Raw genomic sequence first — 57,671 nt, forward strand, 5'->3', positions numbered from 1 at the left:
GTGTCGCCAGTTTTAGGGTGGCACTGTGGCCTGCATTATCGCTAGCGACCTTTGGCGTCGCTATCACAACCAGTATCACTGGCATGATGGCCGCATGGCTGTTTGACTTGCATTGGTTGCAAGGTTTGCTGGTGGGCGCGATTGTGGGCTCGACCGATGCCGCTGCGGTATTCTCCTTATTGAAAGGGCGCAGTCTCAATGAGCGGGTTGGGGCAACCTTAGAAATCGAGTCCGGTAGTAACGACCCTATGGCGGTGTTTTTAACCGTGACGCTGATTGCGATTCTCGCCAATGTGGACACTGAGATGTCCTTCAGCTTTATGTTTATCAGCTTTATTAAGCAATTTGGTCTGGGTATTTGCTTAGGTTTAGGTGGCGGCTGGATGTTGTGGAAGCTGGTTAATTTGAGCAAATTAGCCGACGGCCTGTACTCTATTTTAGTCTTAAGCGGTGGTCTGATTATTTATGCTGCGTCTAACAAACTCGGCGGCAGTGGCATTTTATCGATTTACTTAGTCGGGCTTTTCCTCGGCAATAAGCCGACCCGTGGCCGTCATGCAATTTTAAACGTACTGGATGGCATGACTTGGGTCAGCCAAATCGGCATGTTCTTGGTATTAGGCTTATTGCTTACCCCTTCTGATTTAGTCGATATCCTGATCCCAGGTTTTGCGCTGGCATTTGGGATGATTCTATTCGCCCGTCCTGTCGCTGTGTGGATCAGTCTATTGCCCTTTAAGAGCTTCAGCAGTCGCGACCGCTGGTTTATTTCGTGGGTAGGATTACGCGGTGCTGTACCTATCATCTTAGCGGTATTCCCTATGATGGCCGGCTTGCCGGGTGCTCAGTTGTACTTCAACTTAGCCTTTTTCGTCGTATTAGTATCGTTACTGGTTCAAGGTGCGTCTTTGACCACTGCGGCGCGTTTAGCTAAGGTGGAACTGCCCCCAAAGCCGTTGCCCGTTTCGCGTTCGGGAGTTGAAATTTACCCGAGCAGCGAATGGGAAGTGTTTGTCTATCGTTTGAGTGAAAGTAAGTGGTGCATTGGTGAACCGCTAAAACGCTTAGCGATGCCTGATGGAACACGGATTGCGGCGGTATTTAGGAATGACACTTTACTGCATCCGTCGGGCAGTACTCGCCTCGAAGCGGGAGATATACTCTGTGTGCTGGGTCAGGAGAAAAGTTTAGAAGCCTTGAGTAACCTCTTTAGCCAAGCGCCTGAAAATAAAGAAGTGCAACGTTTCTTCGGTGATTTCTTTATTGAAACAGACGTTAAGCTTGCGGATCTCGCACCAATTTATGGCTTGAGTTTAGATAATCTCGCCGATGATATGACGGTCGCCGATCTGGTGGTGTCACAGCTTGGCGCCAATCCTGTGCTGGGCGATCAGTTCCAATGGCAATCGCTGCATTGGGTGGTGGCGGGGCTGTATGAAGGCAAAGTCACTAACGTCGGTATTCGTTTACCGACCGAGCATTCGCTGTAATCCCATGCGCTAGATGCTTCTTGCCATATAGAGTTGAAGTTGAAAGTTGCCATCGATAATTGCCATTGAAAGTTATCATCGACAATTGTAATCGAAAGTCGCCATAAAAAATGCCAGCTTATTTGCTGGCATTTTTGTATTCAAAAACTGAATGAGTTACTGATATAAAGATTTGTCCGTTGGATCTGGACGGGTTTTAAAGCGGCGATGCAGCCACATATATTGGGCGCGGTTTTTATCTATGATGGATTCGATAATCTTGTTACCGCGAATGGCATCGGCTAATTCATCTTCGCCGGGGAAATTATCCAGCGGTGGCATCACTTCAATCCGATAGCCCTCATCCCCTTCGGTACGTTCCACAAAAAAGGGTAAGACTTTGGCTTTGCCGAGTTTGGCTAACGTGGTGGCCCCCGTAATCGTTGCCGCATCTGGCATGGCATAAAACGGGATAAATACCGCGCTTGATCGGCCAAAGTCTTGATCGGCCGTGTACCAAATCACATCGGGATTACGTAGGCAGCGCACCATTTGGCGCAAGTCGCGTTTAGAAACAAGCCCTTTATTCGAGCGTAAACGGCCTTTCACTTGGAGGTATTCCATCACAGGATTGTTGTGTGGGCGATAAACCCCCACGCCGGGTTGGAATTGGCCGAAAATACGTGCGCCCATTTCCAGCGGTAAACAATGCACGGCAAACAGGATGACTCCGTGGCCAGCATCGAGGGTGTCTTGCACGTGTTCTTTGCCTGTGATGCTCATGTGTTGCTGCACTTTTTCATCGGACCACCACCATGCATTGATGGTATCGAAAATGGCTTTACCCGTTTCTTCAAAGTTACGCGTGAGTAGGGTTTCTCGCTGTGCTTCTGACATTTCAGGGAAACATAGGGCCAAGTTACGGCGCGCCGTATGAGTGCGACTGCCAGCAAATTTCATCACTAAGCGACCTAAACCTTTACCCAGTTTCATCTGCCAAGAGAGCGGTAGAAGCTGAGTTAAGCGCATTAAAAATACGCCAAACCACATGGGCCAATGCTTAGGATGATATAAAGAAGATGAAAACTCGGCTTTCTCGACCACAAAAATACTCACTACTTTTGAAAATTACTGCTTATTCTAACTCAATTTTTACTGAAAATTAGGTACAATCACGGTTTAATTTCTGCATAAAGATAAGAGCACTATGAAGGTTTCTCTGCCAGCATTTGAAAAAGCCAGAGTGTTAGTCGTCGGCGATGTGATGTTAGACCGCTATTGGGTTGGTCCAACGGGACGTATCTCCCCCGAAGCCCCCGTACCTGTGGTGAAGATTAATCAAGTCGAAGACAGACCCGGCGGCGCGGCCAACGTGGCGCTCAATATCGCGACCTTAGGTGGTCAAGTCCAACTTGCTGGGCTCGTCGGCCAAGACGATACCGCCCATGCCTTAACGCTTGGCGTGCAAACCTTAGGGGTTGAACCCCAATGGTTAACCATTGCAGACAAGCCAACCATCACTAAGTTGCGGGTGTTATCACGCAACCAGCAATTGATCCGACTCGATTTCGAAGAAGCCTTCGACAAGGCCGATAGTGTGCGTTTGCTCAAGCAATCAGAGGCCTTACTCGATTCCGTCGATGTGGTGGTGTTGTCAGATTATGCGAAGGGCGCTATCGATCAGCCGCGTGATTTCATTGCGCTTGCCCGCGCAAAAGGTGTGATGGTGTTAGTCGATCCTAAGGGCAGTGACTTTGGCCGTTATCAGGGCGCGTCATTGATCACCCCGAATATGAGCGAGTTTGAAGCCGTTGTTGGCACTGTGACCTCAGAAGCGGATCTGCTGGAAAAAGCCCGTGGTTTACTCAAGCAACATAATTTCGATGCCATCTTAGTTACCCGCTCTGAAAAGGGCATGACCTTAGTGACTGCCAATGCGCCCGAGCTGCACATTCCTACCGTTGCCCGTGAAGTCTATGACGTGACGGGTGCTGGCGATACTGTGATTTCTGCCTTAGCAACCTCATTAGCCGCAGGCGCCGATTTACCGCAGGCTTGCGCAATTGCGAACACCGCCGCTGGCGTGGTGGTCGGTAAACTTGGCACTTCTACCGTGAGCCGCATTGAACTTATCGAAGCTCTAGCTTTGCATCATGGAGAATCGGGTTTTGGTGTGGTGAGTGAGGATCAGCTCGCCTATGCCCTAGAGCAGGCCAAACTGCGCGGTGAGCGTGTGGTGATGACCAATGGTTGCTTTGATATTTTGCATGCGGGCCACGTGAGTTACCTCAAACAAGCCAAAGCCTTAGGCGATCGTTTGATTGTTGCAGTAAACGATGATGCCTCGGTTAAACGCCTTAAAGGTGATGGTCGTCCGGTCAATCAGGTTGATCGCCGTATGGCCGTGTTAGCGGGCTTAGCTTCTGTCGATTGGGTGGTGCCTTTTAGTGAAGATACGCCGCAGCGCATTATCACTCGACTGCTGCCAAATCTACTGGTTAAAGGCGGCGACTATAAGCTTGAAGATATCGCGGGCGGCGCTGAAGTGATTGCCGCCGGAGGTCAAGTGCAAGTTCTGGGCTTTGAGGATGGTATTTCAACCACGGCGATTATTCAAAATATCATGGCGAATCAGTGAGCTTAGTTGCTCTGGTATTCGCATCTAGCTTGTCTTGGACGCCCATTGCCGATAAGCAGGCTTTGATTTGCCCTTTACCAGAGCTTGGCTCTTGCTTGGCATTATTGCCTAAGCAAGTGTTGGCGCAGCTGCCCGCCACGTTAGATCAATTTAAGCGCGATTTAGGCCGCAGAAGTGCCATGGTCATGCCCGTCGATGACAATAAGATTGCGGGCCTAGTCTTAGTCAATGAGTTGCAGACGCCGCAAGTGCAGTTAGCCAGTGTCGATCTCGTGACTTATCAATTACCTTTGCTCGAACAGCCGCAATTAACCCTATGGCATGAGCTTGGTCATTTGGAGAACCTTGCCCTGCAAGGCACAGTGTTACCGATTCAATTAAGCGCATATCAGCATGAATGGCTAGCCGATATCTATCTGGTTTGGCGTGTTGCGCGGGAGCGAGGGGATTTTGCCTTGGCGTGGCAGCAATACCATAGACGCAACCTTGATGCGTTAACAAGCCCGCAATACTTGTCGCATTGGAGCTCTCCCATGATGATACAAGTGTTGCGTCACTACGAGGTGGCTCAAGTGGCGAGATTCGCCGATTATCGGGATTTTCTGGCGGATTTTTATCCTAACGCCGAGCAATTAGAGCCGAGGTTATTAGGCGAGTATTCGAGCTTAATGCAACGGACTTTTGGCGCGAGTGTGTTGCAACCCCTTCCTGAATATCTATTTTGGCGAAAAGCCGATCTTGGGCACTATCTACAACCTACCTTCGTTTTACTCATGGGTGAGGAAAAAGCGCATAACTGGTTGGTACAAAATTCAATGTTATGATGGTGTTAACGGAATCGGCGTCTAGGCCTGTTTTAAACTGAACCCTAGCTGAACAAAAGCGAAATACGCTGGTTGCAGCCGAGTGAACAGCAGTAATCCCTGAGCGGCTTTGGTAAGCTTTCCCCCTAAAAAAAAGAGGGGAGACTTTACTATGGCTAAGCGCTCGCGAGTACAAACTGAGCAAACCATAAATCAGATTATGGATGAAGCGTTAAGACAAATTTTGACTATCGGCTTTGAGACTATGTCTTATACTACGTTATCTGAAGCAACGGGTATTAGCCGCACAGGTATTAGTCACCATTTTCCACGCAAGAGCGATTTTCTCGTTCGTTTAGATAGCCGTATCGGCAATCTATTTGTTGCGGCTCTGGATTTTTCTAGCCAAGAGGCATTAGAAACATCGTGGATGCAGGCAATGCAGGAAGAACATTACCGCGCAGTATTGAGACTGTTCTTTAGTCTTTGTGGTGGTGCCAACAATGAAATCACCCTCTTTAGAGCGGTGAGCACAGCACGTCAGCAAGCGATTGCTGAGTTAGGCTTAGCGGGCGATCGCACGATCAACCACTTATTAGGCCGTACTGCTGTGATGTTATTGTCCAATTTCGATGTGGCAAAAGCAGCATAATAGACTGACCAATTAATATAAAAATGGAGCCTGATGGCTCCTTTTTTATAGGTAAAAATCGTGATTTTTACTGAGGAAACTCATTCTTTAGTCGTGTAAGATATGCCCTTTATTGCGTTATACCGCCTTTTACTCTTGATTTGACAGGATAAACATATGGACATGACACCCAGCTCTAATGCCGCCGAGGCTCCCAAACGTAACATCAAGCTCGATAATACAGAGCTCATCAAAACCAGTTTTTGGGTGAGTCAGATCTTTATGATCATTGCGACGGTTGTCGGGGTGTATTTGGCCGCACAGGAAGGTTTATCACAGGCGATTAAGTTCGATAACTTAAGTAATATGCAAAACAACTATCATCTGCGCCATGCGCTCTATGATGAGTTGAGTGACAACGTTGAAGTGCTAAACGCGTATGCAGAGAAGATTCGGACTGAGGCACCCTATGACATAAAGTCAGTGCATCCCAATATGGCGACCTTTGTATGGGAAAATATGCGTTATTCAGCCAATACTTTAGAAACTCCAAGCAAAATACTGAGTGACGCACGTCGATTCTACCTCACATCGGCAAATGTGGTTGAAAAGATAGAAAGTAAATTCTACGGCCCACGTTTCGGGGCCACCCAACTTGTTGAGTTAACCGAAGAACTGACCAAATCCACTTTGCCCGCATTAAAAGCAAACTATGAGTCTTTAGCCGCAGAATTAAGAGCAAACGATATTTCGCTCGATTAATTCTAGGGAAGCCATTGCCAAAACGCTGAGTCTGATGCGCGTCACAAGCATGAAAAGTGGTGTGTAAACTGCTGGCTGTTTTGGTGATTAAGTCGAACCGTTGTATTTAAAAGTCAGCTCAAAGCTCAAAGAAAGGGAAGATTATGAGTTTCAAATGTCCTGATTGTCATAACCATAAAATGCGTGAATATGAGTTTCACGGTGAACAAGTGGATACTTGCGAGGCCTGTGGAGGATTGTGGTTTGATAACGGTGAACTCAACAAAGCGTTGTCGAAGGCTGACAATGGCGATGACAAAGTTCGTGTTGAAGAAACACTCGGTGCACATTTAGGTCAGGCTAAGCGCCAATGTGGCCATTGTGAGGTGTCGCTTGAGCGCTACCACTTGATGGATGGTTACCAAATAGAAGTCGATGTTTGCCATAGCTGCAGCGGCATATGGATAGACAGGGATGAAAGCGACAAAGTGGTGAAATCTCCACTTGTTAAAAACCTGCTCGCTGAACTGGACGCAAAAATAAGCACTAAGACTTGGATATTCCAATTCTTATCCCAGATGCCAGTTGAGTTTAACCTCAAGCCGAAAAAGCCGCCTGTGGTGACCTACTTGTTACTGGCGCTCAATATTTTGGTTTTTGTTGGCTATGGATTTGATCTGGATATGACTGATAACGTGTTTGCTCGTTTTGCACTACGGGCTGACGACGTAATGCACGGTAGCCATGTTTGGACTCTATTTAGCCATATGTTTTTACACGGTGATTTAATGCATCTTGCCGGTAATATGTACTTTTTATATGTAGTTGGCGATAACCTCGAAGATGCGCTTGGCCGCGCCCGCTTTTTTGTGTTGTATTTGGTGTGTGGTTTTGCCGCCGCTGCAACTCAAATTGCTGCTGATCCTGGCTCGAATATTTATATGGTTGGTGCAAGTGGTGCCATTGCTGGGTTATTTGGCATGTATTTAATGTGGTTTAGACATGCGAGTCTGACTTTCATGTTTATCATTTATCAGAAGAAGCTTTCGCCTATGGCATTCTTCAGCATCTGGTTAGTCTTTAATATTATTGGTTTAATTATGGCTGGTGAAGGCGTTGCTTACTGGGCACATATCGGTGGTTTTGTCGCGGGTCTGTTGATGGGTATTTTCCTAAAAGACAAAGTGATGCAAGCTAATCCACTGATTGCTATGCTCAACGAACCTGAGGTTAAGATAGCGCGCTAAACGTTAGCATTTCTTGCGCTTAGCGCTATTGAGTGGCTTTATCAATTCGGCAGTTAGCGCGAGATACGATATAAAGAAGGGAGCCAGCGGCTCCCTTTTTATCATTGAAACAGTGTGTTTCGCCTAAGCGATTTACACTCTGTTAAGGTTACATCAGGCTCAAAGCGCTTTTAAAATCGCTTCGACACTGGCCTTGGCATCCCCAAACAGCATTTGGGTATTATCTTTGAAGAACAGTGGGTTTTGCACGCCGGCATAACCTGTGTTCATCGAGCGCTTAAAGCCGATGACGTTTTGCGCTTTCCACACTTCGAGCACTGGCATGCCTGCGATTGGGCTACCTGGATCTTCCATTGCCGCAGGGTTAACCGTGTCGTTCGCACCAATTACTAGTACTACGTCAGTGTCGTTAAAGTCGTCGTTGATTTCGTCCATTTCAAGCACGATATCGTACGGGACTTTCGCTTCCGCCAGCAGTACGTTCATATGACCTGGTAAACGACCGGCAACCGGGTGGATACCGAAACGGACTTTTACGCCAAGATCTCGCAGTCTTTTGGTGATTTCAGCCACAGGATATTGCGCCTGTGCCACTGCCATGCCGTAACCTGGGGTGATAATGACAGAGGTGGCATTTTTCAGCATATCCGCCACATCTTCGGCGTTGGTTTCACGGTATTCGCCCATTTCTTCATCGGCAGTCGAGGCTACACCATCTGTGCCAAAGCCACCAGCGATTACAGAAATAAACGAGCGATTCATCGCCTTACACATGATGTAAGACAGAATTGCACCCGATGAACCCACTAATGCGCCAACGACAATCAAGAGGTCGTTCGACAACATAAAGCCCGCTGCCGCCGCTGCCCAACCTGAGTAGGAGTTCAGCATAGACACCACCACTGGCATATCTGCGCCGCCAATCGATGCGACTAAATGCCAGCCAAAGGCGAAGGCAATCAAGGTCATCAATAGCAGTGCTGGCATAGTGCCGCCAGTTTGGACGAAGTACACCAACAGGGCGAAAGACACGAGCACTGCCACTAGGTTTAACTTGTGGCGATGTGGCAGCATCAAAGGTTTAGATGAAATCACGCCGCGTAACTTACAAAAGGCCACGATAGAACCGGTAAAGGTGACCGCACCGATGAAGATCCCGAGGAAGACTTCGACCAAGTGAATGTTAAGCATGGCGCCAGTGAGATGTTCTTTGCTGGCGGCTTTAGCCGCTTCACTTAGGGCATCGTGCACTGCGGCGAGGGTCGTATTGATATCGCCACCGACAGCTACGACGACTTGCGACACTTCCTGTGGGTGTAAGTCGATAAAGCTGTTAAAGCCAACCAATACCGCGGCCATACCAACAAAACTGTGCAAGATGGCAACCAGTTCAGGCATTTCAGTCATTTCGACTTTTAATGCTAAACGGATACCAATCGCGCCGCCAATCACCATGGCGATTAAGATCCACGCAATACCGTTAGTATCAGGGTTGAAAATGGTAGCCAGTAGGGCGATTGCCATACCTAAGATACCGAATAAATTGCCGTGTTTTGCCGTCTCTTGCTTCGACAGTCCCGCGAGACTGAAGATGAAGAGAATGGCGGCAATAATGTAAGCTGCTGTTACCAGTCCTTGAGACACGTTAAACCCCCTTAATCCTTACGGAACATCTTCAGCATGCGCTGAGTGACGGTGAAGCCACCGAAGATGTTAATACTGGCGATCAGCACGGCGATAAACGCCAGTACAGTGACCAAAGTTGAACCCTGACCGATTTGCAGTAGGGCGCCGACCACGATAATGCCCGAAATCGCGTTAGTGACTGACATCAAAGGCGTATGCAGTGAGTGAGATACGTTCCACACCACATAATAACCCACGACGCAGGACAGCAAGAATACCGTGAAATGGGACAGGAACTCTGGCGGTGCAACCGATGCCACGGCTGCAAATCCGGCGATGCCTAAGGCGGCGAGCACGTATTTGAGCTTAGATGGCGCTTTCGGGGTGGTGTCTTTAGGCGCGATTTTTGCGGCAGGTTTTGCTGGCGCCGCAGAAACCGAAATCGGTGGTGGCGGGAAGGTCACTTCACCTTTTTTAATCACAGTCATGTTGCGCATGACCACATCATCGAAGTTGATGCTGGCAGTACCGTCTTTCTCTTTACACATTAACTTCATCAGGTTGACTAAGTTAGTGCCGTAAAGCTGTGACGATTGCGCGGGTAGACGACCGGGAAGGTCGGTATAACCAATCACTTTTACGCCGTTAGGAGTAACAAACAGCTCGCCCGATTGCGTGTATTCACAGTTACCGCCAGTTGCAGCGGCCAAATCGACGATCACTGAGCCGCTCTTCATGCTATCAACCATAGCTTTGGTGATGAGCTTAGGCGCAGGACGACCAGGGATCAGCGCCGTAGTGATGATGATATCGACTTCTTTGGCTTGCTCAGCAAACAGCGCCATTTCGGCAGCAATAAATTCATCCGACATGGTTTTAGCATAACCATCGGATGAGCCACCTTCTTCGTTACCAAAATCGAGTTTAAGGAACTGGCCGCCCATAGATTCGATTTGCTCGGCCACTTCTAAGCGCGTATCGAAGGCGCGCACTATGGCGCCAAGCGATCCAGCAGTACCAATGGCAGCAAGACCTGCAACACCGGCACCAATCACTAGCACTTTAGCGGGCGGCACTTTACCGGCAGCGGTAATTTGACCGGTAAAGAAACGGCCAAATTGATGCGCGGCTTCAACAACGGCACGATAACCGCCAATGTTGGCCATAGAGGAGAGTGCATCGAGTGACTGGGCACGGGAGATACGTGGCACCATGTCCATCGCCATCACGTTGATTTTGCGTTTAGATAACTTCTCAACCAGCTCAGGGTTTTGTGCGGGCCAAATAAAGCTGACGACAGTTGCTCCGTCTTTGATTTGTTCGATTTCGGCGTCGCTTGGCGCATTGACCTTAAAAATCAGATCGGCTTGCCAAACGTCAGTTGTCACTTTCGCGCCTGCAGCTTCAAAGGCTGCATCATCGAAACTTGACAGTTGACCCGCATTGGCCTCAATAACAACTTCAAAGCCGAGTTTTTTAAGCTGCTCGACGGTGGCTGGAGTCGCGGCGACCCTAGTTTCACCGGCGAGACTTTCTCTCGGTATTCCAATCTGCATGACTACTCCCTGATGGTTTATATAATCGTTCCGCCTGCTGTGCTTCCTTCATCGTACTCAACTGCAAAATCTGTCATCGCCAGCGATTACTCGGCTGGTGATTCGAGTCAGTTCGGGCATTCAATCTAGGATGGACACTTTTTGTTTTAAAAACAAACTATTCTGTGGGCAACAGAAATTTCTGTTCGACAGGCTCATGACCATTGTGGCAATACTTTAGCTTGGCACAAGTGCATATTTCTCAAGCAGGCCGTTTCTGCACTGGTCGGATCAAAAACTTTTAACCAGTGCACACTTTTGTAGCTTAAATTTTGCACTTTGTATATTCCAAAATGGAATTAAAAATCCGATTTTATTCTTTTTTGCTTTTCTTAAACCGCGATAAGCTTGTGGGCATTACACTGTCATAGGGCCGTCTCATGTTGTTAAAAGAACTTTCATCGCTGGCTTCGCCATTGTCTCAAGGACAAGTCGAGAAGCTAAAACAACTCACTTCTGAGTTAAGTGCTGTGCAACTGGCTTGGGTGAGTGGCTATCTTGCTGCCACCGCCAATGCTGGCCAACTAGCTCCCGCCGCGCAGGCGCAAACTGCTCAAACAGTGACGATTCTCTATGGCAGCCAAACGGGTAATGGCCGTGGTGTCGCCAAAGCGCTCGCTGATAAGGCACAGGCGCAAGGTTATGCGGTCAATCTGGCTTCAATGGGCGAATACAATGTTCGCCAACTGAAACAAGAAACTGTGCTCTTGCTGGTGGTCAGCACCCATGGTGAAGGTGAAGCGCCGGATGACGCGATTGAATTACATAAGTTTTTAGCATCGAAACGTGCACCTAAGTTAGACAATCTACATTACTCAGTGCTTGCGCTGGGGGATTCAAGTTATGAATTCTTCTGTCAAACCGGTAAAGACTTTAGTACTCGTCTAGCGCTACTGGGTGCTAAGTCATTGTTACCTTTGGTTGAATGTGATGTGGACTATGAAGCCGCCGCTGGTCAGTGGCACGCCGATGTGTTAGAGGCCGTTAAGCCGCTCATCGAAACCTCGTCCGCCAGTGTGGTATCTATCGGTACCGCTAAAACGATTGGCGAAAGCGAGTTTACTAAGCAAAACCCCTATAGCGCTGAAGTGCTAGCGAGCCAAAAAATTACCGGCCGCGGTTCAGACCGAGATGTGCGCCATGTTGAAATTGACCTTGGCGATTCAGGCTTAAGCTATCAAGCGGGCGATGCCCTCGGTGTTTGGTTTAGCAATAATGAAGTGTTAGTCGATGAAGTCCTCGTGGGCCTGTCGTTGGCCGCCGATGAGTTAGTAACCCTAGGCACAGAATCCTTGACCCTTAAGCAAGCTTTGCTTGAGAAGAAAGAGCTGACTCAGTTGTATCCCGGATTAGTCAAAGCGTGGGCCGAACTGAGCGGCAGCGCTGAGCTGCTAGCATTGAGCGAAGATAAAGAGCAAGTGCGTCACTTTATCCTTAAGCATCAATTTGCGGATTTAGTCGCCCAGTATCCGTTAACAAATAGCGCAGTCACGTTAAGCGCGGCAAGATTGCTTGAGTTACTGCGCCCATTAACCCCAAGACTTTACTCTATCGCCTCAAGCCAAAGTGAAGTGGAAACCGAAGTCCATTTAACCGTGGCGTTAGTGGAAGATGAGCGTCACGGCGCGGCCCGTTTTGGCGGCGCGTCACACTTCTTAGCCTCTGCGCAGGAAGGCACTCAGGTTAAGGTTTATGTTGAGTCGAATAAGCATTTCCGTTTACCTGATAATCCAGACACGCCAGTGATCATGGTTGGCCCAGGCACAGGTGTTGCGCCGTTTCGTGCCTTTATGCAGGAGCGCGTGGCCCAAGGGATCCAAGGTGATAGCTGGTTATTCTTCGGCAATCCACACTTTGAGCAGGATTTCTTGTATCAAACTGAGTGGCAACAGTATTTGAAAAATGGCGATTTAAGCCGTATCGACGTGGCGTTCTCACGCGATCAAGCCCATAAAGTTTATGTGCAGCACCGCATTAAAGAACAAGGCCAAGCCCTGTGGCAATGGTTGCAAAACGGCGCGCATCTGTACATTTGTGGTGATGCTGAACGTATGGCCAAAGATGTTCACCAAGCCTTGATTGAGGTGGCTGTCGAAGTCGGTGGTTTGAATAACGAAGCGGCTGAAGCCTACTTTGAAACACTGCGCAGCGATAAACGTTACCAAAAAGACGTGTATTAATCTCAACCGTTGCGCATATAAGAAACGCATAAAAATAGCCAAAGCTGCACACGTGATGACTTGTGCAGTTAGCGAACCGAATTTGAAGAGGCAGTTGCCATGAGTGAGCAAAAGTTAGCGTTAAACGAATACCTAAAGACCGACAGTGATTACCTGCGCGGTACGATTAAAGAAGGCTTAGATTCTGCGGTAACCGGCAGTTTCAGTGACGGCGATCAGCAGTTGATCAAATTCCACGGCTTCTATCAGCAAGATGATCGCGATTTACGTAACGAGCGTAAAGAGCAAAAACTTGAGCCTTTATATAGCTTTATGTTGCGTGCTCGTGTGCCTGGTGGTATCTGTTCACCGCAGCAATGGTTAGGCGTAGACAAAATTGCGTCTACCTTAACCAGCTCAAACAGCATTCGTTTGACGACCCGTCAAACCTTCCAATACCACGGTATTCCTAAGCGTAACTTGAAGACCATTATTCAAGACTTAGATCGTGAAGCGCTGGATTCGATTGCCGCTTGTGGTGACGTTAATCGTAACGTGATGTGTAATCCTAATCCGGTGGAATCGAAACTGCATGAGCAGGCCTATGCGGTGGCGAAACAACTGTCTGCTCATCTGCTGCCACACACGCGTGCTTATGCCGAAATTTGGTTAGACGAAGAAAAGTTACTCTCAACCGAAGATGAAACCGTTGAACCTGTATATGGCAAAACTTATCTGCCACGTAAGTTCAAAATGGCGGTTGCGGTTCCTCCCGATAACGATGTTGACGTTTACACTAATGATTTAGGCTTTATCGCCGTTGCCGAAAACGGCGAGCTGGTTGGCTTTAACTTAACCGCGGGCGGCGGCATGGGCTCGACCCATGGCGAAGTGGAAACCTTCCCACGTCTTGCAGATGACTTTGGTTTTATCAAAACTGCAGACGTGATGAAGTTTGCCGAAGCTGTCATGACAGTGCAACGCGACTGGGGTAATCGTGTTAACCGTAAACGTTCACGCCTTAAGTACACTATCGTCGACCATGGCTATGAGAAGTTTAAAGCCGAAGTCGAATTGCGTGCTGGAGTGAAGTTTGAGCCTAAGCGTGACGTAGTGATTGGCGATCGCGGCGATCGTTATGGCTGGGTCGAAGGCGTTGACGGTAAATGGCATTTAACCTTATTTATCGAAAGCGGCCGCATTAAAGATTTACCGGGTCAAACCCTGCAAACGGGACTGCGTGAAATTGCTAAGATCCACAAAGGCGATTTCCGTATGACCTCGAATCAAAACATGATCATCGCAGGTGTCGCGGCAGAAGATAAAGCCACGATTGAAGGCTTAGCCCGCAAACACGGACTACTGGGCCAAGTGTTGACGCAAACCCGCGGTCATTCGATTGCCTGTGTGGCGTTGCCAACGTGTCCATTAGCGATGGCGGAAGCTGAACGTTATTTCCCTGAGTTTATCGATCATATCGATGCGCTGCAGGCAAAACACGGCATCAGTGAGCAAGCGATTGTAGTGCGGATGACAGGTTGTCCAAACGGTTGTGCGCGTCCATTTGCCGCTGAAATTGGGCTTGTGGGTAAAGCGCCAGGCCGTTACAACTTGTACTTAGGCGCAAGCTTTGAAGGGACTCGTCTGAACAAGATGCACAGAGAAAATATCCAAGAGGCGGAAATTCTCGCCGAATTGGATGCCCTGTTTGGCCGCTACGCCGTTGAGCGTGATGCAGGCGAAACCTTTGGTAACTTCACCGTCCGCGTGGGCGTTGTGAAGGCGGTGATTGATGCCGCTAAGGATTTTCATGGTTGATCATCAACAAAAAACCAGTGATACAGTGCCGACTGTGGTCAGCACGGCCGAGTTAACGGCGCTATTGAGTGCGCCCAAGGCTGAGCAAACGATAGAGCTTGAACGCATAAATCAGTTCTTAGCCGGATTGAGCGCACAAGAGCGAGTGTTATGGGGCTTAACTTATTTGCCCGGTAATCATGCGCTGTCATCAAGCTTTGGTATTCAAGCCGCTGTGATGCTGCATATGGTGAACCAGGCACAGGCGAATATTCCGGTTATCCTCACGGATACAGGGTATTTGTTCCCTGAAACCTATCAGTTTATCGATGAGCTGACACAACGTTTGTCACTGAATGTAAAAGTATATCAAGCGCCGATGACAGCCGCATGGCAAGAGGCGCGCTTTGGTAAGTTGTGGGAGCAAGGCATAGACGGGTTAGAGCAATACAACCGTTTAAACAAAGTTGAGCCTATGCAACGCGCCTTAGCCGAGCTTGACGTTGGTACTTGGTTTGCAGGGCTGAGACGTAGCCAAGCCAGCACCCGTGAGGCGCTGCCGATACTGGCGATTCATGGCACTCGCTTTAAGTTACTGCCGATTATCGAGTGGTCGAATAAAGATGTGCACCTATATTTGACTGAGTTTGACTTGCCGTACCACCCACTTTGGGACCAAGGCTATGTTTCTGTTGGTGATACCCATTCGAGTAAACCACTTGAATTAGGCATGACAGAGGAAGAAACGCGCTTTAATGGGCTGAAACGTGAGTGTGGTCTGCATTACGATATCTAGTATCTTATTGATTTAAAATATTAAACGCCTCAATTGCCATTGGGGCATTTTTTATCTCTGTGTGATAAGTGTTATCTTTGATTGAATTTAATACTCTGGATTGACGATAAAGCGAAGCTATGTCATTTAAGCGTCATTTCACTGAGATATATTGATATTCATAGGGTTAGTGTTGGTGGCTCTTTAAAGGATAAAAATGTTGTACATTTTTACTCACAGAGTTATGCACATTGGTTAAGCCTGAACTATATTTTGAAGTTCCCGTAGATGGTTTTGAGGGATTTTACTGTGAAATTGACATGATTCATGTCTTCTCCGAGGTTAAGTGGTTGTATATCGGTATTTATGGGCTGGGTTTGCTGTGTATTGATATCATTCGACTGGATGCAGTGAAAGCGTTGAAAACCTGACTCGCAGCTGCGAGTATCAAGCAGTTTGATTGACTTGCTAGCCCTCGTTAATCAGCCATCATTACCTCGGTCAGCTGTCGTCAAAGCTGCCGAGGTCAAGTTAAGTCAAGCCCTCGCCATCTTCAATAGTGATTTGTTATTGTGGCTATTTCTCTGCCCATCTTTGATTCTCGAGTAAGATATCCTTGGTGTTTCCTCCAATGTCGTAGCATGATCGACCCGCAACTCCCTTAACGCTTTAGGCGGTTTTCTAATAAGCCTTGGGTGTTGTAAAGAATGCCTAATGGATTGGCTTGACTGGATATCATAAATGAGAGATGAGAGTGCGCGGATGAGATGGTGTAAATGACGGCTCCTTTATATGCGATGCGAGATCATGTCAGGCGTCCTAGTGCCAATAAGTCGAGTAGTCCTGCTCCTCAAAGGCGTAAGCGTGGCTTTCGTCGTTTATTGTCTTGGCTATTCAAGGGATTAGTATGGGCATTAATTTGCTCAATCTTATTGGTTATTCTACTCAGATTCGTTAATCCACCCATGTGGACTTGGCGTATTGAGCGCGCCTTATTTCCACCTGCACCTATGGGGGAAGTCATGCATCAGTGGCGCGATTTAGCGCACATTTCTCCTGAGTTACAATTGGCGGTGATCGCCGCAGAAGATCAACGTTTTTCCGAACATACGGGATTCGATTTAGCCGCGATAAGCTCGGCGCTGAAATACAATCAGAAAGGCACTAAAGTTCGCGGAGCCAGTACCTTAAGTCAGCAGGCGGCGAAAAACCTGTTTATGTGGTCTAGCCGCAGTTTCTTTCGTAAGGGATTAGAAGCTTGGTTTACCTTAATGATGGAACTGACTTGGAATAAGTCGCGCATCCTTGAAGTGTATTTAAATATCGTCGAATTTGGTCCAGGTATTTACGGCGCCGAAGCGGCATCAAAGCATTATTTTGGAAAGTCTGCGGCAAAACTAACCCAATATGAGGCTTCATTACTCGCAGCCATCTTACCCAATCCTTGGCGTTATAAAGTGTCACCTCCGTCGTCCTATGTGCAGCAGCGTTCCGCTTGGATCCGCAAACAAATGCGCCAGTTAGGTGACGTCACGCTTAAAAAAGTCCACGAAGCGGGATGAAGGTCTGACGTGTGAGTTTGGCCCAGATGCATTTATGTGTCATTGGGCACTTTGTTAATCGTCGACGACTTAAAGATCTTTTATTACTGAATTGAAATAAGATTGGAAACCTGTTGAATTAAGGTTAACGCTGATGCGTTTTAACGGTTTGATTCCCTATCCTGTTCGCTTCTGTATCGGTTTAATGTTAAATTATCGGGCAAAATTTATACCTTAGTTTTCTGATTTTGCATTATCTGCGTAAGGGATATGTAAGAGCGGATAAATATTCAAATACCTAGGGATTACTTTAGGTATTGATTTCATAAAATTGAATTGTCATTAAATGGAGTTTCTTAAATGAAAAAGATTGTGATTGCCGCGGCAATTATTGCAGCTGGTGCGGGTGGTTATTGGTATACGCAGAATGGTGCTGGCTCTAGTGCCTCTGCAAATCCTTTGCTCGACTATGTGCCTGCTGATACGCCGATATTTTCGGGTCAGCTAAAACCCTTCCCGTTGAAAGCGTATTTACAGTCTATTTCTGGAAATTATCAGCAATATCCAAGTAACGCGCTTGCCGAATTTGGTGAGCTGGATAGCCCTATGGGTAAGTTCTTCGTCAGCATTTATCAGCAGTATATGGATGGCATTAAAGATCCAGCCTTACTGTTGAAAACCTTTGGTTTTCCTGATGAAATTAAACCATATTTCTATACTCTAGGTGCTTTGCCTGTATTCAAGATTGACGTCAATCAAGCGGATGCATTTTGGGCTGCATTAGATAAAGCCGAAAAAGACAGTGGCGTGACCCACGAAATGCGTAAAGTGGGTGATGTTGATTATCGCGCTTATGCATTATCGGATGAAGCTTCAACTGAAAAAGCTGATCTGTTATTTGCCCAAAAAGATGGCATATTAACGATTACTTTCAGCACTTCTATTACCGAGCCTGAATTATTAGAAATGGCATTCGGTATTAAGAAGGCGCCGCAGTCATTAGCCGCTTCTGGCATATTGGACGATATTATTAAAACCCATGGTTTTAAAGATGACAGCATCAGCTTTATCAACCATGTGGAAATTGTAAAGGCGTTGACCTCAGCCGATAGCAATATGTTATCTAAGCAATTGACGAAGTTTTTTGCTAATGAAAGCGTCGGTGAAGATCCATTAGCTCAAATTAGAACACCAGAATGTCGCACCGAATTAACCGCGATTGCGGCTAATTGGCCGCGCACGGTTGCGGGTTTAACCGCGTTTTCTGTGACAGAAAAAGAAAGCCATATGGCGGCCTCATTTGTGGTTGAAACTAAGAATCAACCAATTCTTGCGGCAATGCAAAAGATGCGTGGCTTTATTCCTGCACATCTGGCGGATATCGACAGCACTATCTTCTCTATGGGCATAGGCTTAGATGTCAACGAAGTTGCACCTTCATTAACGGCTATTTGGGATGATCTGCAAAAGCCGCAATTGACCTGTGCGCCACTGGCCGAGTTGCAAGCTGAGTTGAGCCAACAGAGCCCAGCTATGCTAGGCATGTTCACAGGTATGGCGAACGGTGTGAAAGGCATGAGCGTTTCATTGCTCGACTTTAAAATGAGCACACAAGATCAAGAGCCTAAGTTAGAAAGCTTAGATGCGTTAGTCAGCCTCAGCGCCGAAAACCCATCTATGTTGTTCAATATGGTGAAACCTTTCGCGCCTATGTTGGCCGAAGTGCAATTAGCCGATAACGGCGATGCCACTGACTTATCACCCATATTGATGTTGCCTCCTGAGTTAGGTGTTAAGCCTATGCTCGCGATTAAAGGTCAGCATTTAGTGGTGTATAGCGGTGATAAAGGTCTGGCGTTGGCAAACAAATTAGCGGGCGAGAAACTGTCTGCGAATGGCATGTACAGCTTATCTGCTGACTACGGCAAGATGTTCACTCCAATGCTGACGTTGTTAGAAATGAGCGGCGAGCCAATCCCTGAAGAGATGAAAATGCTTAAAGATTACAACATGCGAGTTCAAATGAGCTTTGATGTGAATAAGCAAGGTTTGGTTATAGGTTCAGTTGCCAATTCTAAAGCGACTGAAAAGAAATAATTCTAGAATCCATTCTTTAGCTAACTGATATCAGTTAACGAATCAATGTTTGAAATGAGCCAGCAGATTGCTGGCTCTTTTTTTGATTCAATTCAGCTTAGCTTGAGCTAGCTTAGTGGGTTGTGATGTTTGAATTATCTGAGTTTTTGGTTTAGCGGAACGCACTAAACTCACTAATCCTTGCCATTGAATATCACTGTTTTGGGGAAGCCAAATATCGGGCTCAGTCCCAGCACCTGACAAGAGTTTTCCCTGTGCGTCATAGGTCAATGAACTACTGAATCTTATGTCTAATCCACTGTTTGGCAGTTTAAAATGGTACTGACGAGCAAAATCACCCGAGGTTTTTTCACCAATCAAATTCGCCCTAGACCAAGATTTAGTGCGATAGGCAATCCACTCACATTCTTGGCGGCATTTGGGACTCACGAGCAGTGCTAAACGATTTCGCCCTTCAGGAGTCACCGCAGGTTTAGTGCGAACGTACCAAGGGCTGAATTTATCTTCATCGACTGGGGGTAAGTTGCGGGTGAGGGATTTTAGTCGTTGCGCACTGTATTCGAGCGCAGCTAAAGGCTTAAAGTTGAGTGGTTGTAGATAGTCATTTCTCAGTTCCGGTGAGCGGCGATAGTGTGCAAATCCCATCACGTTCGGCGCTAAAGTGTTATTTAAATCAGCATCTTGATATCGCGATAATAGGGTCAATAACTTTGGGCTAAAACCACTAGCGTCACGTAAGTCGATGATCAGTAGGGGATGCGTCATACCCTTGAGCAGTTCTTGCTGTAGATCTCTATCCAATTCAAAGGCGTACAGATCGCTGATCTTCAGTTTGACCGTAGTATTGTTAACTGTTTCTAATTGATTTGGAGTGTCTTGAAATTCGGTGCGCTCAAACTGAGATAACTGATTAATGAATTCAAAAACACTCATATCTTGTGTCTGATCTTCTTGATTATTTTCCACTAATTGAGTCTGCGGTTCGCGGCTTGGCAGGGCGAGAGTCACCTGCTGGGTTTGCAGATCATCATTAATCAGCGTAATGAGCACATAGGGCTTGATGCTGAGGCCTAAATCTTCACGCAGCAGGTTCAGTTTTTTCAGCCAAGGTAACTGCATTTCTTGGCTCTGTTTTGCAGGCTCAGGTAGATAGGCTTGGCTGGCCGCCACCCATTTACTCATAGGTAAACCGTCGATATGAGTCACAAAGGGAAAGTCGTTGCTGATTGGACTATTCCTGCTATCTAAGGCTAACCACTGGTCGTTGAGTGGCCGTAAGGTTAACGGGAGATCGCCGCTTTGATCATCGAAGTCATGCACTTGAGCACCGGGATCTTTGAGGCTATTGAGTAGTTTAGTGATTTCAGCGGCAAAGCGGTCATTGGGCGTCATATCTTGATACTGCTCGACAATCAGGCTCGCCATATACTTGAGTTGCGGACTGGCTTTGTCGGGCGTTAACGCATAAAACGCCGAGTGTTGCTCGATTTGATCTAATAAGGCATAGAGATCTTGGCGTACCTCTTGCGCATTAAGCATAGGTGCAGTGTTATCTTTTGGCACAGCAAAAAACGCGAGCTTAAGTAAGCTCGCGAAAATAATGACACTGAGTAGCACGACTATGCTGCGGTAGCTAAAACTCATATTCCTCCATGATGTTAAGGCGTAGCTTCAGGGCACAAAAAGGTGTGCGACTATCGGCTTAAATGCCATTCGGATCAATGTAAATCGTCCCGCTCGGCCATAAACTCAGGTCCATCTGAGCAATTTAGCAGCAGGTTTTGTAGATTAGCAGCAAATTATGGCTGATTTTTGTACTCTGTCACTTTTATATTTACTACAGAATATCGTTGAGCGAAATCCCGATACCAATACGTTGGTTGTGATAGTTGTAATCGATTAAGCTCTCGCCATAACCATTAAAGTATTGAGTATAAAGGCGTAAGTTGCCGACGATAGGATAACTCCAGGTTACTTCTGCTGAACCTCTGTCGATATCTTCTAGGTTTGTTCTAAGGGTTAAGGTGAATCTATGTTCATCGATACCATAGACACCAATAAACTCAGCTCTGCCTATGTAGTCATCAATATTGGGATTATCGTCACCGCGAGCTTGATGCGGATCGGTTTTTTCATCCTCAGGAATCCGCCACCAGACTTTAGTTGAGAAGGCGAGTGGACCTGCATCAAAAATCATAGTGGCATAGAGTCTATTCCAGCTGCGAGAAAGCGGTCCTGATTTACCATTCGATTGATGCACAGCACCAACGCCCCAAAAGGAATTGGTTACACTGCCTATTTTCCAATCGTTATTAAACAGCATAAAGACTTCAGGCTCGTGATTGGTTTCACGGAACGGAGATGAGGTATCTTTGTTATAAACCTGCCAATAGGATTGATTGGTATAGGCAAAGAATAAATGACCATTATCACCAAAGACATTGTACCAAATAGGGAATTTAAAACTGATTTGAAACTTAGCCTCGAACTCATCCAAAGTGTAGGGATTGATGAGGGCATCTTCAGCGAACGGTGCCATGTTGGGATCTGGGCTATAGGTTGCAGGTAAAATGTAATTCACTTTATGCGGTGTAATTACAAAAGGTAGTTCTGCCGTGGCAAGTTCATCTTTGACTCTTCCTTCTACTAATGATTCTTCGGCATTTATACTCGTACAAGCTAATAGCCCAGCCATTGCAGCAATACCTGAATAAAGTCGTTTCATCGGCCCTCCTTGATGTGCTTATTTGTGTATTTGTCAGTCGTACTCAACAAAGATAGTTATGCCCAGCTTACCATTAGAAAGTGAATTTATGGTTATGTAAAAATTCTGCGTCATTTGGTGACAATTTATCTTGTTAGTGAGGTTTTCACCCTGTTGGGGCAGGTTTAGGTAGAATTTTTGGCAATAACATAGTGCCAGAATCACACACTTAGCTGAGCGGTGTTCGTTTTATATAACAGATGAATCCATATTAAGTTATTTAAATTCAATTGGTTATTAATATGTTGAGGCATTTTTGATTTTGAAACTCAATATTTTTCCAATTTAAATCGACGTCAGTGATTTCTTTTATATCTAAATGATATAAAAACTAATAATTATCTATTTATTATGGAATATAAGACGCGCTATATTTCTACAGACTAAAGTGATCTTGGGGATACTGATGGAAATTTTATCTTTACCGGGCCAAGCGGCCAAAGGCAAAGTCTGGCTGGTGGGTGCAGGTCCTGGTGACGTTGAGTTATTGACGTTAAAGGCATGGCGCATCCTTAAAACCGCAGACGCTGTGCTATACGACGCTTTAGTCAGTCAAGATATCCTAGCTCTTATTCCTAAAGACGCTGAAAAGATTGCCGTAGGTAAACGTGCGGGTAAGCATAGCGCTGCACAGGACGAGATTAATCAGTTACTCGTGACTAAAGCCTACACCCGTAAAAATGTGGTGCGTCTTAAGGGCGGCGATCCTTTTATTTTCGGTCGCGGTGGCGAAGAGTTGCAAACCTTAGTCGAAGCGGGGGTTGAGTTTGAGGTCGTCCCCGGTATTACCGCCGCCAGCGGCACATCGGCCTATGCGGGAATTCCCCTGACCCACAGAGACCATGCCCAAGGCGTCACTTTTATCACCGGTCATTGTCAGTTAGAGAGTCGCCCTATGGATTGGCAAGGTTATGCTAATCCTAACAATACCTTAGTCGTGTATATGGGGATTCTTAACGCCGGCATTATTCGCCAAGGTTTAGTCGATGCGGGCCGAAGCCCTGACACTCCCGTCGCGATAGTGTCAAAGGCGACCACTAAAGAGCAACGTCGTTTTATCGGCCGTTTAGGTGAGCTCGAACAGCTTGCCGCCGATCCTGAATTACAAATGCCAGCCTTGATGATCATAGGTGAAGTGGTTGCGCTGAGTGACACTTTGCATTGGTTCAACCCTGAAGCGGTTGAATCGAGTCATGCCAGTGATGAGCAGATTCAATCGGTTAGAGTCTCGGCCGCCGCGTCGATAAGCTAAGCCGCAAACAGTTAAAGATACTTAGCAGCTAAAGGTGCTAAGTAGTTAAATATATTAAGAAAATTAAGCTAACCCATGCTGTGGTAACGCAGCGAATTTAAGGTAAACGGAGAATAGTATGGCCGGGCGTGAATTAAGCCACTTACAACAACTGGAAGCCGAGAGCATCCAGATCATTCGTGAAGTTGCAGCCGAATTCGATAATCCTGTGATGTTGTATTCCATCGGGAAAGATTCTTCCGTTATGTTGCACTTAGCGCGTAAAGCCTTTTATCCGGGCAAGATCCCATTCCCGTTGCTGCATGTCGACACGGGTTGGAAATTCAAAGAGATGATCGCGTTTCGTGATGCGCAGGCAAAGAAATTTGGCTTCGAGTTACTGACGCACATCAACCCAGAAGGGTTGGCGCAGGGGATAAACCCTTTCGACCATGGCAGTGCGAAACACACTGACATCATGAAAACCCAAGGTTTAAAGCAAGCACTTAACCAATACGGTTTTGATGCCGCTTTCGGTGGGGCTCGCCGCGATGAAGAAAAATCTCGCGCCAAAGAGCGTGTGTATTCGTTCCGCGACCGTCACCACAGATGGGATCCTAAAAACCAACGTCCAGAATTGTGGCGAACCTATAATGGCGCTGTGAACAAGGGCGAAAGTATTCGCGTGTTCCCGTTATCTAACTGGACTGAGCTGGATATTTGGCAATATATCTATCAAGAAAACATTGAGTTAGTGCCTTTGTACTTTGCGGCTAAACGTCAAGTGGTTGAGCGCGGCGGTCAGTTAATCATGGCTGATGACGAGCGGATGAAGTTAGCCGAAGGCGAGCAGTTTAAAGAAGAATTGGTGCGTTTTAGAACCTTAGGTTGCTACCCACTCACGGCCGCCATGCATTCTGAGGCCGACAGCCTAGAGAAGATTATTGAAGAAATGCTGTTAACCCGTTCAAGCGAGCGTCAGGGCCGATTGATCGACTCAGATCAAAGTGCCTCGATGGAGCAGAAGAAGCGTCAAGGCTACTTCTAATCTCGGTAAGGTTAACCCTATTTCGCGAAGGTGGCGCAAGCAAAGCGCGACCTTCAGCCAAGCAGATCAAGAGTGAGAATAAGATGGACAAAGCGGTCAATAAAACCAATCTCATGGCGGCAGAAATTACCCTCCATGGTGTGAAAGAATATCTAGCCCTGCAGCAGCACAAAGGCTTACTGCGCTTTTTAACCTGTGGCAGTGTGGATGACGGCAAAAGTACCTTAATCGGCCGCCTGTTACACGACAGTGCCCAGATCTATGAAGATCAATTGGCGAGCCTAAAGAGCGACAGCGCTAAGATGGGCACCACAGGTGAAGCTATCGACTTAGCCTTGCTGGTGGATGGTCTGCAAGCCGAGCGCGAGCAGGGCATCACTATCGATGTGGCTTACCGTTACTTTTCAAGTGATAAGCGTAAGTTCATCATCGCCGATACGCCAGGGCATGAGCAGTACACGCGTAACATGGCAACGGGTGCATCGACCTGTGATTTGGCTGTGATTTTAGTCGATGCCCGCTACGGCGTGCAGACTCAGACTAAACGCCATGCGTTTATCGCGTCATTACTGGGGATTCGTCACTTCGTTGTTGCCGTGAACAAGATGGATTTGCTTGGGTTTGACGAGCAAGTATTCAATCGCATTCGTGCTGACTTTACCGATTTCGTTAAAGATTTCGGTAACCTCGATATCCACTTTGTGCCGTTATCGGCGCTTAATGGTGACAACGTGGTTGAGCGCAGTACTCAAAGCGACTGGTATCAAGGTGGTACTCTGCTGGAACTGCTAGAAACCACTGATACTCAACGTGAACTCAGCTCATTGCCAGTGCGTTTCCCTGTGCAATATGTGTCGCGTCCTAACTTGGATTTTCGCGGTTTTGCAGGCACTTTAGCCTCTGGCATTATCAATGTCGGTGACGAGTTAGTCGCTTTGCCATCGGGCAAACGCAGCAAGGTTGAACGTATTGTGACCTTCGATGGTGACATACAAGAAGCGGTTGCTGGCCAAGCTGTGACTATCACGCTGGAAGATGAAATTGATATTTCCCGTGGCGATTTACTGGCAAAACCCGATTCTGCGCCAGCCGTCGCTAATGTAATCAGCGCTGACATAGTGTGGATGGATGAAAAGCCATTACAACTCGGTCAGTTATACGACATCAAAGTGGCCGGTAAGAAGACGCAAGCCTCTGTGACTGGCATCGATTATGTGGTTGATGTTAATACTTTAGCGCGCAGCGCGACGGACACGCTTGGGTTAAACGCGATTGCTCGCGTGACCTTAGAGCTGACCGAAGACATAGTGTTCGATGCGTATTCATTAGTGCGTGATACCGGCGGAATGATCCTAATCGATCGCCTGAGCAATGCGACGGTTGCCGCAGTGATGGTTGTGTCGGGTCAGCATGTTAACAAGCAAACAGCATCACAATTTAGTGCCTTTGAAGTTGAGTTTAATGCCTTAGTGCGTAAACACTACCCACATTGGCAAGCGATAGATATCTCTAAGCTTGGAGCTTAATTTGTGAGTGACTTGTGGCTGTTAGCGATTATTTTGTTAGGTCTTGTGGCTGGCTTAATTAGCGGCCGTATCAATCCCGCGGTATTGTTTTTATTTGCATTTTTGCTCTGTTATTTGCTTGGCATGGTTGCGCTCGATACCGCATTAACAAGCTTTACAAATATTGGCTTAGTCACGCTTGTTCTGTTGGTATTGGCCGCGACGGCGTTAGAAAAAACGTCCCTGCTGGGAAAGTTGAGTCAAGTCATAGGCAATAGTTCTTTGCCTATGACAATGGCAAAGCTTGGGCTATCGACCGCCTTGCTGTCGTCCTTTACCAATAACACTGCGGTCGTGGCGTCGCTTATCGGGGTTGTGCGTCGCAATCAAGCACACGCACCCGCTAAGTTATTATTGCCGTTAAATTATGCGGCAATTTTAGGTGGCACACTGACCCTGATTGGTACCTCGACCAACTTGATTGTGAACTCCTTTGTGGAAAACGCCGGCTTACCCGCCTTAGGTTTCTTCGAGTTCACGCCGGTCGCTGTTGTGATCGTCGTCGCTGGCATCTTGTTATTGATCTTACTAGCGAACATTCTGCCCGACAGACGGGAAGAGTCGGGTGAAGAGGCGCTGCCTTACTTGCTCGAAGCCCATGTGGCAAAAGGCTCATCCTTAGTGGGTCGCAGTGTGGTGGATAACAAACTCAGGGCGCTGAAGAAGTTATATCTGGTTGAACTAGAACGCAGCGGCATTTGTATTTGCCCTGTGCCGCCCCAGTTAGTGCTGCAAGCGGACGATGTGCTGCGCTTCAGTGGTGCGGTGGAATCGGTTGAGTTATTACATCAATTCGATGGTTTAGATTGGTTTGGTAAGCATCAAGCCAAGGGACAAAATTTAGTTGAAGCTGTGCTCGCGCCATCATCCCGTTTAGTCGGCAGTTCGTTGAAAGAGTCACGTTTTCGTGAACAGTTCGATGCGGCCGTGATGGCGATCCGCCGCGGCAATCATCCGCTGAAGGGCGGGCTTGGCGACATTATTCTGCAACCCGGCGATGTATTGTTATTGACGCCCGGCGATGGTTTCAGCAATAGCGCAAAATTAAGTTCAGAATTTGCGGCGATCAGCGGCTTAGATTTGAATGTGCGCTTAGACAGTCGCCGTGGTCGTTGGGTATTGCTCGGCTTTGCGGTCACGATCGTTTTGAGTGTCACCGGTGTATTGCCATTGGCTAAAGGTTTAGTGCTCCTGCTGCTGAGTTATTTTGTTATTGGCGCTGTCACTTTGGCTGAGTTTAAACGCCGTTTTCCATTGGAATTAGTGGTGATAGTGGGGAGTGCGTTAGGGCTCGCTAACTTGATGATGAGCACTGGCCTTGCGGACAGTTTAGCCCAAGGATTGCTCTCGGTTATCAATGGTTATGGGGTGTTTGGCGCGTTTGTTGGTGTATATTTTATGACCTTGTTGTTGACTGAATTAGTTACCAATAATGCTGCCGCAGCGCTGGCTTTCCCCATCGCCTACGCGATTGCGCTTAATTACGGTGTCGATGCAAGACCCTTTATTATGGCCGTGGTCTTTGGTGCCAGCGCGAGCTTTATTTCACCCTACGGCTATCAAACCAATTTGATGGTGTTTAATGCGGGTAATTATCGCTTCAGTGACTTCGTCCGCCTAGGATTGCCGTTATCTGTGCTGTATTCCCTGATAGTGATATTTATGGTGCCGATCATCTTTCCATTTTAGTGATTAGCTTGAGTTTATTGCCCTTGTGTTAGCCGTTTAACAGCATGGGAATTGAGGAGTTTTTATGACAAATATCGTGTGGCATCAACATCCTGTAGATCAAGCCGCCAGAGCCGAACAGAAAGGCCAAAATCCAGTATTACTCTGGTTTACCGGACTGTCTGGCGCGGGCAAGTCGACACTGGCGGGTGCATTAGAGCGGGCGTTATTTGAGGCGGGATTCCACACTTATTTGCTTGATGGTGATAATGTGCGCCATGGCCTGTGTAAAGACTTAGGGTTTACGGTTGAAGACCGTGACGAGAACCTGCGCCGTGTCGGCGAAGTGGCCAAATTAATGGTGGATGCGGGGCTGGTGGTGTTATCGGCCTTTATTTCCCCGACCCGTGAGGAGCGCGATAGCATTCGTGCCCGTTTCCCTGCCAGTCAGTTCATTGAAGTGCACGTGTCGACGCCATTAAGTGTGTGCGAGCAGCGCGATCCTAAGGGGTTATATGTGAAAGCACGCAGTGGTGAAATCAGTAATTTCACAGGTATTTCATCACCCTATGAAGCGCCATTAGCGGCAGAATTGACCATAGATACCAGCAAAGGCGATTTAGCGACTCAAGTGCGCGCCTTAATCGATTATCTGACGGCAATCAATGTTATCAATGCCGATAGGGCTAAAGCGCTAGCTTAACATTTAGCCCTTATCTTACTTAAAAGGAGCCTTTAGGCTCCTTTATTATTTCTGGGTTTGGCTGGTTATGTTGTTGATTTATATTTTATTTTTATGGGGGTGTTATTCTATTTTAAAATCCTTAGCGAACAAGAGTTGCAGTGCCTTGAGGTATTCTTGATCCGGTTTAGGTTGCACTAGTTGGGCGAGTTCATCACCAATCGGTGTTAAGCGATAATAACTAAAAAGCAGATTACCGCTCTTGGGCGTAAGCTTCATCTGTATGCCTTGTAGGGCAAATTGAATGGGGGTTTTATTGTTGAGTAAACCAGTTTCGAACTCGCTGCTGTGCAGTATCCCGGCATCGACTAAGGTCAGAATGCTGGAGTAGGGTAGGCCAAACTGGGATAAACCTAAATTGACTGAGGTTGTTTTACGGAAATATTGGCCAATCCCACCCGACAAGCGGTAGCCACTGATGAGTTTTAGACGCTGTTCGCTATTGACCTTAGCCGCCATGCCAAGGGCCTTTTCAAGGATTTGTGCTTCCCTGTGGGTCAATTGCTTAAGTAGCGCTAAAGTACGCAGACTGAAGTTACCGGGATTGACTATCTCGCTCGATAATATTCGTGCCCACAAGTCTTGCATCCTACGGTTATGGATTTGCTCCGCCATCAAAAAGAATTGATGACTCCAATCGGGATCGAGATCGACTCCAGTCACATCCGACGGCGTATAGCTGAGGGCTAAGGCAAAAATGGTTTCCACATTAGCTTGATACTGGCTCGATAACTTGCGGGATCTATGTTGGGCGCGTTCGGCGATGGAAGCATTCGCGGGGCGATATTCTTGCTCACTGGCTAAACCTAATTGACGGCCGAGCAGCAGGGCTTTTTTGCGAGCAGATGCCTCGGATGTTGACTCGCCATCTTCTGCCAACATTAAAATATCTGAATCCTTCATCGCGTTAATCCTTGAGCCTGCATTAGGGGTGAAGTGAGGGCATAGCGCTCACCTTTATCTGTCGAACTTATTTGCCTAGCTTAGATGGCGATCACTTTAGCGTTCAGTTCTAAACTCAACATTGAGCTTAGCTTATTCCTAGGCCCGTTATTATGCCGCTTTATTCTACCGCTTTAGCGATGGATTTCGCTTTTTTGCTCGTCCAAGACCATAAGGTTTCATTACCCGGTTCAGGATGGCGCGGTACATTGAGCGCCAGAATTAACGAACATACGGCAAAGCCTGCGCCTATGTAAAATACCAAGGCGGGATCGGTTAACCATAATAAGCCCAAAAGCACAGGAATAATCACAGCGGCAATGTGATTAATGGTGAAACTGACCGACATAGTGGCGGCAATATCTTTGCTGTCGGCGATTTTTTGAAAATAGGTTTTCATCGCGATAGCCATCGCAAACAGTAAATGGTCGATCACATACAACGCTGCCGCCATGTGTGCTTGCTCGACTAAGGCGTAACTGATGAAGACTATGATGAGTCCGACGTATTCCACTGTCAGCGCATTACGCTCACCAATCCGACCAATGAACCGCCCAATTGCAGGCGCAAACAACAGATTAACGACATAGTTTATTAAGAACAGCGCAGTAATTTCACTCACGCTATAACCAAACTTTTCGACCATCATAAAGCCCGCAAACACCATAAAAATTTGCCGTCTCGCACCCGAGAAAAAGGTCAGCAGGTAATAGAGCCAATAGCGCTTACGCATAATGATTTTCTTATGTTGTACTTCCGTAGTCTCAAATTTGGGGTAATACCAAGTCATGGTTAGCACCATGACCAGACCTAACGCGCCAATAATCAGATACATGTGTTGATAGTCTAACTTCAACCAGGTCATCACTAACCAAATACTGGCATAACCCACTAAGGCTGCGGCCGAGCGCCACGCCAGCGCTTTCCCCATAAAACCTGCAGTATCTTTTTTATCGACCCACTGCAGCGTCAGTGATTGGTTAATGGTTTCAAAATAGTGAAACCCGACAGACATCAATACCGTCGTCAGATACAGGCCGAAGACTTGAGGAAAGAAACCTGTCACTGCCACGCCAATGCATAACAAGGCCAGCGAGAGTAGGGCGAAGGCTTGTTCTCGAATGAGTAAAAGCACAAAAATGGCGGTGAAAGCCAAGAAGCCCGGGATCTCGCGCAGGCTTTGTAACATGCCGATTTCAGCACCGGTGAACTGGGCTTTTTCAATCACGAAGTTATTGAGCAGTGCCTGCCAAACGGCAAACACGAGCGACATCACAAAGGTCATCCACAGCAAGAGTGCTTTAGGATCTTTGGTTTGAATGGATTTCATGGGTATGGACTCAGGCGATAAGTGTGCAAATGCTAATGCTTTTTTGGCTAATAGGCTAGATCACTTAACGCTTAAAGTGTGTGTGGTTTATGAATCAATATAGCGATTTCTTTGAATAAAAATACGGCCGTCAGATCTGCTATACAATCAGATACTAATGTAATTTGTTTGTAAATTTAATTGTAAATTCTAATGCAAATCATTCTCAATTGATCTATTTTGTTCGCGCATTTACGGGGAAGCTGTTACACAGCGCGGAGAAAGAAATGAGAGCAGAGTTAAAGTTGAGTTCATTGGCCATCATGGTCACTGCGTTCATAGGCAGTGTTAATTGTACTGCACAGGCAGCGACGGACCCTGCGATTTTAGAGCAGGCTATCGAAAGGCAAGAGGCTCAATTACAAGAATTAAAGCAGCAGTTATCAGAATTAGCTGCACAACAGAAACAGCAGCAAGTTCAGCAGACAGACTATCAAACTAAGACCAGTGTCGCGGTAGATCGTGTTGAAACCGCCGCCGATAAACTTAGCAAGTTTTCATTTGAATCCTACGGTACCGCCGTTTATACCAGTGATGAGTACTTTGATAACGTCCAAGACACCACACCAGAGCGCCGTAATCGTTTCGATTTAGAACGTGTTGTAACTGAGTTCGGCTATCAGTTTACCGATGCTTGGAGCATGGAAGTCGAGATAGAGTATGAGCATGGTGGCACAGGCGTCGCTTTAGAATACGATGGTTTTGATGAGTTCGGTGAATTTGAAACAGAAGTCGAAGCTGGCGGAGAGGTGATGATCGAAAAGGCTGAGCTGCGTTATCGTCCGTCTAAGGCCTTTGGGATTAAATTTGGTAATATCCATGTTCCTATTGGCTTGACCAGTATGCTGCACAAACCAAATCAATATCTTACCGTGATGCGTCATCGAAGCGAAGCCGCCATGATCCCCGCCGTTTGGAATGAAAACGGTATCGGTATATATGGTGAAATGGCTGATTTCCACTATCAGGCCCAAATTATCAGTGGTCTCAATTCAGAATATTTTAGAACCTATGATTGGGCAGCGTCGGGTCATCAAAAACGATTCGAGCATGTTAATGGCGACGATTTAGCATTTGCAGGACGTTTAGATTACGGCAACTTTAAGAAAGGTTCCGCCGTTGGTGTCGCTTACTACTATGGCAATACCAGTGGTAATCGTCATAAAAGTAATAAAATCAATGTGGATGGCACAGTTAGCATAGTGTCAGTCGCCGCGGCTTATGTTGAAGGTCCTTGGATCTTACGCGGTCAGTATCTCTACGGCACCTTAAGCGACAGCGATGCCATTACTCAAGCAAATAAAACAACGCCAGGCTTAAGGCCAGGTAACTTCGCACAGCTAGGATCGCAGTCACAGGCCTTCTTTGTTGAAGCGGGCATCGATTTGAATCATTTCACCTCTCTTCCGTTAACCGTTTTTGCCAACATAGATTATTCCAATCCTTTGATGGAAGTCGAAACAGGCACTGCGACTCAGCGTTTTGAAAATACTTGGACCAGTGTCGGCATTAACTATTTTCCTATCCCACAGATAGTGATTAAAGCGGAAGCAGGCTTACAACAAGTAGCCGTCGCGAGCATTCCGGATACTAATTTCTTCGCCCTTGGCGTGGGTTATCAATTTTCGCTCTAGTCACATTCATTTTTGATGGAACAAATAGGACATTAAGCACTATGACATTACGTAAAACGGCAATAGCCATCGCCCTTATGAGTACCTTAGCTGCCTGTGGTGGCTCTGGATCGGATGATTCAACGCCTACAACACCGACAACGCCGGATAATCGCTTTAGTTACGCCGCCACTGAGATGATCATTAACTTGACCGATGACGTTATCGTGGCTGGTTATGCGGACTTAGCCGCGAAAGCGGAAGCCCTTTTACTGGCGACTCAGAAGCTTACTAACTCAACAGCCCAAGCGGATTTAGACGCAGCTCAAGCTGCGTGGAAAGCGGCACGTTTACCATGGGAGCAAGGTGAATCACATATTTTTGGCCCAGTAGATTCACTCAGTATCGATCCACATCTTGATAGCTGGCCGCTTAATACGACCGATCTACAAACACAGCTAAATTCTAATTCAGGTTTTGATGCTGAGACGATTAAGGGCTGGAATGATGATGTACAAGGTTTTCATACCATTGAATTCTTATTATTCGGCGATGGTGTGAATGGTAATACTAAACCTATCAGTCAGTTAACAGCAAAAGAACGTGAGTATCTTATTGCATTGGCCGAAGTGTTCCGTGATTACACTAAGCAGCTCGACGACGCTTGGCAGATAAACCACAATCCGCAAGATACTGCAGCTAAACCTTACGCTGAGTTGCTGAAGCATCCCGGTGTAGCAGGCAATACTATTTACTCATCGCAATTGGCTGTAGTTGAAGAGTTGATCAATGGCATGATCGCGATTGTCGATGAGGTCGGAAACGGTAAGATTGCTGATCCCTTTGGTGATTCCCTTGCCACTGCTGATACTTCAAAGGTGGAGTCGCAATATTCTTGGAACTCATTAGATGACTTTGCCAATAACATCATTGGGGTACGAAATATATATCAAGGAGAGTTCACCGGTAACAGTGATCGTCAAGGCATTATTAACTTCGTAGCAGCTGCCGATGCGAACTTAGCGACACGTGTTAGCAGTGAAATCGATGATGCCATTATCAAGATCCGCGCTATTGCTGGCAGCAATCAACAGCCTTTCCGCCAAGCGATTAAAGATGATGCGGGAAGGGCGCGAATTCAAGTGGCTGTGGATGCCTTGACCAAGCTGAAAACCACACTTGAGTCTGATGTCATACCATTACTTTCTCGTTGGAAATCTTAATTTCATATTCAGAGCAATGCTAAGGCGATAGAGGTTCTTGGCATTGTCATGAAATGACGCTAAACGACGGAACCCGTTTGGTGAGTTATGTCTTAAGCAGCAAGGATGCAATTGCATAGTTGCTGCTTTGTCATTTTATTTGTGTGAGATTTTTGATGAATAACAGACACGTTTTAGTACCTGCATTTTTCATTGGCTGTTTACAGCTGAGCGCCTGTGGTGGCAGTGGCGATGCACAAGATGCTGATACACCCATACCTGAACCCATTGTTTATCCTGAATATACGGATATCACTGCCAGCGGCGGCGCAACGACAACCTTTGATGCAGGTAATTCAGGACATGGTTTCTCTACACCATCGGTAAATCTAACCGCGACTGAACTTGCGCTGCACATGGCGGGCGATAAGTTTTTTGAGACTTCTTTTACCACGGCGCCAAACGCTGAACACCCTGAGTTAGATGGTTTAGGTCCTGTATTTAATAATGCTAACTGCAATGCATGCCATCAACGCGATGGACGTAACTCGACTCCACAAGTCAGTACGGGCCAGACACGAGTTAAATTAGGATCGGATGCGGGCATCTTTTTGCGGATAAGTAAGGCTGCCAACGATACCTGTATTAAAGGTGATGTGAGTAATGATTATTGTGCACCCATTCCAGTACCTGATTTCGGCGGACAACTGTTTCATCGAGGCGTACTGCAAGCACGTGGTGATTGGCAACAGAATCAGTTTATTGGGCAAGCGGATGTTTACTTATCCTATGATACAAAATCAGTGACTTACCCAGACGGTACTGAAGTCTTATTGAAGAAGCCGCTATTTGAAGTGGAAAACCCCTATGATGCGCCCGGCGAAACTAAGCAAAGCCCCAATTTGACCTCAAATCTTTTGCAAGACGATGTGTTAATGGGATGGCGTAATGGCATGCCAGTCTTTGGCTTAGGTTTACTCGAAGCAATTGCGGCAGCGGATATTTTGCAACATGTTGATGAAAATGATGCCAATCATGACGGTATTTCTGGCCGCGCGAACTATGTGTTTGATGCTGTGAAGGCACAAACGGGCGATCCAGAACCTGTGTCTTTAGGCCGTTTTGGCTGGAAGGCGAATACCCCGAGTGTGCGGGTGCAATCCCTAGGTGCACTGCGTGGCGATATTGGCATAACTAATCCTCTATTCCCCGATGAAAGTATCAAAGGTACGTCGCTACACGATGCTTATCTCACTCGAACTGGTTTTATTGATACAGGGGCAGATGAAAATGGTGCGCCTGAAGTCGGAGCTGAGTTCAGTGATGCTGTTGTTTTTTATGCTGAAACCTTGGCCGTTCCTGCAAGGCGGAATGTTGCTCAACCGAATGTAAGAGAGGGGGCGAGATTATTCACTCAACTTAATTGTACCGCTTGTCATGTGCCCTCTTATACCACTAAAACGAGTGGCGACATTGGTGGACGAGCCATGAGTGATAGCTTAAAAGGACAGAAGATATATCCCTTCACTGATTTATTATTACACGATATGGGCGAAGGGCTCGCCGATGGCCGACCAGACTTTTTAGCCTCGGGAAGCGAATGGCGTACAAGGCCACTATGGGGTATAGGTTTAACTCAGACGGTTAATCCTCAAGCCGGTTTCTTACATGATGGACGAGCCGCAACTCTAGAAGAAGCGATATTGTGGCATGGTGGTGAAGCTGAAAAGAGTCAAGTTGCCTTCATGAATTTATCTAAAAATGAACGTGAACAAGTCATTGCATTTCTAATGTCTTTGTAAAGCGTGACAGGATGATTTGTCGATTCATCCTGTTTACTGTATTTCAGTATGGGCAAACCTCAGGGTTTGCCTTTTTTTGTGAGCTTGCTAAAACTACCGCATATACCTGAGTGGTTTGGGGCTAAGCCCGTGATCTATTTCATGTAAATTGCAGGGTAAATCACCTAATATGAAATATCTTAATGGTTATTTTACTTGGGATTAATCGAGGCTAAATTGAAAAGAATTCTCATCATTTATTCTAGTGTTCACGGCCAGACCCAAAAGATTGCAACTAAGCTCGCGCAGCAGTTAACGGCCTTGGACAATGACGTGGTTACCGCCGATATTAAGGCTGTTCCTGCACTCGCTGAGTTCGATAAAATCATCATAGGCGCCAGTATTCGCCATGGTAAACATAATCCTAGCTTGTACGAATTTATTGAAAAACATCAAGCTGTGTTGACGGATAAGGTCAGCGGTTTTTTCTCCGTTAGTTTAGTCGCGCGTAAACCTGAGAAAAATACCCCAGAAACCAATCCTTATATGCAGGCATTCTTAAGTAAAACCACTTGGCGGCCACAGTTGTTGCGCGTTTTTGGGGGTAACCTGAATTACCAAGGTTATAACGCCTTAGATAGAAATATCATCCGTTTCATCATGTGGTTAACGAAAGGACCAACGGATCCAGTTACCAATGTGGAATACACGGATTGGCAGAAAGTGGCTGAATTTGGTGAGCAGATCCACCGTGCCTAATTTGGGCATTAAATCGTGGCGCCGCGTTTTGCCCCTAGCCCACTTTATTCGCGCTCACTAAGCCGCCGCGAATGCATTTAATCTTCAAACTTCAATCATGCAAAGGGCAAAGGAAGCATTAAGTAGGATGAAAAATATAATGAGTAAACTCAGCTCCTTGTTCCGAGTCATGATGGCGTATCTGCATGTGTGGATTGTGATATCGAGCAGTTTACTCGTATGTGCCAGCCCGTGGATTTTTATGGGCCGACGGATACCCGATAACGCCGGTTTTTGGGACTATTTGCATGTGTATTTAGGTTTAGCGTGCACTGTGCTTGGGATTCTTTTCTTACTCAGCAATACCTTACATGGAAAATGGCACCAATACTTTGGTTGGCTAGCAGGCGATTGGATGCAATTAAAACAGGATATGCTTGGACTCACAAAAGGCAAATTCCCCGTCGCAGGTGGTAAAGGGCTGTTTAGTGCAATAGAAGGTATCGGTATGCTGTTGCTGGTGGCGACTGGGATTACGGGTGTCGTTTGGTTGTTATTTCAAGGGACGCCAACAGCGCTGGCGTGGCGCGGTTATCATCAAATTTTTGCGCAGACTTTTATCGGTTTCTTGATCGTACATTTAATCTTAGCGGCGAGTCATATTCTCGATTTCATTCGCGAATAACAGATTGGAAAATAACACTAAATGACTGTATTTATATAGACGATTGAATTAAGTTCTTATATCGCTAGCTTTTTTCGAATGCGAATAAAAATGGCCTCCTAATTTGGAGGCCATTTTTTATGCTGACAGTTCCTTGCTTTAACGCTTGTGTCTGGATTTAGCTAAGACGCTGCTGACGTGTCACACCAATTGCGGCGGCAAAGACTAAAAATAACCAGCCTAGGCTGCCACCCGATGAGGTTTTAGCGGTCGCGGCATCTTTCTCAACGGCAAGATAGTTAATTAATCCAATTAACTCATCTAAGGTTTTGATGCTGTTTAAATTTACTGCGTATTTATCGTTCACGATAAAGGCGGGGACGCTGTCGATTTTGAATTCATTTTGCTGAGTGCGCCACAGGGCCAGCTTTTCATCAGTGCTTTTGCTATCGGCTAACTCGTCGTATTTAGCGGCATCAACGCCAAATTGGGCGAAGACTTTTTTGATGTCATCACGGCTGTTAATTTGCGGCTCGTGCTGATGGCCCGGTGCACTGTGATCGTGACCGTTTGCGCCCTCAGCACCTTGGATTGCGGTAAACATAGCATGGGTTAAGGCATCTTTGTTATCAAGGCTTTGGATCACGGCCAAAGAGCGCATCACTTCGGTACCAATATCGCTATTCATAAAGTCGACATGCTTATTGTCGAAACTTATCTGTTTGTTGAGGTTTGCCTTGATATCTGGCAAATAGTTGGTTTCCATATTGAAGCAGTTATGGCAATAAAATGAATAGAATTCAGTGAGTTTAGGTTCACTGCTAGGCGCTTTTTCCGAGATTTGAGTGTAGTGTGTGCCTTCAACAAAATTGGCGGCAAAGCTGCTCAAAGGCGCAATTGCTAAGGTTACAGCCAAGGCTAATTGTTTAATCATAGTTTCCTCAAATTCGGTGGGATTGAATTCACTGTGTCAGTTGTGGGTATCGTCGATATTTAACGGCCAACAGAAGCCATAAAGTGAGCTTCAATCTAGAAGTTTAGCTAGCCAAAATGCCAGCGTAACGCATAGGTTCAGGTTAAATGGAAAGGCTTAATTATGACTGAATTGGCTCGTTGTGACTGGGCTAAATCTGTGATCCCAATGGAAGTTTTACCTAAGACTTGCTTTAGCCTTGCCTTAGCGGCACAGCAGTACGTACAGACAGGAACTGATTGCTAAAGAGAACAATGCTTAGGCAATGTCCCTTAGTGACTGCCACGCCTCGCATACCTCGCGAAAACGCGCCGCATCACCTTCGGGTCGGTCTGGGTGCCACTTGAGCGCTAAACGGCGCCATTGCTTGCGGATATCACGGGCGGTGGCACTCTCGTCTAATTCGAAAACTCGCAGTGCATTACCCTTATTCATCAGATTGATATTTAAGCCAATATAGCTCTTATAATTGCTCCAGAAGGCTTCAAGCAATTCACGCACTACGTTTTCGCTGGTGTCGTAGTTGTTCCAATCGAGATAATACTCACGCAGGGAAGTATCTTGCATAATCAGAAGGTTAACGTTTGATGGGACTAAGCGGAAGATTTGGATTTCCATGGCTTTGACTTGTAGCCATTGCTTTGGCAGTAATATTTCCTGCAGCTCAAACAGGGCGTTCATCAGTAGGAAGTTACGTTTGAATAAATCGTTACCCGGATTTTCATCAAGCTGGTGGATCAGCCCTTGGGTTTGTAATTCTGTGGCTAAGTGATGGATTTTCCAACTTTGGTTTGAGGCTTGTAAAACCGTGAGTAATGGCCAAATCAGTGGATTATCGCCCTTAGTGTTTGCAACTCGAATCGATTGAGGTTCTTCAGTGAGCGAGGGTTTGGCAAATAACATACTGACTGTCCCATCCTAAATTGTGAGTGTGACCAATGCGCCGATAAAAACCGCTGGGCTGCAAAAAAGATGACTCGAAACGGCGATCTGCTAAGCTATGCCGTCCTGAACTGCGCAGCAAATCATGCCATAGAGGCAAAGTGTAGGCAAAGATGAATTTTAGAGCAATACCATGGTGGTTTACTCCTACTTTAGATGGTTTCTTGTGCAAATAAGTCGTTAATAGCAGACAGGTTTTAGGATGTTGTTGCTGAAGCGGGTTACTGCGCTAAAAAATATGCCCTTGTTTATATCACATCAAATCAAGGGCATGCTGATTGCTCACTTAAGAGGTAGAACTAGATTTCGGTGAAAATCACCTCTTGTTCTAGGCGAGATTTAGGCAATTTAGCGTTGAAATCATCTTCTGCGTGATAACCCAAGGCGACAACCACGCAGGCGCATAGACCTTGCTCTCTTAAGCCTAAGACTTGATTCATTTTAGTGGCATCAAAACCTTCAATCGGACACGCATCAATATCTAATACACTTGCGCCGAGCATTAAGGTGCCGAGCGCTAAATAGACCTGTTTCTCCATCCAATGTTGGGCATCTTTCATCTCAAACTTATGCATGTTGGCGAAGAAAGAACGGCCATTATGCTGGGCTTGTTTTGCTTCCTCATTAGCTAAGCGGCCATCTTTTTCCTCTTGTTCAAGGATTTGCAGCAAATACGCTTCATCTAATTGAGTGCGAGTGCAGAGCACCACCACATGGGAAGCATTGAGGATTTTTTGGGTATTAAACGCATAATTCTCGGTTGCTTGGGCGATTAACGCTTTACCTTCGGCCGTGCTTGCTAGTACAAAATGCCAAGGCTGTGAGTTTACTGACGAGGGGCTGAATTGCAGTAGGGTTTTGATGTCTGCAATTTTTTCCGCTGGAATCGTCTTTGTTGGATCAAAGGCTTTAGTGGTGTAACGTTTTTTGGCGAAGAAACTTAAATCATTCATGTAACAGCTCCAAATCATCAGGAATACAAATTCAATGGCAGCATTTTAAGCAGGTTCAAGTAAAAAACAATGTGATCAAGACAGGTATTAGTTTCAAAAAATTTTTGAAACTGGATTTAGGATAAGTGATGAAAATGATTGAAACACAAAGAAGCTTAATTGAAGTGCTAGATAGGGATTTTGCGCATTTGTTGTTGAACTACTATCAAGATAATCAACAACATTTAGCGCCTTGGGAACCTATTCGTGGAAGTCATTATTTAACACTTGAATATTGGCAAGAGTCGTTAACTGCTTCGGAGCAAGCTTTTAGCAATGGCAGTGAGTTTAAGTTTGTCGCACTGACAAAAAACAGGCAGGAAGTCATAGGCATCTGTAATTTTACAGGCGTTACCCGCGGAGCTTTTCAAGCCTGTTTCCTTGGCTATTCTATTTCGCAAAGATTTGAGGGGCAGGGGTTGATGACTGAGATCTTATCTGCAGGAATTGATTACATGTTCAAGGAAGTTGGGCTTCATCGGATCATGGCAAATTATATGCCTGAAAATAAGCGCAGTGCTGCGGTTTTGGCGCAATTAGGATTTGAAAGGGAAGGTTTTGCTCGAGATTATTTGATGATTGCAGGGCAATGGAAAGATCATGTGCTGACAGCAAAAATTAATGGATGAGCTCTCGTATTAAGCTCTGATTTGGCTTTAGGTATTTGAGGGAGATCTAGGAGACTTAGTTGGAATCCTTCGCTCACTGCACGTACTGATCAAGGTAACGGCAGTGAGCGTGATTGTTTTAACTGAATTAAATTCAACTCACTAAATTCAACTGAATCAAATCAGCCAGTCTAGGCTAGCGCAATACCTTGCTTAAAAACGCTTGGGTACGGGCTTCTTTCGGGTGGCTAAATAGTTCATCGGGTGGGCTAGATTCGACCACATAACCGCCATCCATAAAGATCACTCGATCGGATACATCGCGCGCAAAGCCCATTTCGTGGGTGACAATGACCATGGTCATGCCCTTTAGCGCTAAGTCTTTCATCACGTCTAATACATCCCCGACCATTTCGGGATCGAGTGCCGATGTCGGCTCATCAAATAACATCAAGTCTGGTTCCATCGCTAATGCGCGGGCAATGGCGACCCTTTGCTTTTGGCCGCCCGATAAACTGGCGGGATAGGCATTGGCTTTGTCACTTAAGCCAACCTGTGCCAGTAGGTCGAGGGCTTTCGTTTCTGCCTGAGCTGGCGTCATCAGTTTCAGGCTGATGGGTGCTAAGGTGATGTTTTGGATGACAGTTTTATGGGGGAACAGGTTAAAGTTTTGAAACACCATGCCCACTTTTTGCCGCAGTTTATCTACGCAGGCGTTTGGCGCTGTGATCAATTGACCTTCAATCTCGATATCGCCTTGGCTTGGCTGCTCTAACAGATTAATACAACGCAAAAAGGTGCTCTTGCCACTGCCACTTGGGCCGATCACACTCACCACTTCACCCTGACGAATATGCTCGCTAATACCCTTGAGCACTTGGTTATCGCCGAAGTTTTTATGCAGGTTGGTTATTTTAATCACTTTGTTTCAACCTCTTTTCAAATTTCGACAGCACAAACGTGAAGCTGTAGGTCAGGAATAGGTAAATAAGGGCGCAGGTAAATAAGGGCACACTGTCCTCGAAGGTACGGCTACGGATGATTTCACCGGCGCGCATCAGGTCGACGCCACCGATAAAGCCAATAACGGCGGTTTCCTTGAGGAGCACGATAAATTCATTACCAAGTGCGGGCAGAATATTCTTGACTGCTTGGGGCAAAATAATCGATTTCATGGTCATGGCTTGGGATAAACCGAGCGAACGGGCCGCTTCGGTTTGCCCTTTATCAACGGCTTGAATCCCTGCGCGGATTATCTCAGAAATATAGGCGCCGCTATTGAGACCAAAGGCGATAATGGCGGCGGTGATTTTATCGACATCTAAGGCTGAAAGCACGATGAAGTAAAGGATCACTAATTGCACAACCACTGGCGTGCCACGGATAACACCGACATAAAGATTGGCGGGAAAGCGGATATACCACTTAGACGACATCTTCATAAAAGTGGTGCCAATGCCTAACACTGCGCCTAATAACATGGCGAAGAAAGTGACGATTAACGTCACCTTCAAACCATTTAATATCAGCAGTATACCTATCATGCCGTCTTCGCCAATTGGGCTAAACAGCGAGTTATTAATTGCGTCTATCATGCTGATATCACTTTATATGGGCAGAAACGAGCGTCTGATATTGGCCGTCGGCTTTCATGTTAGCCAGTGTTTTATTGATGCTCGCCAACAGTTCAGGCTGCTCTTTTGACACGGCGAAGCCATAAAACTCAGCAGGAAAATCCAGTTTAATCATCTTTAATTCAGGATTTTTAGCCAGATAGTTAGCGGCAGGTTCGCTGTCGAATAACACTAAATCCACCTTGGCATTTTTAAGCTCCATAATGGCTTCGAAACCCGTATTAAAGGCGGTGATATTTTGAGTGTATTTTTTCGACATGATGTCAGCGGTTGTGCCTAACTGCACCGCAAAGTGTTTGCCTTTAATATCTTCAAGCGTATGAATACTATTGTTATCTTTATTAACCAGTACCACTTGGGTCGCTTCGTAGTAAGGCTCAGAGAAGTTTACGTTGGCTTGACGTTCAGCGGTAATCGTCATGCCTGAGGCGATAAAATCAATCTTGCCTGAGTTGAGTGCGACGATCAGTGAATCGAATTTCATGTTTTCGACTTTCAGTGTCTTGCCCGCATCTTTAGCGATTTGCTTGGCCAGATCGATATCAAAGCCTTTGATTTCATCACCACTTTGGCCGCCAACATATTCAAAAGGAGGGAAGGCGGCATTAGTGCCAACGACTAACACGTCATCGCTTTTTCCGCATCCAGCTAACAACAAGGTGGCAGTTAAGGTCAGGCCGCCTAATAACATGGATTTTTTCATTTAAGACTCTCTTGTTCGATTTCACTATCAGTGTGGCGACTATAGGCAGATGAGCATGTTGTGTCAATAATTATGCTGTTAATTTGATTAAAAATTCATTTTATTTTTACGGTTTTCAGTCGCAAGAATGAGGGCCGCTGCTTTCCCGTACAAATTTGTGTATAAGTTGTTTTTTCTGGGTTGAATTCTTGTGCCTTGGTCTATATCTATTGTTACTGTTAGGTTTTTGGCTATCTGTACTTCTGTGGTGTTTATTAGCGGTTTCTCAATGAGAGTGTCATAATTTGAACTATCGTCTATTATTCTTCGATTAAATTGGCTAGTTTAGCCGCTCTTTAACGGCAACCTTAGTTGGTGTTATTCCTATTTTATGCAGTTTAACCCTCTGGCTGATTTGATTATCAAGCTAGAAACGATGTTTCAGGAGTCAAAAGTGAACTATCTCAACTCAGCATTAGTGTGTTTAGCCCTGTGCTTATCGAGTGCACTGCAGGCCGAAGAGCAAACTCAGTGGCATTACAGCTTAGGCAGCCATGATTTTGTGGTCGAGGATTCTCACACCTTAGGGGTGAATGCGAGTCTATTGTTAGAACATAAAACCCAAAGCGATATTTTGCTGACGGCGGCGCTGGATGCTTATATAGACGTAGATGTCGATAAACTCGACCCTGACCATATCCCTGTGTGGTTTAAGTCCACCTATGCTGCGAGTGGTGAGTTGTATCTTATTAATCCAGAGTTTTCATTGGGTTGGCAGTTCGATTTACAGGGCAAACGTAATACCGTTAGCTCGGTCGAGAAGCAAGCTAAGGTATTTCCTGGGCTGACGGCTAACTTTGACGGACAACAATTACAGGCCCAGTTGAAGGCGGGGGCGGGTTATTACTATCTCGAAATCGATGACGATGTGCCTAGAACCCGAGGTTACGACCGTGGCGATTTTGGCAATGGTACGTTTGCTTATACTTTTATGGGAAGTGTCGGGGCGGATGTGACGCCTAAGCTACATATGCAGGTTGCCGCGCAGACATGGCAGGACGAGGGCAAATGGTTAGAGAATCAATATCGCTTTGAGCTGAGTTACCAAACCGATTTTTGGCGGCCTAACAGCATGCTCGTGCTGAGCGCCGAGCACACGCAATACAATTTAGATCACTATGCCAAAGTCGATGTTAACTCGGCTGAGTATTTGCCTATTCTGCCATGGGATAGCGATACGCTAGTGCGTTTGAGCTTAGTGATCCCTTGGTAACATAGTGTCACTTATGAGTTAAGTGCTTCTCGACTAAGGCGATCATGGCTTGGGCTGCGAAGGATAATACTTGGTCCTTGCGCCAAAACAGCGATAACTCCCAGCGCAGCTCGTCACTCGCCAGCGGGATATTCACGACGCCGGGCACGCTGTAACGCCGCGCGATGGAGCGCGGCAATACCATCACCCCAGTTCCCGCCGCGACTAAGGCAATCCCGAAATCGGCTTGGCTAACGCGGGTAATGTTTTTAGGGACAAATCCAGCGTGTCGGCAGGCATTGAGCACTAATTGATAGAGGGTGTATTCAGTTTCGAACATCACTTGAGGATCGGCGCTGAGATCCCTAAACGACAGTATCTGTCTGGTGGATAACGGATTTTCCTTGGGAAGCACCACTACCATAGGATCGTTAAACACCCGAATCCCATCATAGCCGTCATCAAAATCGATAATCCCTGTGGCCAGTTCAATCTCACCCTTTTGGATCGCCGAGGTTTGTTCTACACCGCCACGGACGAGCAAGTGCATATCAATTTGCGGATATTGCTGGCGATACTTGGCAATAATGGGGGCAAAAATCTCGGCGCTGCCGAGCGGCGCTAATCCCAGATTGAGCTCGCCTGCGGTTAAGCTGCGCTGCGCCGTGAGTTCGGCGAGCATGCGTTGCCTTCCGGCGAGCAGGTCTTTACCGTGTCGATAAACGACTTCGCCTGCGGGAGTGAGTTTGACTTGGGTGCCGCGTTTACCCCGCTCAAGCAGGGTGAGATCGAGTTCTTGTTCTAACTGGCGCACGGCTTTTGATAACGCAGGTTGGGTGAGATGGACTTTTTCGCTGGCTTTACCAAAGCCTCCGGCATCGACGATTTCGATAAAATAGCGAATAACTTTGAGGTCCATTGGGCTTCACCTTTAAATGTATTCTTAAAATTCATGTATTACATTCTTAATATTCATTTTTTTTATCAAATAAGCAAGCCTAGAATAGCCCTATAGAAAACTTTGTTCTAACCGAGAAAATCATGTCATTCCCACAAGCCGCAATACGTCAGTGTCGACATTGGGCTTTGTTATTAACCCAAATCGGCCTCTTCTGTTTACTGTCCTTCGCTTGTCACTGGTTCGCCACTTGGGCACATTCTCCTATTCCTGGGAGTGTGATTGGCTTAGGCATACTCTTATTTTTATTAGGTTTTAAACTCATTCCCGAAAATGCCGTGCAACTGGGTGCCGCTTGGTTGATTGGTGAATTATTGCTGTTTTTTATCCCGCCTGTGATTTCGGTCATTAAGTACGAAGGTTTGTTTGAGCAATACGGCACCAATATATTGTTCACTTTAGTGATGGGCAGTGTGTGCGTGATGTTTGGTACTGGCTTTGTGGTCGACAGAGTGTTTCGTTTTGAGCGCCAACTGAACATCAAAAAGCAGGCCCGTCGCCACGTTAAGGCAGCTTAGTTATGACTGACTCAAAAGTAGTGGATTTTGTGTTGTCGCAGACCGGATTAGCCCTATTTAGTTTATTGCTGACGGTATTTTGTTACTTCGGCGCTAAGCGTCTCTATAAGTACCACAGAGTCTGGTGGTTAGCGCCCATAGTGTTGGCGCCAATAGTGATTACCTTATTGGTGTTTAATCTTAAGATCCCGCTGCCAACCTATTTTGAATACACCCATTGGTTGATGGCCATGTTAGCGCCCGCGACTATCGCCTTTGCTTTGCCGATTTATCGTGAGCGTAACTTGATCCGCCAGTATCCGCTGACGATAGGGTTAGGTGTAACGGCCGGATTATTTCTGGGGATGATATCTTCTTGGTTGCTGGTGAAATTTATACCTCTGCCGGTGGAATTGTCTAAGAGTTTGCTGGTGCGTTCGGTGTCGACGCCTTTTGCGATGGAGGCCACCAGTGCCTTTGGCGGCGTGCCTGAGTTGACGGCCATGATGGTGTTAATCACAGGCGTGATTGGCATGTTGGTGTGCGAGCCACTATTCAAATTTATGCGGATTCGTACTTCGTTAGGTAAAGGTGTGGCACTGGGCGCTTCGGCCCACGGTGCTGGCGCGGCAAAAGCCACTGAAATCGGCCAGCAAGAAGGCGTTATCGCCAGTTTGACGATGATTTTTATTGGTATCGCTATGGTATTAGGCGCACCCGTTTTTGCGTTGATTTTTATCTAGGCTTTGAATTTTATCGTGTGAGTTTTATGGCTTGAATTTACACACCTCAATTTTGGCAAATTTGCCTCTTCGGGCGCTAACACCTTCTCAGTTATGCGCCCTTTTTTTGCTTGTGACCCGTCCTAAATATGGCATGCTGTACCCAGTTTAAATACAAAGTATTCAGGATGATTACAGATGTCTAATGAGCGAGATAAACCGTTAGAAACACAACTAAGCGTGAGTTTACGTCCGGTTGATGAAACTGATCTTGAGGCGATTTTTGCCCATCAAAGCGATCCTATTGCTAATCAGCTTGCTCAGTTTCCGCCAAGGGATCGGGAAGCTTTTTTTAAGCATTGGCATGGGAATATTCTTGGGCAAGCCAATGTGCTAGCAAGGGCTATCGATTTTGATGGCAAGTTTGTGGGCAACATAGGCCATTGGCACAGTGACGGGCAAGCGCTGATAGGATATTGGATTGACCGTGACTACTGGGGCAAAGGCATCGCGACCCAAACCTTAGCGCAATTCTTGCCTTTAGTGAGTGCGAGGCCACTCTTTGCCGAAGTCGCTAAGCATAATCTGGCCTCCCAGCGAGTCCTCTTAAAACACGGGTTTGTGCTGACAGGTCAATTAATTCAAGAGAGCCAAGATTCTGAAGCATTGCTCGAATTTGTTTTACGTTAGCTTATAACGGCTCAATCGCGGTATTTATGGCGTATGTTAATGCGTTTATACGCCATAAATCACGTCTTCCAATCCTTAAAATCCCTGAACAGCGGCCGCTTTTGTTAAAAATGCAAAAAGTCGTCCATTATTTTTATAGCCAATGATTCTACTGCCAAAACCCTCTTTTAAAGACGTAGTTGCTGTAGTAAGTCAAAAGGCTGGATCTAGCCGCTTGATTATTCAAGATTAGTGACAGGTTAAGCTGGTTTTACATAATAAAAATTGAGGAGAAACTGCTGATCTTGCAGATAAAAGTCTAATTGCATTCTATTTCTTTCACGGTAGAACTCCTATACTTAGCCAAACCTTGTGCCATAGCACAATCGATCCCTTATCTATTCAGTGAAATCTAAATGAAGATCCGTTTTCTGCTCAGTAGTTTTATTCTTGTATGCAGCAGTCTAACTGTTGCCGCGACAGCGCATTCAGCCGATTCGGCCTCTGTCACTACTAAACATGCCAGCAAAAATGCACCCGCTAAAAAAGCACCTGCAAAACAGCAAGAAGTGGCATCGAGTAGCGCTATGGTGGTCGACCTTAAAACCAATGAAGTGTTGTATTCGAGTAACCCTAATGCCGTGGTGCCCATCGCCTCAGTGACTAAGCTAATGACGGCCATGGTGACTTTAGATGCAAAGCTGGCGATGGACGAAAAGTTAGCGGTTAATATTAACGACACCAAAGAAATGCGCGGCGTGTATTCTAGAGTGCGTATCGGCAGTGAAATTAGCCGTAAAGACATGTTATTGCTGACCTTAATGTCATCAGAAAACCGCGCAGCAGCCAGCCTTGCCCACCATTATCCCGGTGGTCACAAAGCCTTTATTAAGGCGATGAATGCCAAAGCAAAAGCACTGGGCATGAAGAATACCCGTTATGTTGAACCGACAGGTTTGTCATACAAAAACGTCTCCAGTGCCAGCGACCTGATTGTGCTGCTTAAGGCCAGTGAAGGTTATCCTATGCTAGGCCAATTGAGTTCGACCGAGAAAAAGACGGTCACCTTTGCTAAACCTAGATACAGTTTAGATTTCCGCAACACTAACCGTTTGGTTTATAAAGATAACTGGAATATACATCTCACTAAAACCGGTTTTACTAACGAAGCGGGGCATTGCTTAGTGATGCGCACCGAAATGGCAAAACGCCAAGTGGCCTTTGTGGTACTCGATGCCTACGGTAAATATACCCATATCGCCGATGCAAACCGTTTACGTAACTGGTTAGAGACAGGTAAAGTCACCCCGATCCCAGCCGAAGCTAAGCAATATAAGAAACAGCGTAGCCAGCAGCAATTAGCTAAGTTGAGTGAGACCTAGGCTTTGACCTAGAAGTCGAGCTGGAGCATATCTCTTGCTTTAACGGCTTTATAAAGACTAAAAAACCAAAGGCCAGATGAGCAATCCATCTGGCCTTTGGCTTTTTAATACTGTAAGTCCTTGATGATTTTTGGTAAATTCCCCGTGGTATTATTACCATAGTGATTGATGTACTCAAGGAAGAAATACGTGTGGATGTACTGCTAAAAAAACTTCAACTGATCTATTTTCCCTTCTTATTCACGAGCCTGTTATTTATCTCTGGCTATAGCTTAATCCATTGGCTGTTGTTGATTAAATTTGAGTTTTTTAGCTTAGATGAAGATCTGGTCAATTTTGGATTACCGCTGATACTGTCATGGCTCTTGTTGCTTGTTTTTCTAAGGCCAAGGCTAAAACTGCTGAAGTTTGTTAAGGATAATTCACGCTTTTTCTATCTACTTTTCGCCGTGCAGCTCGTGGCTGTGCCTTGTATTATTGCGCAGGAATATCTTAAAACAGCAACGGGTCAGTTAACCCAATTAGCATCGATCCAAGAATTGTATCTGCATAAAAAGACACAGTATTACCAGTTACAGCAAGCTTATATTGATAAGGCGCAAATTGGTGTGCAGCGAAAGATTGAGGTGACAGGAAAAGGTAACAGTCACTTGAATATGACGCTCTATATTGCGATGCCGATTTTTGCGAGTGGCGCCGATCGTCGCCGAACTTCTGTCTTAGCTTGGTATGGTAAAACTTATCAGCAGGAGATCAGTAATAGACTCGAACCCGATGAAAAGGAACAAGCATACAAGGCCTTTTTGACTCAATCCCAACGTGAGTTTGATCAGTTTGACCCGCAAACGTTTGTTTACCTTGAACGATTAGCCCCTTCGTCGCTGCAGAGAGACTTACTTAGCGCAGCAGAGAAAAGTCCGCTTTATCAAGCTGAATACCCAACGATTTTTATGCCGAAGTTTGAGCCATTTGAAGCCCGTAATGGCCATAAACTCGCTTGGATGCTGATTTGGTTTGTTGCAGGTGCGTTAGTCTGGTTTGTGCTCTTGCTGCGGGTGAAACTGGATGAAGAGGTGCTTAAGGCTGAAACAGTTACAAAGCGTTTGAACCATGCGGGCGCAATCGCCGAGCTTAATGATTTTTTTGAAATGATACGGCCCAAGCCGGGTTTTATTGCAACTCCAATTCTGATGTATCTCAATGTATTAGTGTTTATCTTTATGGCATGGTCAAGCCAACATGTTATTAGTCTACAGGGGAGTTTCCTGCTTGAATGGGGAGCTAACTTTCGACCTAAAGTGCTTGCTGGTGAGTGGTGGCGCTTAATTACGAGTACCTTTATCCATGGCGGTTTAGCCCACTTAGCGCTGAATCTTTACGGCTTGTTTTTTGTCGGTAGCTTTCTTGAACCTGTACTCGGTAAGTGGCGACTATTTTTGGCGTATTTGATCACTGGGGTATTGGCGAGTATCGCCAGTATCTGTTGGTATGATGCCACTGTGAGTGTCGGTGCATCGGGCGCCATTATGGGGCTATTAGGAATACTCGTGATTTGGGCTTGGAAAAAGATTTTCCCTGAGGATATCAACTGGATATTGAATATTAATTTGGCATTTTTTGTGACCATAAGTCTAGTCGCAGGATTATTGGGTGGAGTGGACAATGCTGCCCATATTGGCGGATTGTTGAGTGGGTTAGGGGTTGGTTACCTTTCGCTGCGCTATGCTCGAGGTGCTCAGGGGGAGCGAGGTGCTCAGAGAGCTCGGAAGATTGAGGGCCATAGTCTAGCTAAAAAACGTAAGCCGAGACGCAAATAAGCCGCGCTCGGCTTTGGATTTAAGAAGATTTAGGCGTGTTCAAACATTAAGAACAAGTAAACGATAAACAGCACTATATGCGTTGCGCCGTGCAGGGCATTGGTGCGACCGCTGCTGAAGCTGACCTTGCAGACCATTAAACTGGTGATTAACAGCACCATGTCGGCGGCTGACAAGCCTAAATGCACTTCTTGACCTATCACGCCGCCAATAATTAAGACTGCGGGAACGGTAAGGGCAATCGTGGCGAGCACTGAGCCGAAGTACAGATTCATCGCCCGCAGTAATTGATTGTTTAACGCCGCCTTAAATCCGCCCACCGCTTCGGGTGACAAGATCAAACAGGCCACGATAAAGCCACCTAATGCCTGCGGTGCGCCTAAGGTAGCGACACTGTTTGCATGAAACTTCTTTTAGATTTGGGGTTAAGGATAAATATTTGAGCTAGATCGCTGTAATCCCCAACCCCATTTCTATGTTAGCCGTGGTGCTCGGTTTTAATCAGTTTGCCGAGTTGATCATAGTGATTCCAATCCCCTGATTCTCGGTCGCTGATGTAACTGCCTTCGGTGCGTTTTTCGCCATTAGGCCAAAAGCTTTGCCATAGACCTTCTTTGCGATCCCTCAGATATGTCCCTTGTTCGGCTAGTTTGCCATTGTTGTGATAATAGCTGGCATCGCCTTCTTTTTGGCCTTTTACCCAAGTTTCAACGAGTTGTGGTTTACCGTTCTGGTGATATTGTTTAACCTGACCATCGAACGAGCCTTTGGCATAAGTAGCCTCTAGTTTGAGCTGGCCGTTACTGTAGTATTCCTTCGATTGACCATGGTTTTGCCCGTCTAAAAACTCAGTGCTGGCCGCTTGTATTCCATCCTCAAACCAGCTTTCCCATAGTCCAGTTTGATTGCCTTTATCCATAGTGCCGCTGAGTTTTAGCTGGCCATTATTGGGATAATATTCGGCATACGGGCCTGTTTTGTCATTTTTATCATAGGTTTCGGAGCGGTAAACCACTTGCTTAAAGCTGTAAAACTCCCTAACGCCGTGACGCTTGTTTTCCTGCCAATGGCTTTTTTGTTGGATATTCCCTTCTGGAATAGCGCCATAGGTCGGGTCTTTTTCTTCGTAGCGGTAGTCAATCCACAGACCTGTTTTTTGATTATCGAGATATTGCCCTGCCACACGGCGACGTCCGTGGTAATACTCTATGTAGTCACCATTGAGTTTGCCATCGGCGAAGGTTTGCTCCCGCTGTTTCTGGCCTTCGCGGTACTGGATCCATAAGCCTTGTTTATTGCCGTTTTGATATTCGCCTTCTTCATTAGGGTCGCCATTGGCATACCAACGAGCAAAGTGACCATCGAGCGGATAACGGCTGGCATTGTCTTTTTTCTCCGAGGCGTAATGGGCGAGTTCGCGAGGTTTGCCATTGTCATAAAAGGATTCATATTGACCAACCCATTGACCGTTAATGCGTTTGCCCCGCTCATTAACAGTGCCATCCTCAAAGTAGGACTCGGATTTACCCGTCAGTTTACCTTCGACATATTCATCTAAGCTGCGCAGTTGACCGTTGCTATGGTAACGGCGTGATTCACCGTGTCGCTGCCCCTGTTGCCATTGCTCAGAAGATTGCAGTTTGCCTGCGCTATAGCGCTCAAATAGTCCATCTTGAATGCCCATGTCGTAGTGGCTTTTTTCGAGCAAATTACCTTCGGCATCATAACGCTCCGATGGGCCATGAAGCGGATATTGTCCATTCTCAGCCAGCTTTGAGTCTTGATAGCTGCGCAGTTCTTTAAGTTGGCCATTGTCGTAGAAATACTTTTGCGTACCGGCAAGTTGGTTCTGCTTATAGTTGAGATCGCTGGTGAGGTTTCCTTCGGCATTAAAATATTGCTGCTGCCCATCTAAAGCGTCGTTAACATACTGTTCTTCAACTTGTAATTTACCCGCATCGTTAAATTGCTGACACTTGCCTTGGCGTTGCCCTGCCTTATATTGGCAGAGGCTGGCGAGTTCGCCATTGGGGTAAAATGTCCGTTCTTCACCATCGAGTTGATTAAGGTTGAACTGGCTGGCGCTCGATTTAGTTCCATCGTCGAAGAAGGTTTCCCACAATCCTTGGCGGCGGCCTTCGGCATCGAAGCGACCTGTCACAGAGGCTTGCCCGTCGGGATTTTGCTCTAAATAGGGGCCGGAGAGTTGGTTGTTCGCATAGCTTTGGCTTTGGGATAAGGTGCCGTTTTCATAGAAACTTTCCCATTTACCGTGGCGCAGGTTATCGAGGTAGCTTTCTTGGGCTTGCAGTTTACCACTGGCATAGAAGCGTTTTACTTGCTCTTTTTTACCGTCTTTATAGCGCGTTGTTTGGGTGAGTTGGCCGCTGCTGTTGTATTCCTTCCATTCGTCCGTGGGCACGCCTTTGGTAAATTGCTGCTCCTCTGTGACTGCACCGCTTAAATCGTACAGTCGCCAAGTGCCATCTTGATAACCTTGCAGGTAGTTTCCTTCGACTAGCTTGCTGTTATTGGTATGAAATACTTGCCATTTACCATTAGGGATCCCCTCTGAAAACTGCCCTAAGGTATAGCCTTGGTTATCGCGCACTATGGCGATATCGCCATTTAAGGGCATGCCAGTGGCGAGATTGTAATAGCTGGGTATTCCGTCCTGTTGGCGGATTTCGACCATCATGGAGGAGAGATTTTGCGCTGCCTGCGCATGGAGACTCACTATACTAGCCCCTGCAATGGCGAGGCTAATCACGCGAAATGGGGTATTGAACATGCTGATTCCTTGTTCTGGGTCTTAAGGCCAAGATATGTGCGGCCTATATAAGAATCCTAATTTTAAACTGCTTGGTTTATCTATTGCGCTGTGCACTTACATGCAGTGCACAGCGTCTAGGCTTAAGCTAAAACCGAGGGAAAACATCATCAGAAGTGACCACAGGTGGTGGCATTTCCTGATTTAAAAACTGGCCATGATTGTAGCTATTAATCACCCGTATCCAGCCATGATCCTTAAACTCGTATTGTTTACCATCAAGCCTGCCTAGTTCGTCATAATTGGCGATTTGGAGCACATAGTCTTCTGATGAGCGCAATTCCCAATGGCCGACTCGTTTACCTTGGTCGAAGCGACCATACCAATAGCGTCTTTCAGGGTTGGGTATTGGGCGGAAACCGTACTCACCATCGGTAAATATCCAATCGCCATCCTGTTGACCATTGCGGTATACGCCTTTTTCATACACTTGGCCATTATTGGCGTAACGTTGTACTAATCCATCGGGCTTGCCATGTTTAAAGTGAATAGACTCAAGCAACTGGCCTGAGTTGGTCTCGTTATGGTATTCACCGTGGAGCTCACCATTATCATCGTGGCTATAGGTGAGGGTGGCGTCGTCTTGAAATTTCTTCCAAGTGCCAGCTTGTTTATCCTTGGCATATTGACCTTGCTCTACTAGCTGAGTTTTCCCTGTGGTATGCTCAATTTTTACCGTTTCATAGGCGCCTTCACGCTTACCCGCCTGATAATATTCTCGGGAGAGGGTGATAACATCGTTGTAGTCAAAGGACTTGAGCTGTAAACCATTCAATTGGTTATTGAGTCGCTCCTGGCGCTCGATTAACAAGCCTTTTTTGAAGGTTTCGGAGAGTGACCAGTTTTTGAGTTTGTCTTCTTCTTGAGTCTCAATCAATTGGCCATCGCGATAGCGCTGCTGTTTACGATAAACCCAGCTATTACCTTGGTATTTGCTGTCTGTGTTTTTTTTAATTTGCCCTTGTTCATCGTATTCGATAGCTTGGAGGACATCACCCTTATCGTTGGTGACTTCCTTTAATTTGATCTGACCATTTTCATAATAAGTCAGCTGCTCACCGACCTTATAATCAGCTTGATATTGGTAGTGGCGCTCGACCTTGCCATCCGGGAAGTATTCAAAATAATCCCCCTGTTTTTTATCTTTAACATAAGCTTGGGTCGAAAGCAGTTTACCAAAGCCCCAATTCGTTTCGTTGCCATGTTTGAGCCCATCCACCATGGGGATTTCGAGGTGTAAGTTGCCATTGTCATAGTATTGGGTAACACAAGTGCCACTGTTGCAGACCTTGTCCCTAAGATTTCCATCCCTATCAAAGTGTTCGCTCATGCCGACCTTTTTGCCATTTTTAATGGTGGTCTTCATGCTGATTTGACCGTTGATATGGTAGAAAATTTGCTCACCTTCGCGTTGATTGTTAACAAATTGACAGTCGCAATCGAGCGAGCCATCTTCTTTGTAGATTTTGACTAGCCCTTGGCGTTGGCCTTGTTTATCAAAATGGCCTTCTTCCTGTAGCTTGCCACTGCTAAAACGGAACTGATAGGGACCATGTAGTTGTCCGTCGGTGAAATTGTGGCCCGTTGCCATGCCGCTAAAGTGCATGACCTCGGTATTGAGATAATAGAGCTCAACTTTAAACTGGCCGTCTTTGACTTCAACGGGTTGTTTTAAATAAAAACTGGCTGCTTTTTTATTTTTTACTGGTTCCCAGCTTTCATCCAGCAAAATGAAATCAGCACTCACTTGGGTGCTAATAAATAACAGTGCTCCAAGGAGCCGTTTTACTGTAAATATACGCATAACCGCTCCTTTTTATGGCAAAGGTTTAAAGGTGAATTCATAGGGGATATCGACGGGCTCTTTGGTGATCGTCATATAACTCACCTTGGCGGCGGGGCCTGCGATACTTAAATAGCGACCATCGACCAGCACCTCGTTTATCCGCTGCTCAGTATTTTCGGGGAGTCGAATGGTTAACAGATTGCCTTGGGCATCTTCGACCTTAAAGTAATTGTTAAGATCGCTACTTGGCTCATTGCCATATCCGGTTTGCGTCAGCCAAGACGCTAAATCGATTAACCAAGGGCGGTCGGTTACAGCCAGTTCTAAAGGCTGCCAGTGAATATCACCTTGGCAATGGATCTTGCCCTTGATCTGTTTATCGTAGAAAAACTGCCGCACGCGGTCTGGGGTCATCAAACTATAGGCTGCCCCGTTTGGGGCGTTGGGATCAAACTGCCAAGTGACGGGATTTTTACCCTCATTAAAGCCTTGATCTATTTCAGGTTTGCAGGCGCTTGCCAAGGCAGCTGACATGGGAATATACAGATTATGACCATTGTCAGTTACAGGTTTTATCCCTTGGATCGTACTGAACTCATTTTTTGCAGCATCTAGCGCCGGATTGATAAAACTACCTAGGCCAGCGTTACCAAACTCGGTGGGAGGATTAGCCAGATTTTTGTTGTAGTCGCTAAATTGTACAAAGCGGATCGTTTTGGTTTGAGTCAACTCCGGCTGGGGTTGTTGCTCAATTAACATCAGGGTTTTAGGAATTTCATCCAGCTTGAGTAACAGTGCGTTGCTGGTGAGGTGATGGCTCTCATCGGCCCCAATCAATTGTTCTAGCAGCTCCTTTTCCGTCGCCGTTAGCCAAGAGGGATGATTACCTTCGCGACGGGCCTCAGCCATCATGCCTTTAAATTGTTGGAAAGGCAGATTAATACTCTGATCCTCACTCTGCTTTGACACGACTTTAAAGAGTTTCGCCTCGGCATCGAGCACTTGGATTGTTAGGCTGGCATCGCCAACCCTGTAAGGTGTTGCCAGCAGTTCATCCCACGACTTTTCGACTATCTTATTCGTCTGTGGGATAAACGTTAGCTTGGCATTAATATGGTCTATCTGCTTGAGTTTATTCGCGGTGTTATCCCAACCCGTAGCAATGATATCGGTTGAAGATTCAATCGAGGGATTATAATTCCTCGCCCAACCTTTACCGTGCTGCCAGAAGTGAATGTCAATTGGTTTACCGTTAGCATCAAAGGCGGTTAAGTCCTCATAACGCACATCGGCTTCCACATATTGCGGACTCATATTGTGGACAAAGCGCAATTGCAGATCTTCAGGGGTATCAGTGCCCCAAGGGCCAAGATTATCTAAAATACCTTGTTGATCAGGTAATAAGGATTGAATAAATGCCTTATTATTGGGGCGATATTCCTGCGGTATATCGCTAATGCGGTACAGCTCCTTTTGCCGATCATCCCTATCGCGCTCAGCATCAAAGCTATCATCGGCATGCCAAAGCATACTCATGATGTAAGGGCGATCCTTAGGCGTCATCACGGTTCGGTGGGTGAAAGTACGCCCTTGGCGCTCTTCCCGTTGAAAAAACGCCATGCTCTCTAACCAACCGGTTTTGCGGTTAACTTCGAACTTGCCATAGGCCTTATACTTGTCTTTCTCCCCTTGTAATACGGCGATCAACTTATCTTCACTGACCTGCTCAACCGTCCAAGTTAAGCGCCCATCCATGGGGGCGTTGATGCTATAACCGACGCTAGGCTCAAGCGCTACAGGCATGGTTGGGGCTTGTTTAAACAAGTGATTAAGATTTTGCCAGCGCTCAAATAACTCCTTGATATCTTTTTGATCCATCTTGGCAATGGGGGTCAGTTCGCGGACTTCACCATTACTAAATTCCACATTAAAGCCATCTTTAACCAACTGAAAGATTTCATTGGACTTGCCTTTGGGGTCAATATTGCTCACCGGGATCGGCATGCCATAATCGCTAATTTGCAACAGGTTAGGTTGGATAAAAAAGCGGGCATTATGGGTTAGTGGCGTGGTTAAGCTGGCCGCCTTACCCCCTGCATCTTGTAATTGGTAATCCAGCAGTAATCGTGCCTGCAGTACTTTGCGAGTTTCGAAACCATCGTTGAGGCTTATGGTGGAAATAATCTGATACTCGCGATCTGCGGGTATATTCGTCGTAACCGATTCTGAGGACGTCGTTGAGTCATCGCAGGCGGTTAACAAGAGTGTGATACCTACCACTGTCAGTGCGATTGCGGCGTGAACTGCCTTGTATTTCCCTGTGGCCATTTGTGCTCCCTTGGCTACGCATGTTATTGAAATGTAAATGTATTAATCTTGGTTTGGCGACATTATACACAAAAACTATCTGAGGCAATAAAACGACGTCATCAAAATGTGAGCTTAAAAGGCGAGTAAGCAAGGTAAGAGGCTGTCCGTGCTTATTTTGTTTGCGACGAGGTTTAGGCCTTGCGGCAGTAAAGACGAGCTTAAGCGGATAATTAAGCGGGGGATAAAGCAAAACCCAAACCAAGGCGTGCTTGATTTGGGTTTACGCTGGGAGCCGCTGTTTCTATTTCGATGCTCGAGATCAGTGATTGATACTCGAGGACAGAAATCTGTTATCGAAAACAAGCTACAGCGAGAGGATCACGCTGGCGATTGCCGCACTCATGAGGTTAGCAAATACACCTGCGGCAATGGCGCGAAAACCATTACGGGCGATAAATTCGCGGCGCTCTGGCACCATGCTACCCAGTCCACCGATCAAAATCGCCATGGTTGAAATATTCGCAAAACCGCACAGGGCAAAAGTCACAACGGCCTGAGAATGGGCGCTCAGTTGGTCTTCGACTTTCATTAACTGGATAAAGGCCACGAACTCATTCACCACGATTTTTTGGCCAATCAGTGAGCCCGCAGTAATGGCTTCATGCCAAGGAATACCCAGCAGCCACGCCATAGGGGCGAACAGATAACCGAGCAAGAATTCGAAGCTTAACTGGTAACCGAACCATTCACCCACAGCGCCTAACATGCCGTTCAACAGGGCGATAACGCTGACAAAAGCTAGCAGAGTGGCACCAATCCCGACTGAAATCCGCATGCCTGACATAGCGCCATCGGCTAAGGCTTCAACCACATTGGTGGCGCGTGGCAGTTCGACTGAGGTGATTTCATCTGAATTGTTTTTGTCATTTTCGTTGGGTGGCATGAGGATTTTTGCCATCAACAGACCCGCGGGTGCTGACATAAAGGCGGCGGCAATCAAATAGTTAAGGTCGACACCTAAAGCGGCATATCCCACTAATGTACCGCCCGCGACTGAGGCTAAACCACAGCTCATGACCGCGAAGAATTGCGAATCGCTCATGTGCTTTAAATAGGGTTTGATCACCAGCGGCGCTTCAATCATGCCGACGAAGATGTTCGCCGTGGCAGA

Annotated in this window: 47 protein-coding genes and 1 pseudogene (2 of these 48 cut by a window edge); 29 read left to right on the forward strand and 19 right to left on the reverse strand. The window is 46.3% G+C overall.

Annotation, left to right across the window (positions count from 1 at the left end; translation table 11 throughout):
* Window positions 1–1,490, forward strand: partial view of a potassium/proton antiporter gene (locus MO387_RS04455; protein WP_006082903.1) — the 3' portion only. Its footprint begins 241 nt before the window's first position; only the last 1,490 of its 1,731 coding nucleotides appear in the window; the start codon falls outside the window, past its left edge; the stop codon is at window positions 1,488–1,490.
* A gap of 156 nt (window positions 1,491–1,646) precedes the next feature.
* Here the strand turns inward: MO387_RS04455 and MO387_RS04460 are convergent, their stop codons facing one another.
* Window positions 1,647–2,573 (reverse strand): LpxL/LpxP family Kdo(2)-lipid IV(A) lauroyl/palmitoleoyl acyltransferase, encoded by a 927-nt coding sequence (locus MO387_RS04460; RefSeq protein ID WP_012586913.1) that lies wholly within the window; start codon window positions 2,571–2,573, stop codon window positions 1,647–1,649.
* Window positions 2,574–2,676: 103 nt separating this feature from the next.
* Between MO387_RS04460 and hldE the strand changes: the two genes are divergently transcribed.
* From hldE to MO387_RS04485, 5 genes are all read left to right on the forward strand, one after another.
* On the forward strand, window positions 2,677–4,107 hold the full coding sequence (gene hldE, locus MO387_RS04465) for a bifunctional D-glycero-beta-D-manno-heptose-7-phosphate kinase/D-glycero-beta-D-manno-heptose 1-phosphate adenylyltransferase HldE (RefSeq protein ID WP_006082901.1): 1,431 nt from the start codon (window positions 2,677–2,679) through the stop codon (window positions 4,105–4,107).
* A complete protein-coding gene (locus MO387_RS04470) occupies window positions 4,104–4,931 on the forward strand; it encodes a hypothetical protein (RefSeq protein ID WP_107946633.1) in 828 nt (275 codons plus the stop codon). The genes hldE and MO387_RS04470 overlap by 4 nt, the downstream gene beginning before the upstream one ends.
* Before the next feature lie 151 nt (window positions 4,932–5,082).
* The gene (locus MO387_RS04475; protein ID WP_006082899.1) at window positions 5,083–5,562 is read left to right on the forward strand and encodes a TetR family transcriptional regulator; all 480 of its coding nucleotides are present in this window, start codon (window positions 5,083–5,085) and stop codon (window positions 5,560–5,562) included.
* 156 nt (window positions 5,563–5,718) lie between these two features.
* A complete protein-coding gene (locus tag MO387_RS04480; protein WP_107946634.1) occupies window positions 5,719–6,303 on the forward strand; it encodes a hypothetical protein in 585 nt (194 codons plus the stop codon).
* A gap of 143 nt (window positions 6,304–6,446) precedes the next feature.
* On the forward strand, window positions 6,447–7,529 hold the full coding sequence (locus tag MO387_RS04485) for a rhomboid family intramembrane serine protease (protein ID WP_107946635.1): 1,083 nt from the start codon (window positions 6,447–6,449) through the stop codon (window positions 7,527–7,529).
* Window positions 7,530–7,688: 159 nt separating this feature from the next.
* On the opposite strand, the gene pntB is transcribed toward MO387_RS04485, so the two are convergent.
* A complete protein-coding gene (gene pntB / locus MO387_RS04490) occupies window positions 7,689–9,173 on the reverse strand; it encodes a Re/Si-specific NAD(P)(+) transhydrogenase subunit beta (RefSeq protein WP_006085934.1) in 1,485 nt (494 codons plus the stop codon).
* 11 nt (window positions 9,174–9,184) lie between these two features.
* Window positions 9,185–10,711 carry a Re/Si-specific NAD(P)(+) transhydrogenase subunit alpha gene (locus MO387_RS04495; protein ID WP_242326091.1) on the reverse strand — a complete coding sequence of 509 codons (1,527 nt, stop codon included), beginning with the start codon at window positions 10,709–10,711 and terminating at the stop codon, window positions 9,185–9,187.
* Window positions 10,712–11,130: 419 nt separating this feature from the next.
* Here MO387_RS04495 and MO387_RS04500 point away from each other — a divergent pair, with 419 nt between their 5' ends.
* The 5 genes from MO387_RS04500 (at window position 11,131) to MO387_RS04520 (ending at window position 19,119) form a co-directional block, all read left to right on the forward strand.
* Window positions 11,131–12,930 carry an assimilatory sulfite reductase (NADPH) flavoprotein subunit gene (locus MO387_RS04500; protein ID WP_242326092.1) on the forward strand — a complete coding sequence of 600 codons (1,800 nt, stop codon included), beginning with the start codon at window positions 11,131–11,133 and terminating at the stop codon, window positions 12,928–12,930.
* A 99-nt stretch (window positions 12,931–13,029) separates the two neighbouring features.
* Complete coding sequence (gene cysI, locus MO387_RS04505) at window positions 13,030–14,727, forward strand: assimilatory sulfite reductase (NADPH) hemoprotein subunit (protein WP_242326094.1); 1,698 nt, start codon at window positions 13,030–13,032, stop codon at window positions 14,725–14,727.
* Window positions 14,720–15,502, forward strand: a complete 783-nt coding sequence (locus MO387_RS04510; RefSeq protein ID WP_242326096.1) for a phosphoadenylyl-sulfate reductase — start codon at window positions 14,720–14,722, stop codon at window positions 15,500–15,502. The genes cysI and MO387_RS04510 overlap by 8 nt, the downstream gene beginning before the upstream one ends.
* Before the next feature lie 755 nt (window positions 15,503–16,257).
* Window positions 16,258–17,043 (forward strand): monofunctional biosynthetic peptidoglycan transglycosylase, encoded by a 786-nt coding sequence (gene mtgA, locus MO387_RS04515; protein ID WP_242326098.1) that lies wholly within the window; start codon window positions 16,258–16,260, stop codon window positions 17,041–17,043.
* A gap of 339 nt (window positions 17,044–17,382) precedes the next feature.
* On the forward strand, window positions 17,383–19,119 hold the full coding sequence (locus MO387_RS04520; RefSeq protein WP_242326099.1) for a hypothetical protein: 1,737 nt from the start codon (window positions 17,383–17,385) through the stop codon (window positions 19,117–19,119).
* An 87-nt stretch (window positions 19,120–19,206) separates the two neighbouring features.
* Here MO387_RS04520 and MO387_RS04525 read toward each other — a convergent pair whose 3' ends face one another.
* Window positions 19,207–20,763: a S41 family peptidase gene (locus MO387_RS04525; protein ID WP_242326100.1), complete on the reverse strand. Its 1,557-nt coding sequence runs from the start codon at window positions 20,761–20,763 to the stop codon at window positions 19,207–19,209.
* Between the two features lie 193 nt (window positions 20,764–20,956).
* On the reverse strand, window positions 20,957–21,844 hold the full coding sequence (locus MO387_RS04530; protein ID WP_242326101.1) for a phospholipase A: 888 nt from the start codon (window positions 21,842–21,844) through the stop codon (window positions 20,957–20,959).
* Window positions 21,845–22,289: 445 nt separating this feature from the next.
* Between MO387_RS04530 and cobA the strand changes: the two genes are divergently transcribed.
* The 5 genes from cobA (at window position 22,290) to cysC (ending at window position 28,098) form a co-directional block, all read left to right on the forward strand.
* Window positions 22,290–23,135: a uroporphyrinogen-III C-methyltransferase gene (gene cobA, locus MO387_RS04535; RefSeq protein WP_107946642.1), complete on the forward strand. Its 846-nt coding sequence runs from the start codon at window positions 22,290–22,292 to the stop codon at window positions 23,133–23,135.
* 118 nt (window positions 23,136–23,253) lie between these two features.
* Window positions 23,254–24,162, forward strand: coding sequence for a sulfate adenylyltransferase subunit CysD (gene cysD / locus MO387_RS04540; protein WP_012586925.1), 909 nt, complete (start codon window positions 23,254–23,256; stop codon window positions 24,160–24,162).
* An 83-nt stretch (window positions 24,163–24,245) separates the two neighbouring features.
* On the forward strand, window positions 24,246–25,688 hold the full coding sequence (gene cysN, locus MO387_RS04545; RefSeq protein ID WP_107946643.1) for a sulfate adenylyltransferase subunit CysN: 1,443 nt from the start codon (window positions 24,246–24,248) through the stop codon (window positions 25,686–25,688).
* A 3-nt stretch (window positions 25,689–25,691) separates the two neighbouring features.
* Window positions 25,692–27,416 carry an SLC13 family permease gene (locus MO387_RS04550; RefSeq protein WP_107946644.1) on the forward strand — a complete coding sequence of 575 codons (1,725 nt, stop codon included), beginning with the start codon at window positions 25,692–25,694 and terminating at the stop codon, window positions 27,414–27,416.
* A gap of 64 nt (window positions 27,417–27,480) precedes the next feature.
* The gene (cysC, locus tag MO387_RS04555) at window positions 27,481–28,098 is read left to right on the forward strand and encodes an adenylyl-sulfate kinase (RefSeq protein ID WP_107946645.1); all 618 of its coding nucleotides are present in this window, start codon (window positions 27,481–27,483) and stop codon (window positions 28,096–28,098) included.
* Between the two features lie 102 nt (window positions 28,099–28,200).
* Here the strand turns inward: cysC and MO387_RS04560 are convergent, their stop codons facing one another.
* Both MO387_RS04560 and MO387_RS04565 read right to left on the reverse strand, forming a co-directional pair.
* The gene (locus MO387_RS04560) at window positions 28,201–29,040 is read right to left on the reverse strand and encodes a TIGR03899 family protein (protein ID WP_107946646.1); all 840 of its coding nucleotides are present in this window, start codon (window positions 29,038–29,040) and stop codon (window positions 28,201–28,203) included.
* A 160-nt stretch (window positions 29,041–29,200) separates the two neighbouring features.
* A complete protein-coding gene (locus MO387_RS04565; protein ID WP_107946647.1) occupies window positions 29,201–30,409 on the reverse strand; it encodes an MFS transporter in 1,209 nt (402 codons plus the stop codon).
* 266 nt (window positions 30,410–30,675) lie between these two features.
* Here MO387_RS04565 and MO387_RS04570 point away from each other — a divergent pair, with 266 nt between their 5' ends.
* From MO387_RS04570 to MO387_RS04590, 5 genes are all read left to right on the forward strand, one after another.
* Window positions 30,676–32,082, forward strand: a complete 1,407-nt coding sequence (locus MO387_RS04570; RefSeq protein ID WP_107402542.1) for a hypothetical protein — start codon at window positions 30,676–30,678, stop codon at window positions 32,080–32,082.
* Window positions 32,083–32,123: 41 nt separating this feature from the next.
* Entirely contained in the window at window positions 32,124–33,284 is a 1,161-nt protein-coding gene (locus MO387_RS04575; protein WP_107946648.1) for an imelysin family protein, read from the forward strand.
* 155 nt (window positions 33,285–33,439) lie between these two features.
* A complete protein-coding gene (locus tag MO387_RS04580) occupies window positions 33,440–35,065 on the forward strand; it encodes a di-heme oxidoredictase family protein (RefSeq protein ID WP_107946649.1) in 1,626 nt (541 codons plus the stop codon).
* A 216-nt stretch (window positions 35,066–35,281) separates the two neighbouring features.
* Window positions 35,282–35,803 (forward strand): menaquinone-dependent protoporphyrinogen IX dehydrogenase, encoded by a 522-nt coding sequence (gene hemG, locus MO387_RS04585; RefSeq protein WP_012088398.1) that lies wholly within the window; start codon window positions 35,282–35,284, stop codon window positions 35,801–35,803.
* Between the two features lie 136 nt (window positions 35,804–35,939).
* On the forward strand, window positions 35,940–36,467 hold the full coding sequence (locus MO387_RS04590; RefSeq protein ID WP_107950129.1) for a cytochrome b/b6 domain-containing protein: 528 nt from the start codon (window positions 35,940–35,942) through the stop codon (window positions 36,465–36,467).
* 157 nt (window positions 36,468–36,624) lie between these two features.
* Here MO387_RS04590 and MO387_RS04595 read toward each other — a convergent pair whose 3' ends face one another.
* Window positions 36,625–37,380, reverse strand: coding sequence for a DsbA family protein (locus MO387_RS04595; RefSeq protein ID WP_107946650.1), 756 nt, complete (start codon window positions 37,378–37,380; stop codon window positions 36,625–36,627).
* Between the two features lie 162 nt (window positions 37,381–37,542).
* Here MO387_RS04595 and MO387_RS21180 point away from each other — a divergent pair, with 162 nt between their 5' ends.
* Window positions 37,543–37,665, forward strand: a complete 123-nt coding sequence (locus tag MO387_RS21180) for a hypothetical protein (RefSeq protein WP_267897851.1) — start codon at window positions 37,543–37,545, stop codon at window positions 37,663–37,665.
* Between the two features lie 12 nt (window positions 37,666–37,677).
* On the opposite strand, the gene MO387_RS04600 is transcribed toward MO387_RS21180, so the two are convergent.
* Both MO387_RS04600 and nfsB read right to left on the reverse strand, forming a co-directional pair.
* On the reverse strand, window positions 37,678–38,322 hold the full coding sequence (locus MO387_RS04600; RefSeq protein WP_071940128.1) for a DNA-J related domain-containing protein: 645 nt from the start codon (window positions 38,320–38,322) through the stop codon (window positions 37,678–37,680).
* A 338-nt stretch (window positions 38,323–38,660) separates the two neighbouring features.
* Window positions 38,661–39,314, reverse strand: a complete 654-nt coding sequence (gene nfsB, locus MO387_RS04605) for an oxygen-insensitive NAD(P)H nitroreductase (RefSeq protein ID WP_107946651.1) — start codon at window positions 39,312–39,314, stop codon at window positions 38,661–38,663.
* Between the two features lie 128 nt (window positions 39,315–39,442).
* Between nfsB and rimJ the strand changes: the two genes are divergently transcribed.
* Window positions 39,443–39,982 carry a ribosomal protein S5-alanine N-acetyltransferase gene (gene rimJ, locus MO387_RS04610; RefSeq protein ID WP_063883789.1) on the forward strand — a complete coding sequence of 180 codons (540 nt, stop codon included), beginning with the start codon at window positions 39,443–39,445 and terminating at the stop codon, window positions 39,980–39,982.
* 175 nt (window positions 39,983–40,157) lie between these two features.
* Here the strand turns inward: rimJ and MO387_RS04615 are convergent, their stop codons facing one another.
* The 3 genes from MO387_RS04615 to MO387_RS04625 are packed head-to-tail and all read right to left on the reverse strand — an operon-like array spanning window position 40,158 to window position 42,298.
* Window positions 40,158–40,883 carry an amino acid ABC transporter ATP-binding protein gene (locus MO387_RS04615; RefSeq protein WP_028761645.1) on the reverse strand — a complete coding sequence of 242 codons (726 nt, stop codon included), beginning with the start codon at window positions 40,881–40,883 and terminating at the stop codon, window positions 40,158–40,160.
* Complete coding sequence (locus MO387_RS04620) at window positions 40,876–41,556, reverse strand: amino acid ABC transporter permease (RefSeq protein ID WP_106649619.1); 681 nt, start codon at window positions 41,554–41,556, stop codon at window positions 40,876–40,878. The genes MO387_RS04615 and MO387_RS04620 overlap by 8 nt, the downstream gene beginning before the upstream one ends.
* A gap of 7 nt (window positions 41,557–41,563) precedes the next feature.
* Window positions 41,564–42,298, reverse strand: coding sequence for a basic amino acid ABC transporter substrate-binding protein (locus tag MO387_RS04625; protein WP_105251595.1), 735 nt, complete (start codon window positions 42,296–42,298; stop codon window positions 41,564–41,566).
* Between the two features lie 370 nt (window positions 42,299–42,668).
* On the opposite strand from MO387_RS04625, the gene MO387_RS04630 reads away from it, so the two are divergent.
* Window positions 42,669–43,550, forward strand: coding sequence for a hypothetical protein (locus tag MO387_RS04630; protein ID WP_012088403.1), 882 nt, complete (start codon window positions 42,669–42,671; stop codon window positions 43,548–43,550).
* A 7-nt stretch (window positions 43,551–43,557) separates the two neighbouring features.
* On the opposite strand, the gene MO387_RS04635 is transcribed toward MO387_RS04630, so the two are convergent.
* The gene (locus MO387_RS04635) at window positions 43,558–44,448 is read right to left on the reverse strand and encodes a LysR family transcriptional regulator (protein WP_012088404.1); all 891 of its coding nucleotides are present in this window, start codon (window positions 44,446–44,448) and stop codon (window positions 43,558–43,560) included.
* A gap of 122 nt (window positions 44,449–44,570) precedes the next feature.
* Here MO387_RS04635 and MO387_RS04640 point away from each other — a divergent pair, with 122 nt between their 5' ends.
* From MO387_RS04640 to MO387_RS04660, 5 genes are all read left to right on the forward strand, one after another.
* Complete coding sequence (locus tag MO387_RS04640) at window positions 44,571–45,005, forward strand: CidA/LrgA family protein (protein WP_107946652.1); 435 nt, start codon at window positions 44,571–44,573, stop codon at window positions 45,003–45,005.
* 2 nt (window positions 45,006–45,007) lie between these two features.
* A complete protein-coding gene (locus MO387_RS04645; RefSeq protein ID WP_107402532.1) occupies window positions 45,008–45,727 on the forward strand; it encodes an LrgB family protein in 720 nt (239 codons plus the stop codon).
* A gap of 177 nt (window positions 45,728–45,904) precedes the next feature.
* A complete protein-coding gene (locus MO387_RS04650) occupies window positions 45,905–46,396 on the forward strand; it encodes a GNAT family N-acetyltransferase (protein WP_011847624.1) in 492 nt (163 codons plus the stop codon).
* 395 nt (window positions 46,397–46,791) lie between these two features.
* Window positions 46,792–47,757, forward strand: a complete 966-nt coding sequence (gene pbpG, locus MO387_RS04655; protein WP_006082859.1) for a D-alanyl-D-alanine endopeptidase — start codon at window positions 46,792–46,794, stop codon at window positions 47,755–47,757.
* A 191-nt stretch (window positions 47,758–47,948) separates the two neighbouring features.
* A complete protein-coding gene (locus tag MO387_RS04660; RefSeq protein WP_107946653.1) occupies window positions 47,949–49,574 on the forward strand; it encodes a rhomboid family intramembrane serine protease in 1,626 nt (541 codons plus the stop codon).
* A gap of 29 nt (window positions 49,575–49,603) precedes the next feature.
* Here the strand turns inward: MO387_RS04660 and MO387_RS04665 are convergent.
* The 5 genes and pseudogenes from MO387_RS04665 to MO387_RS04685 form a co-directional block, all read right to left on the reverse strand.
* Window positions 49,604–49,969: pseudogene (locus MO387_RS04665) on the reverse strand (calcium:proton antiporter); the annotation flags it as partial.
* Between the two features lie 83 nt (window positions 49,970–50,052).
* The gene (locus MO387_RS04670; protein WP_107946654.1) at window positions 50,053–52,365 is read right to left on the reverse strand and encodes a toxin-antitoxin system YwqK family antitoxin; all 2,313 of its coding nucleotides are present in this window, start codon (window positions 52,363–52,365) and stop codon (window positions 50,053–50,055) included.
* 127 nt (window positions 52,366–52,492) lie between these two features.
* Entirely contained in the window at window positions 52,493–54,208 is a 1,716-nt protein-coding gene (locus MO387_RS04675; protein WP_107946655.1) for a hypothetical protein, read from the reverse strand.
* 12 nt (window positions 54,209–54,220) lie between these two features.
* On the reverse strand, window positions 54,221–56,518 hold the full coding sequence (locus tag MO387_RS04680) for a hypothetical protein (protein WP_199908784.1): 2,298 nt from the start codon (window positions 56,516–56,518) through the stop codon (window positions 54,221–54,223).
* A 346-nt stretch (window positions 56,519–56,864) separates the two neighbouring features.
* Window positions 56,865–57,671, reverse strand: the 3' portion of a protein-coding gene (locus MO387_RS04685; RefSeq protein ID WP_107946656.1) for a NupC/NupG family nucleoside CNT transporter. 402 nt of this gene lie beyond the right edge of the window; 807 of the gene's 1,209 nt are visible here — the last part of the coding sequence; its start codon lies beyond the right edge, outside the window — the gene reads right to left on this strand; it ends in the stop codon at window positions 56,865–56,867.

It is taken from the genome of Shewanella sp. N2AIL (assembly GCF_022690845.1).
Taxonomy (GTDB): domain Bacteria; phylum Pseudomonadota; class Gammaproteobacteria; order Enterobacterales; family Shewanellaceae; genus Shewanella; species Shewanella baltica.

Bases quoted from the DNA above. Each gene is read 5' to 3' on its own strand.
- hldE (WP_006082901.1), top strand. From the start codon at position 2,677: ATGAAGGTTTCTCTGCCAGCATTTGAAAAAGCCAGAGTGTTAGTCGTC.
- MO387_RS04475 (WP_006082899.1), top strand. From the start codon at position 5,083: ATGGCTAAGCGCTCGCGAGTACAAACTGAGCAAACCATAAATCAGATT.
- MO387_RS04480 (WP_107946634.1), top strand. From the start codon at position 5,719: ATGGACATGACACCCAGCTCTAATGCCGCCGAGGCTCCCAAACGTAAC.
- MO387_RS04485 (WP_107946635.1), top strand. From the start codon at position 6,447: ATGAGTTTCAAATGTCCTGATTGTCATAACCATAAAATGCGTGAATAT.
- MO387_RS04495 (WP_242326091.1), bottom strand. From the start codon at position 10,711: ATGCAGATTGGAATACCGAGAGAAAGTCTCGCCGGTGAAACTAGGGTC.
- MO387_RS04500 (WP_242326092.1), top strand. From the start codon at position 11,131: ATGTTGTTAAAAGAACTTTCATCGCTGGCTTCGCCATTGTCTCAAGGA.
- cysI (WP_242326094.1), top strand. From the start codon at position 13,030: ATGAGTGAGCAAAAGTTAGCGTTAAACGAATACCTAAAGACCGACAGT.
- MO387_RS04510 (WP_242326096.1), top strand. From the start codon at position 14,720: ATGGTTGATCATCAACAAAAAACCAGTGATACAGTGCCGACTGTGGTC.
- mtgA (WP_242326098.1), top strand. From the start codon at position 16,258: ATGACGGCTCCTTTATATGCGATGCGAGATCATGTCAGGCGTCCTAGT.
- MO387_RS04520 (WP_242326099.1), top strand. From the start codon at position 17,383: ATGAAAAAGATTGTGATTGCCGCGGCAATTATTGCAGCTGGTGCGGGT.
- MO387_RS04525 (WP_242326100.1), bottom strand. From the start codon at position 20,763: ATGAGTTTTAGCTACCGCAGCATAGTCGTGCTACTCAGTGTCATTATT.
- MO387_RS04530 (WP_242326101.1), bottom strand. From the start codon at position 21,844: ATGAAACGACTTTATTCAGGTATTGCTGCAATGGCTGGGCTATTAGCT.
- cobA (WP_107946642.1), top strand. From the start codon at position 22,290: ATGGAAATTTTATCTTTACCGGGCCAAGCGGCCAAAGGCAAAGTCTGG.
- cysD (WP_012586925.1), top strand. From the start codon at position 23,254: ATGGCCGGGCGTGAATTAAGCCACTTACAACAACTGGAAGCCGAGAGC.
- cysN (WP_107946643.1), top strand. From the start codon at position 24,246: ATGGACAAAGCGGTCAATAAAACCAATCTCATGGCGGCAGAAATTACC.
- cysC (WP_107946645.1), top strand. From the start codon at position 27,481: ATGACAAATATCGTGTGGCATCAACATCCTGTAGATCAAGCCGCCAGA.
- MO387_RS04560 (WP_107946646.1), bottom strand. From the start codon at position 29,040: ATGAAGGATTCAGATATTTTAATGTTGGCAGAAGATGGCGAGTCAACA.
- MO387_RS04565 (WP_107946647.1), bottom strand. From the start codon at position 30,409: ATGAAATCCATTCAAACCAAAGATCCTAAAGCACTCTTGCTGTGGATG.
- MO387_RS04570 (WP_107402542.1), top strand. From the start codon at position 30,676: ATGAGAGCAGAGTTAAAGTTGAGTTCATTGGCCATCATGGTCACTGCG.
- MO387_RS04575 (WP_107946648.1), top strand. From the start codon at position 32,124: ATGACATTACGTAAAACGGCAATAGCCATCGCCCTTATGAGTACCTTA.
- MO387_RS04580 (WP_107946649.1), top strand. From the start codon at position 33,440: ATGAATAACAGACACGTTTTAGTACCTGCATTTTTCATTGGCTGTTTA.
- MO387_RS04595 (WP_107946650.1), bottom strand. From the start codon at position 37,380: ATGATTAAACAATTAGCCTTGGCTGTAACCTTAGCAATTGCGCCTTTG.
- MO387_RS21180 (WP_267897851.1), top strand. From the start codon at position 37,543: ATGACTGAATTGGCTCGTTGTGACTGGGCTAAATCTGTGATCCCAATG.
- MO387_RS04600 (WP_071940128.1), bottom strand. From the start codon at position 38,322: ATGTTATTTGCCAAACCCTCGCTCACTGAAGAACCTCAATCGATTCGA.
- nfsB (WP_107946651.1), bottom strand. From the start codon at position 39,314: ATGAATGATTTAAGTTTCTTCGCCAAAAAACGTTACACCACTAAAGCC.
- rimJ (WP_063883789.1), top strand. From the start codon at position 39,443: ATGAAAATGATTGAAACACAAAGAAGCTTAATTGAAGTGCTAGATAGG.
- MO387_RS04620 (WP_106649619.1), bottom strand. From the start codon at position 41,556: ATGATAGACGCAATTAATAACTCGCTGTTTAGCCCAATTGGCGAAGAC.
- MO387_RS04625 (WP_105251595.1), bottom strand. From the start codon at position 42,298: ATGAAAAAATCCATGTTATTAGGCGGCCTGACCTTAACTGCCACCTTG.
- MO387_RS04630 (WP_012088403.1), top strand. From the start codon at position 42,669: ATGCAGTTTAACCCTCTGGCTGATTTGATTATCAAGCTAGAAACGATG.
- MO387_RS04635 (WP_012088404.1), bottom strand. From the start codon at position 44,448: ATGGACCTCAAAGTTATTCGCTATTTTATCGAAATCGTCGATGCCGGA.
- MO387_RS04640 (WP_107946652.1), top strand. From the start codon at position 44,571: ATGTCATTCCCACAAGCCGCAATACGTCAGTGTCGACATTGGGCTTTG.
- MO387_RS04645 (WP_107402532.1), top strand. From the start codon at position 45,008: ATGACTGACTCAAAAGTAGTGGATTTTGTGTTGTCGCAGACCGGATTA.
- MO387_RS04650 (WP_011847624.1), top strand. From the start codon at position 45,905: ATGTCTAATGAGCGAGATAAACCGTTAGAAACACAACTAAGCGTGAGT.
- pbpG (WP_006082859.1), top strand. From the start codon at position 46,792: ATGAAGATCCGTTTTCTGCTCAGTAGTTTTATTCTTGTATGCAGCAGT.
- MO387_RS04670 (WP_107946654.1), bottom strand. From the start codon at position 52,365: ATGTTCAATACCCCATTTCGCGTGATTAGCCTCGCCATTGCAGGGGCT.
- MO387_RS04675 (WP_107946655.1), bottom strand. From the start codon at position 54,208: ATGCGTATATTTACAGTAAAACGGCTCCTTGGAGCACTGTTATTTATT.
- MO387_RS04680 (WP_199908784.1), bottom strand. From the start codon at position 56,518: ATGGCCACAGGGAAATACAAGGCAGTTCACGCCGCAATCGCACTGACA.